Annotated in this window: 39 protein-coding genes and 1 rRNA gene (1 of these 40 running past the window's edge); 13 read left to right on the plus strand and 27 right to left on the minus strand. The window is 59.4% G+C overall.

Annotated elements, in window-relative coordinates; translation table 11 throughout:
• Positions 1-283, plus strand: the 3' portion of a protein-coding gene (gene nth, locus KXD86_RS18485; protein ID WP_218637616.1) for an endonuclease III. Its footprint begins 356 nt before the window's first position; the window shows 283 of its 639 coding nt (coding positions 357-639); its start codon lies beyond the left edge, outside the window; it ends in the stop codon at positions 281-283.
• An 81-nt stretch (positions 284-364) separates the two neighbouring features.
• Here nth and KXD86_RS18490 read toward each other — a convergent pair whose 3' ends face one another.
• The 17 genes from KXD86_RS18490 to KXD86_RS18570 form a co-directional block, all read right to left on the minus strand.
• Positions 365-940, minus strand: coding sequence for a chalcone isomerase family protein (locus KXD86_RS18490; protein ID WP_218637617.1), 576 nt, complete (start codon positions 938-940; stop codon positions 365-367).
• A gap of 204 nt (positions 941-1,144) precedes the next feature.
• Positions 1,145-2,137, minus strand: a complete 993-nt coding sequence (rpoS, locus tag KXD86_RS18495; RefSeq protein WP_218637618.1) for an RNA polymerase sigma factor RpoS — start codon at positions 2,135-2,137, stop codon at positions 1,145-1,147.
• Between the two features lie 203 nt (positions 2,138-2,340).
• Positions 2,341-3,114: a peptidoglycan DD-metalloendopeptidase family protein gene (locus KXD86_RS18500; RefSeq protein ID WP_218637619.1), complete on the minus strand. Its 774-nt coding sequence runs from the start codon at positions 3,112-3,114 to the stop codon at positions 2,341-2,343.
• Between the two features lie 322 nt (positions 3,115-3,436).
• Complete coding sequence (locus tag KXD86_RS18505; RefSeq protein WP_312846331.1) at positions 3,437-4,339, minus strand: DUF368 domain-containing protein; 903 nt, start codon at positions 4,337-4,339, stop codon at positions 3,437-3,439.
• A 68-nt stretch (positions 4,340-4,407) separates the two neighbouring features.
• On the minus strand, positions 4,408-5,064 hold the full coding sequence (locus KXD86_RS18510; RefSeq protein ID WP_218637620.1) for a protein-L-isoaspartate(D-aspartate) O-methyltransferase: 657 nt from the start codon (positions 5,062-5,064) through the stop codon (positions 4,408-4,410).
• On the minus strand, positions 5,061-5,831 hold the full coding sequence (surE, locus tag KXD86_RS18515) for a 5'/3'-nucleotidase SurE (RefSeq protein ID WP_218637621.1): 771 nt from the start codon (positions 5,829-5,831) through the stop codon (positions 5,061-5,063). The genes KXD86_RS18510 and surE overlap by 4 nt, the downstream gene beginning before the upstream one ends.
• A gap of 20 nt (positions 5,832-5,851) precedes the next feature.
• Entirely contained in the window at positions 5,852-6,937 is a 1,086-nt protein-coding gene (gene truD / locus KXD86_RS18520; protein WP_218637622.1) for a tRNA pseudouridine(13) synthase TruD, read from the minus strand.
• The gene (gene ispF, locus KXD86_RS18525; protein ID WP_218637623.1) at positions 6,934-7,413 is read right to left on the minus strand and encodes a 2-C-methyl-D-erythritol 2,4-cyclodiphosphate synthase; all 480 of its coding nucleotides are present in this window, start codon (positions 7,411-7,413) and stop codon (positions 6,934-6,936) included. The genes truD and ispF overlap by 4 nt, the downstream gene beginning before the upstream one ends.
• Positions 7,414-7,438: 25 nt before the next feature.
• Positions 7,439-8,140: a 2-C-methyl-D-erythritol 4-phosphate cytidylyltransferase gene (gene ispD, locus KXD86_RS18530; RefSeq protein WP_218637624.1), complete on the minus strand. Its 702-nt coding sequence runs from the start codon at positions 8,138-8,140 to the stop codon at positions 7,439-7,441.
• A 40-nt stretch (positions 8,141-8,180) separates the two neighbouring features.
• Positions 8,181-8,453 carry a septum formation initiator family protein gene (locus KXD86_RS18535; protein ID WP_218637625.1) on the minus strand — a complete coding sequence of 91 codons (273 nt, stop codon included), beginning with the start codon at positions 8,451-8,453 and terminating at the stop codon, positions 8,181-8,183.
• A 201-nt stretch (positions 8,454-8,654) separates the two neighbouring features.
• Complete coding sequence (eno, locus tag KXD86_RS18540; RefSeq protein WP_218637626.1) at positions 8,655-9,950, minus strand: phosphopyruvate hydratase; 1,296 nt, start codon at positions 9,948-9,950, stop codon at positions 8,655-8,657.
• A 61-nt stretch (positions 9,951-10,011) separates the two neighbouring features.
• On the minus strand, positions 10,012-10,857 hold the full coding sequence (gene kdsA, locus KXD86_RS18545; RefSeq protein ID WP_218637627.1) for a 3-deoxy-8-phosphooctulonate synthase: 846 nt from the start codon (positions 10,855-10,857) through the stop codon (positions 10,012-10,014).
• Between the two features lie 2 nt (positions 10,858-10,859).
• A complete protein-coding gene (gene pyrG, locus KXD86_RS18550; protein WP_218637628.1) occupies positions 10,860-12,488 on the minus strand; it encodes a CTP synthase in 1,629 nt (542 codons plus the stop codon).
• An 87-nt stretch (positions 12,489-12,575) separates the two neighbouring features.
• Positions 12,576-13,931, minus strand: coding sequence for a tRNA lysidine(34) synthetase TilS (gene tilS / locus KXD86_RS18555; protein ID WP_218637629.1), 1,356 nt, complete (start codon positions 13,929-13,931; stop codon positions 12,576-12,578).
• Positions 13,915-14,868, minus strand: coding sequence for an acetyl-CoA carboxylase carboxyl transferase subunit alpha (gene accA, locus KXD86_RS18560; protein ID WP_218637630.1), 954 nt, complete (start codon positions 14,866-14,868; stop codon positions 13,915-13,917). Before accA ends, tilS begins: the two co-directional genes overlap by 17 nt.
• Before the next feature lie 178 nt (positions 14,869-15,046).
• Positions 15,047-18,529, minus strand: a complete 3,483-nt coding sequence (gene dnaE / locus KXD86_RS18565; protein WP_218637631.1) for a DNA polymerase III subunit alpha — start codon at positions 18,527-18,529, stop codon at positions 15,047-15,049.
• A 45-nt stretch (positions 18,530-18,574) separates the two neighbouring features.
• Positions 18,575-19,042 carry a TlpA family protein disulfide reductase gene (locus KXD86_RS18570; protein ID WP_376770991.1) on the minus strand — a complete coding sequence of 156 codons (468 nt, stop codon included), beginning with the start codon at positions 19,040-19,042 and terminating at the stop codon, positions 18,575-18,577.
• 68 nt (positions 19,043-19,110) lie between these two features.
• Here KXD86_RS18570 and arsC point away from each other — a divergent pair, with 68 nt between their 5' ends.
• The 4 genes from arsC to tfpB are packed head-to-tail and all read left to right on the plus strand — an operon-like array spanning position 19,111 to position 22,374.
• Positions 19,111-19,464 (plus strand): arsenate reductase (glutaredoxin), encoded by a 354-nt coding sequence (gene arsC / locus KXD86_RS18575; protein WP_218637632.1) that lies wholly within the window; start codon positions 19,111-19,113, stop codon positions 19,462-19,464.
• 38 nt (positions 19,465-19,502) lie between these two features.
• Entirely contained in the window at positions 19,503-20,108 is a 606-nt protein-coding gene (gene wrbA, locus KXD86_RS18580) for an NAD(P)H:quinone oxidoreductase (RefSeq protein WP_218637633.1), read from the plus strand.
• 55 nt (positions 20,109-20,163) lie between these two features.
• Positions 20,164-20,523: a DUF2069 domain-containing protein gene (locus KXD86_RS18585; RefSeq protein WP_218637634.1), complete on the plus strand. Its 360-nt coding sequence runs from the start codon at positions 20,164-20,166 to the stop codon at positions 20,521-20,523.
• 33 nt (positions 20,524-20,556) lie between these two features.
• On the plus strand, positions 20,557-22,374 hold the full coding sequence (gene tfpB / locus KXD86_RS18590; RefSeq protein ID WP_218637635.1) for a type IV pilus assembly ATPase TfpB: 1,818 nt from the start codon (positions 20,557-20,559) through the stop codon (positions 22,372-22,374).
• 2 nt (positions 22,375-22,376) lie between these two features.
• Here the strand turns inward: tfpB and KXD86_RS18595 are convergent, their stop codons facing one another.
• The 9 genes from KXD86_RS18595 to smrA all read right to left on the minus strand — a co-directional run bounded on the left by KXD86_RS18595 (position 22,377) and on the right by smrA (position 29,987).
• Positions 22,377-23,435, minus strand: a complete 1,059-nt coding sequence (locus tag KXD86_RS18595; RefSeq protein ID WP_228739711.1) for a DUF3080 domain-containing protein — start codon at positions 23,433-23,435, stop codon at positions 22,377-22,379.
• Positions 23,436-23,465: 30 nt separating this feature from the next.
• Positions 23,466-24,158 carry an acireductone synthase gene (gene mtnC, locus KXD86_RS18600; protein WP_218637636.1) on the minus strand — a complete coding sequence of 231 codons (693 nt, stop codon included), beginning with the start codon at positions 24,156-24,158 and terminating at the stop codon, positions 23,466-23,468.
• On the minus strand, positions 24,155-24,715 hold the full coding sequence (locus tag KXD86_RS18605) for a 1,2-dihydroxy-3-keto-5-methylthiopentene dioxygenase (RefSeq protein ID WP_218637637.1): 561 nt from the start codon (positions 24,713-24,715) through the stop codon (positions 24,155-24,157). Before KXD86_RS18605 ends, mtnC begins: the two co-directional genes overlap by 4 nt.
• The gene (locus KXD86_RS18610) at positions 24,712-25,338 is read right to left on the minus strand and encodes a methylthioribulose 1-phosphate dehydratase (RefSeq protein ID WP_218637638.1); all 627 of its coding nucleotides are present in this window, start codon (positions 25,336-25,338) and stop codon (positions 24,712-24,714) included. Before KXD86_RS18610 ends, KXD86_RS18605 begins: the two co-directional genes overlap by 4 nt.
• Positions 25,339-25,388: 50 nt before the next feature.
• Entirely contained in the window at positions 25,389-26,375 is a 987-nt protein-coding gene (locus tag KXD86_RS18615) for an XdhC family protein (RefSeq protein WP_218637639.1), read from the minus strand.
• Position 26,376: 1 nt separating this feature from the next.
• Complete coding sequence (locus tag KXD86_RS18620; protein WP_218637640.1) at positions 26,377-28,581, minus strand: xanthine dehydrogenase family protein molybdopterin-binding subunit; 2,205 nt, start codon at positions 28,579-28,581, stop codon at positions 26,377-26,379.
• Between the two features lies 1 nt (position 28,582).
• Positions 28,583-29,065, minus strand: coding sequence for a (2Fe-2S)-binding protein (locus KXD86_RS18625; RefSeq protein WP_218637641.1), 483 nt, complete (start codon positions 29,063-29,065; stop codon positions 28,583-28,585).
• Between the two features lie 86 nt (positions 29,066-29,151).
• A complete protein-coding gene (locus tag KXD86_RS18630; RefSeq protein ID WP_218637642.1) occupies positions 29,152-29,343 on the minus strand; it encodes a membrane lipoprotein lipid attachment site-containing protein in 192 nt (63 codons plus the stop codon).
• A 62-nt stretch (positions 29,344-29,405) separates the two neighbouring features.
• On the minus strand, positions 29,406-29,987 hold the full coding sequence (gene smrA / locus KXD86_RS18635) for a DNA endonuclease SmrA (protein ID WP_218637643.1): 582 nt from the start codon (positions 29,985-29,987) through the stop codon (positions 29,406-29,408).
• Positions 29,988-30,155: 168 nt separating this feature from the next.
• On the opposite strand from smrA, the gene KXD86_RS18640 reads away from it, so the two are divergent.
• The 8 genes from KXD86_RS18640 to KXD86_RS18675 all read left to right on the plus strand — a co-directional run bounded on the left by KXD86_RS18640 (position 30,156) and on the right by KXD86_RS18675 (position 41,552).
• On the plus strand, positions 30,156-32,072 hold the full coding sequence (locus tag KXD86_RS18640; protein ID WP_218637644.1) for a putative nucleotidyltransferase substrate binding domain-containing protein: 1,917 nt from the start codon (positions 30,156-30,158) through the stop codon (positions 32,070-32,072).
• A 15-nt stretch (positions 32,073-32,087) separates the two neighbouring features.
• Positions 32,088-32,795 carry a 3'-5' exonuclease gene (locus KXD86_RS18645; protein ID WP_218637645.1) on the plus strand — a complete coding sequence of 236 codons (708 nt, stop codon included), beginning with the start codon at positions 32,088-32,090 and terminating at the stop codon, positions 32,793-32,795.
• 211 nt (positions 32,796-33,006) lie between these two features.
• Positions 33,007-33,270, plus strand: a complete 264-nt coding sequence (locus KXD86_RS18650) for a DUF4212 domain-containing protein (RefSeq protein ID WP_218637646.1) — start codon at positions 33,007-33,009, stop codon at positions 33,268-33,270.
• Between the two features lie 6 nt (positions 33,271-33,276).
• Complete coding sequence (locus tag KXD86_RS18655) at positions 33,277-35,043, plus strand: sodium:solute symporter family protein (protein WP_218637647.1); 1,767 nt, start codon at positions 33,277-33,279, stop codon at positions 35,041-35,043.
• Between the two features lie 92 nt (positions 35,044-35,135).
• Positions 35,136-35,642 (plus strand): hypothetical protein, encoded by a 507-nt coding sequence (locus tag KXD86_RS18660; protein WP_218637648.1) that lies wholly within the window; start codon positions 35,136-35,138, stop codon positions 35,640-35,642.
• Between the two features lie 44 nt (positions 35,643-35,686).
• Positions 35,687-39,205 (plus strand): hybrid sensor histidine kinase/response regulator, encoded by a 3,519-nt coding sequence (locus KXD86_RS18665; protein WP_218637649.1) that lies wholly within the window; start codon positions 35,687-35,689, stop codon positions 39,203-39,205.
• A complete protein-coding gene (locus KXD86_RS18670; protein ID WP_218637650.1) occupies positions 39,202-40,839 on the plus strand; it encodes a response regulator in 1,638 nt (545 codons plus the stop codon). The genes KXD86_RS18665 and KXD86_RS18670 overlap by 4 nt, the downstream gene beginning before the upstream one ends.
• Before the next feature lie 32 nt (positions 40,840-40,871).
• Positions 40,872-41,552 (plus strand): sensor histidine kinase, encoded by a 681-nt coding sequence (locus tag KXD86_RS18675; RefSeq protein ID WP_218637656.1) that lies wholly within the window; start codon positions 40,872-40,874, stop codon positions 41,550-41,552.
• Positions 41,553-41,622: 70 nt separating this feature from the next.
• Here the strand turns inward: KXD86_RS18675 and rrf are convergent.
• Positions 41,623-41,737 (minus strand): 5S ribosomal RNA (rrf, locus tag KXD86_RS18680).
• Positions 41,738-41,743: the final 6 nt, after the last annotated feature.

The raw sequence follows: 41,743 nt of genomic DNA on the forward strand, positions 1-41,743 counted from the left end.
AAAAACAGCCAACGTGGTGCTGAACACGGCGTTCGGACACATGGCCATGGCCGTGGATACTCACATATTCCGGGTCTCGAACCGCACCGGCATAGCCCCCGGAAAGAATGTGCTGGAGGTGGAGCAAAGGCTGATGCGACTGGTACCCAGAGAGTTTCTGCTGGATGCGCACCACTGGCTGATTCTCCACGGTCGGTATACCTGTACCGCCCGCAAACCCAAGTGCGGTGCCTGCAGCATTGAAGACCTCTGCGAGTTCAAGGACAAACGGGATTACCTGTAATCACCCATGGGCTCACCGGAGTAACGGCGCCCACAAAAAAGCCGGCATTGAATGCCGGCTTTTTCTGTCAGGACGTTGCGATTAACGCTGTCCCAGCATTTTTTCCTTCAGGTCTTCCTGGGCTGGCTTGTCAGACAGCCAGATTCCGAAGAGAGCCTTCTTGAAGGCCAGATCACCCATGGTGTCTTTGTGTTGGCCGTTCTTCAGGACTTTGACACCCTCGCCCGGCAGGTACACCAGATCGAAGACATCGCCTTCCTTGATCTCCTCCTGGAAGACCGCCATGAATTGGTCGACATCACCCTGGATCGCCGCCATGTCGCCACCGGTCGACGATTCAAAGCCTTCCAGGGTGGCTTCCGTCATGCGCTCACTGGTGATCATGCCGGAGATGATGTGCAGCGTGATGGCCTGGGGCTCATCCGCGTTGATAACAGCCTCGCCATCATCAATGGTTTCCGGTACATACAGGCCACCAACGTACAGGTCCATGAACCACTTGGACCGCGTGCCCGCGCCATTGAGCTTGAGTTCAGTGTCCATGGCCGAGTAGGTATCGGGAACATCCACACCTTCCACGGTCAGTGCCGAGACCGGCGCTGACAGTGCGGCTGCCATGGTCAGGGACATAAAACCGGTAAAGAGAGCCTTCTTCATAGTCCTTTCCTTTTCGATCGTTATTATTGACGTGTTTCATTCGTGCACCGGGTTTCGACACCCTTATCCCCGCCCGGTCCGGGCATTCTAACAACGTCGGGGGACTCTCCGGCGGAACCTGGTTCTCATTTGCGGCCATCCTGAAACAGAAAAACCGACCGGGTTTCCCCGGCCGGTTTCGGCTTGATCAACTCTGGAAAGGTGTTATTTAAACAGCAGGTTTCCGGAGAGCCCCTCTTTCTCGAGGATTTCACGCAGGCGTCGCAGCGCCTCGACCTGAATCTGGCGAACCCGCTCTCGGGTAAGCCCGATCTCCTGACCGACCTCTTCCAGCGTGCTGACCGGATACCCTCTCAGTCCAAAGCGACGGGAAAGCACTTCCTGCTGCTTTTCACTGAGCTGGTCGATCCATTTTTCCAGGCACGAACACATGTTGTTGTCCTGGAGCAGGTCCGCCGGGTCAGAGGCGCCTTCATCCGCAACCGTGTCCAGCAGGGATTTCTCTCCGCCAGTGCCGATCGGGGTATCCATGGAGGCAACCCGTTCGTTCAGACCCAGCATGCGCTTTACATCGGCGACTGGCTTGTCGACCATGCGCGCGATTTCTTCGGCGGAAGGTTCATGATCCAGCTTTTGCGTCAGCTCCCGAGCAGCGCGCAGGTAAAGGTTCAACTCCTTGACCACATGAATCGGCAGCCGAATGGTCCGGGTCTGGTTCATGATCGCGCGTTCAATGGTCTGGCGAATCCACCAGGTGGCGTAGGTCGAGAAGCGGAAACCCCGTTCCGGATCGAACTTTTCAACCGCCCGGATCAGCCCGAGGTTACCCTCTTCAATCAGATCCAGCAGGGTCAGTCCCCGATTGACATAACGCCGCGCTATCTTGACCACGAGCCTGAGGTTGCTCTCGATCATCCGCTTCCGGCCGGAATCCTCGCCCTTACGCGCAAGGCGGGCGAAATACACCTCTTCCTCCGGCGTCAGGAGGGGGGAAAAACCGATTTCGTTGAGGTATAGCTGAGTGGCGTCCAGCTGCTTCTGGCTGGTGAAATAACGCCCTTGGGTAGGAATTTCTTCGTCAGCGGTATCCTCGTCCGCCGAAGCCTTGTCGACTTTCTCTTCTGCTAACAATTGATCCTCGGACTCATCCACGTCCACCGCACGATCAATGATGATATCTTCCTGCTCTGCTGACATTTTCTTGCCCCGCCTCTCAATAATCCTGGGTGTTCGTCCGATACTTCTTATTATTGCGGACGTTCTTAATGCGACTACTTTTCTTCTTCAGGACATCTGTTGGTTGGCCGGTCACAACTGCAACCGTTTTTTTATTCTTTGGAACGCGGTCTCTCTGTCAGTGCCGGTGGGTGGTGGGAAACAGAATCCTGTCTGCTTCTGCGCTAGCGTCTTGGAAGGTAGTGGGCGGGATCAACCGGATTGCCATTCTTTCGGATTTCAAAATGCAACATGGGTCGTTCAGCGCCACTGCTACCGAGCTCTGCGATCACCTGACCGGCTTTCACATCCTCCCCTTCCCGCACCAGAATCTTCCGGTTGTGTGCGTAAGCACTTAAATAGTGCTCATTATGGTTCACAATAATCAGGTTACCGTAACCAAGCAACCCATTGCCGGCGTATACAACATTACCGCTCGCGGCTGCCTTTACAGCATCACCGGCTTTTCCGGCAATATCAATACCTTTGTTGACTCTTCCGGATGTTGAATATCCAGCAATTACGGTGCCAACGTGCGGCCAGCGCCAGTTCACCCGGGCGACCGTCTGGGTCTGCGACGCCAGTGGCGCTCCCTTTTCCGGGGCTCGGGTTACCGCCGGTTTCGGCGCCGTTCTTGGCGTTGGCGCCGGCGGCGCTGCCCGTGACGTACCGGACGACGCCGCGGATTTCCTCGTCGCTACACGATTCTGCCGATTGGATGTGACAGTTCCGCGAAGATCGAGACGCAACACCTGCCCCGCTCTCAATGTCCAGGGCGCGTCTATGCCGTTGGCGCTGCCCAGTTCCCGGTAATCCCGACCGTAGCGCCAGGCGATGCTGTACAGGGTTTCTCCGGGCTGGACCACGTGCCGCCCCCAGTAAACCGGCGGATTGTAGAGATCATCCCGATACAACGCGGGGGTGTTACAGCCGCTGACAAGCGCTGCTACAAGCAGCATAGCAGCGATCCTGGGAACGCCGCTGCGGGGTTTTAGGGCACGAGGTGAAGCATGGGCACCGGAAGGGAACCGCGGGGAAGCCGGCGATGCGGCACTGAATAGCCCACGCAAGTATCTCACAAGAATAAAAACGACCCAGTTATGAAAAATCCGTATAACGCATACCGTGTGTCATACCAGTTTCTTAGGTTTTAGAAGTAACTTGCTAATATATTGCACAATTCCATAGTTAATCCAAGTTACCCCATTGCCACATCTGTTACCGGGAGAAACACCCTTTTCGCGCGATAGGTAACACTTCGTTCACGTGTGGTCGCAGCGCTCAGGAAATCCTGCCCTGCTGATGTCGAGTGCCTACCCATTCGACCAGCAAGACCAGCAGAAATCCAGCAAGCGCGATTAACACGGCAAGACCCAGCTTGGGATCCTGTCCGGTCAGATCCGCAAAGGTGAAAGGACCGATACTGCTTTCGTTCAGGGGGACCTGTTCACCGGCACTGTTGGTACGCCAGCTCAATGTCTGTTTCCAGGGCCAGACCTTGTTGAGCGCGCCCACCATGAACCCGGTGAGTAGCGCCAGGACAAGATCGTGAAAGTGATGGAAGGCCCAGGTAATGACACGCGCGACTGACAGCAACCCCAGTAAACACCCAGCCATGAACAGCACCAGAATTCCGATGTCCGCAGATTTGATCGCTGCAAGCACCGGGGCATACATGCCGATGATGACCAGAATGAAACTGCCCGATATACCCGGGAGGATCATGGCGCAGATGGCCAGTGCGCCCGCCCCGAAGAAGGCCAGCGCCGACGGGGCGAGTTGCCCCGCAGGCAGGGTGGTGATCCACCAGGCCACCACGATGCCAATAATCAGGGGCAGCACCAGGGAGAACCGGTAATGGCGGACCTGACGGCCGACATGCCAGACGGATGCGACAATCAGCCCGAAGAAAAAGCTCCAGATCAGGATGGGAAACTCGACGAGCGCGTAACTGATGGCCGAGGCCAGAGTGAGGATACTGGTCAGCACGCCGGCGAGCAGGCAAAGCAGGAAAGTGCCGTCACAGACCTGCCAGAAAACGTTGAAGCGCCCCCGGACCAACTCACCCATGATCGCACCCGGCATCGCATTGATGGCTTCCAGCAAGCGGAAATAGATGCCGGTGATAAAGGCAATCGTTCCGCCCGATACACCCGGCACGATGTCCGCAGCGCCCATGGCCATGCCCCGCAGGAAGACGGCAGCCGGACGATGTGTGCGATTCAGGTCAGGGGTGCGCGAGGCGTCATCGTTCAACGGACCACCCCACCCAGAAGCGGGACGAAGTGCACCGGTTCCAGTTCCTTATGGTCGAACCGGTCGCCCCGTCTCGTCACTTCCACCAGGATCTGGTTTTCCTCGCCGACTGGCGCAATCAGGATACCGCCATCACATAACTGGGCCAGCAGTTCCTCCGGTATTTCCACTGGTGCGGCGGTCACGATAATGCCGTCGAAGGGGCCCCGGTCCGGCCACCCCATACCACCATCAGCATGTTTCAGGAGCACGTTTCGCGCGTTGAGCTGGCGCAGACGATCACGGGCCCGGTCCTGCAACGGTTTGATCCGCTCAACACTGTAAACCTCGTCAAACAGCCGGGAAAGGACCGCAGTCTGGTAACCCGACCCCGTTCCTAGCTCGAGCACGCGGGCGGGCGCATGAGCCAGCATCAGTTCCGTCATGCGGGCAACAATGTAGGGTTGGGACAGGGTCTGACCGTAGCCAATGGGCAGTGAGGTATCTTCGTAGGCCCGGTGAGACAGCGCCTCATCCAGGAAAATGTGTCGTGGTACATCACCAATAACGTCCAACACCCGGTCCGATTCAATGCCGGCTTCTCGCAGACGCTGGACCAGACGCATTCGGGTCCGACGGGAGGTCATGCCGATACCCTGGAGTTGCGCGCTCATGCCGTCGTCTCCCCGCCATCGCCAAGACCTTCGACCCAATCCCGAAGCGGCACCAGCGCCTTATGGCGAGTCATATCGATGTGGACCGGTGTGATCGAAACAAACCCTTCTCGAACGGCATGGAAGTCGGTACCGGGCCCGGCGTCGCCCCCTTCCCCGGCTGCACCAATCCAATAGCGCTCCTTGCCCCGGGGACAGGTCATGGGAACGGCACCCTCGGCGCGCTCGCGATGCCCGAGGCGCGTAACCCGAAAGCCGTTCAACCGGTCCCAGGGCACATCCGGCACATTCACGTTGAGAATGGAACGGGGGCCAAGGACCAGTGGTCGCTGCGATTCAAGCAGGAGCCGGACCACGCGTGCCGCGGTTTCGTAATGGAAGTGACCATCGTTAACCAGCGATACCGCGATGGCGGGAAGCCCCAGGTGGCGCCCCTCCGTTGCCGCGGCAACCGTACCGGAATAAATGATGTCGTCGCCGAGATTGGCGTGGGTGTTAATCCCCGATACCACCCGATCGAACGGCGCCTGGAACAGACCGTTGACCGCGAGGTGAACACAATCCGTAGGCGTCCCGTCAACGGAGCGAAAACCGTTGGGATGCTGCTCCACCGTTAATGGACGGTTCAGGGTCAGGGCGTTACTGGCCCCGCTATGGTCCCGATCCGGGGCGACGACTTCCAGGTCGCCCAGCCCCTGAAGCCCATCGTACAGGGCGATTAGCCCGGGTGAATGGACGCCGTCATCATTCGACAACAGAATACGCACTGTGTTCTCCGCTAGCCTTGTTACTTGTTATGGCGGCCGAGGCTCATGTCCTCAAGCTCGAAAATATCACTCAGAATCGTGGTGGCATACTGGCCCGGCGCCAGCGTGAACTCCACCGCCAGACAGCGCTCGTCCTGCCATTGCCATGCCAGTTCTGCCGGCCTGATCCGCAACGATCGGCGCTCAGGTTTCATCCGGGTCGTCGAGAACAATTGAACCAGATCCGGCGCCTGCTCGACGACGCTCCGCTCAAGTTGTTCCTGGCATCCAGTGGCCGTGGTGCCGCCATCGCCCCAGAGCGGACCGGTTGGCTCCAGCTCACCGGGAGCCAGTCCCGGTTCCCCATCCATCGGCCTGAGCCAGCTGCCATCGGCGACCCGATGGGCAAGAACTTCGTTGAACAACCACGAACGCGCTGCCGAAAAGTACAATACGTTTTTCGAGGCGTCTCTTCCAGCGCGGTTTTTACCTTTGCGCCCCCGGCCTGCAGACCGGCTGCGGGAATCCATTGCCGAGGAATCCATGGCGGCCGCCCGATCCAGGTTGGCGCCCCCAAAACCAAACCGCTGAGGCCCAAAGTAATTGGGTGCTCCCTCGTGCTTCAGGCGTGCCAGGGCCTCGTCAATGACGGCTCGCTCGCCGGAAACGTCACGCAGCGTCAGGATAAAACGGTTTCCATGGTGCTCACCACGACGGAGTTTGCGGTTGTGGCGCCGGGCAGACAACACCGTCCATTGCTCCGCCACTCGCGCAATAAATTCGGCATCGGAGTGCGCCATGCCCGGGCGATAAAGACTGAACCACTGGCTGGTCACGGCATGGCGATCCTTGAGACCGCAGTAGCCAACATCAAAGGTCCGGCATCCCGAGAGCGCTGCCAACTGGCGTGCGACAAATTCGGTGTTATCACCCGTCTTCTGGAGTCGCAGACACAGGTGTTCACCCTCACCGGCAACGTCGACGCCCGATTGCTCGGGGAAGCCGGCCAGCACCTCATCAACCTGGAAATCCTCCGGCGATGATTTCAACCCTGCACGAGCCACACGCGTACCCGCCGACGTTGGCCAATCCAGGCGCCAGCGGCAGTGCTGCACCGCCTCGGTCATGAGGAGACCGGCTCCAGCAAACAGATGGCCTGACAGGCAATGCCTTCGCCACGACCGGTAAAGCCAAGTTTTTCCGTGGTGGTCGCTTTCACGCTGACCCGGCTCGCAGGAATTCCCAGGTCTTCCGCAATGTTCAGGCGCATGGCCTCAATGTGCGGGGCCATCTTGGGTGCCTGGGCAATGATCGTGCTGTCGATGTTGACCACGCCATACCCCTCTTCCCTCACCCGCAACATAACGCGGCGCAACAGGTCACGGCTGTCGGCACCGGCCCATTCGTCACTGGTATCCGGAAACAGGTGGCCAATGTCACCAAGGGCAACCGCGCCCAGCAGCGCGTCCGCGAGCGCATGCAGCAGGACATCGCCGTCCGAATGGGCTTTCAAGCCCTGATGATGAGGGATGGAAACACCCCCGAGCATAACCGCACTGCCCTGACCAAAGGCATGGACATCAAAGCCCTGTCCAATTCGCATAACAGACTCCGGGAAGACAGAAAGTTCAGAACCGGCTGAGAATAAAGCCCGCGAGGTCGAGGTCCGCCGGAACCGTTATCTTGATGTTGTCCGGCCGACCTTCCACCAGTACCGGCATATTACCGGAAAACTCCATGGCAGAGGACTCATCGGTCACATCCTGTCCCAATTCGTGAGCCCGTTCCAGTGCCTCCACAAGCATCCGGTAGCGGAACATCTGAGGTGTGAAAGCTCGCCACAGCAGGCCCCGATCCACGGTTTCAAGAACTTCCGGGTGAGCGCCCCTGCCTGTTTTTTTCAGGGTGTCGGTCACCGGCGCCGCCAGCAAACCGCCAACTGGGTGGTCTGAGAGGGTCTCGATCAAATTCGACAGATCCGTCGGGTGCACGCAGGGGCGAGCGGCGTCATGGACAAGGATCCAGTCGTCGTCAGCCACCTGTTCCGCCAGCGCCAACAATGCAGCCAATACCGAGTCGGAGCGCTCCGCGCCTCCGGTACAGGTCTGAATTCGGCGATCCTCGCTGGCCTCGGTATCGGGCCACCAATGATCCGCAGCATTCAGGGCCACCATGCAGCCGGAAAACGGGGCCGCGCCGAGGATCCGGGACAGCGTGATATCAAGAATGAAACGGGAGTCAATGCGAAGGTATTGCTTGGGACATTCGGCCTGCATGCGCTGGCCAATTCCGGCCGCCGGTATGACAAGCCACAGTTTGGGAGTCTTCATGGGTTATCCGTGGAACGTACGGGGACTCGAAACCTGGATCTCAATTCTCGACAACGAGAAAAAACGTTTCATCCTCGCGAATCAATCCCAGGTTCATTCTGGCTCGCTCTTCAACGGCACCACGCTCTCCGCGAAGATTCCGGACCTCAGCATAAAGGCGCTCATTGCGGGTGGCCAGCTCGGCGTTCTCCGCCCGTTGTTCGGCAATGGACTGTTCCAGCGCCCAGACCTGCGCAAAGCTGCCCTCCCCGACCCACAGACGCACCTGCAGCAGGAGTATCAGAACAACCATTGTGGTCCAAAGCAACTTCATTGCCGATTCCGTCCAGAATAAACCGATCAAATTTTCGACGCTGTTCGTCGAGTATAGACCTTAGAGTAGATTAGCAACAAGTTCTTCTAAGCGCTTGTGTAAAAAGGCCATCGTGACTGAATTGTCATTCAGAACACGATGGCCTTAACACTTTTGAACCCACACCCCTGAGGATTGCAGTTCAAATTGGACGGATCGGAGTTAACCCTGACCCTTGATTTCGCTCAGACCACGATAGGGAGCCTTGCCATCCAGGGCCTCTTCAATGCGCAGGAGCTGGTTGTACTTGGCAACGCGATCAGACCGGCACAAAGAGCCAGTTTTGATCTGGCCAGCACAGGTAGCCACGGCCAGATCGGCGATGGTGGTGTCTTCGGTTTCGCCGGAGCGGTGGGAGATAACGGCCGTGTAGCCGGCATCCTGCGCCATTTTGATGGCGTCCAGGGTTTCACTCAGGCTGCCGATCTGGTTGAACTTGATCAGAATGGAGTTGCCAACGCCCTTTTCGATACCCTGCTTCAGGATCTTGGTATTGGTTACGAACAGATCGTCACCCACCAGCTGGACCTTGCTACCCAGCTTATCGGTCAGCACTTTCCAGCCGTCCCAGTCACTCTCGTCCATGCCGTCTTCAATGGAGACAATGGGATAACGCTCGCACAGACCCGTCAGGTAATCGGCAAAACCCTCGGAGTCAAAGGTCTTGCCCTCGCCAGACAGCTGGTACTGACCGTCCTTGTAGAACTCGGAGGACGCACAGTCCAGCGCCAGCGTCACGTCGGAGCCAAGGGCATAGCCGGCTTTCTCAACCGCTTCCTTGATGACCGCGAGTGCCGCTTCGTTGGACGGCAGGTTCGGGGCGAAGCCGCCCTCGTCACCAACAGCAGTGTTCAGGCCCTGGGCCTTGAGTACTTTCTTCAGGCTGTGGAAGATCTCCGCGCCGATACGCAGAGCTTCGGCAAAGCTCTTGGCAGCGACCGGCTGGACCATGAATTCCTGGATATCAACGTTGTTGTCGGCATGCTCGCCGCCGTTGAGAATGTTCATCATCGGCACCGGCATGCTGAACTGACCAGACGTACCGTTCAGGTCGGCAATGTGGGCGTACAGGGGTTTACCCAGAGACTCGGCGGCAGCCTTGGCGGCCGCGAGGGACACCGCCAGAATGGCGTTTGCACCCAGGTTGGCCTTGTTATCGGTCCCATCGAGTTGCAGCATCAGATCATCCAGGGCGCGCTGATCGGCTGCGTCCTTACCCAGCAGCGCCTCACGGATTTTGCCATTGACCGCATCAACCGCCTTGCGCACACCCTTGCCCAGATAGCGGGAGGCATCCTGGTCTCGCAGTTCCAGCGCTTCGCGGGAACCGGTGGACGCGCCGGACGGCGCGCAGGCACGGCCAAGGGTACCGTCCTCCAGGAGTACGTCTGCCTCCACAGTCGGGTTACCGCGGGAGTCGAGAACCTCGCGAGCCTTGATGTTGGCAATTTTGGTCATTGTGATGGATCTCCAAAATATTCAGGTAGTCAAAGGGTGACGAAACGAAGAACACCGCCAATCAGGCGGTGTCGATAGGTTTAAAGCTTTTTACAAGATCATCGACGGCTTTTACGCGCGCCAGGAAGGGTTCCAGCTGGCTCAGACGCAGGGCACAAGGGCCGTCGCATTTGGCCTGGTCCGGGTCCGGATGAGCCTCCAGAAACAGGCCGGCAAGTCCCTGGGACATGCCCGCGAGCGCCAGGTCGGTGACCTGGGCACGGCGCCCCCCGGCAGAATCGGCGCGACCGCCGGGCATCTGCAGGGAATGAGTGACGTCGAACATCACCGGCACGTCCATCGATTTCATGATTCCGAAGCCGAGCATATCCACCACCAGGTTGTTGTACCCGAAACTGGTGCCACGCTCGCAAAGGATCACCTTGTCGTTGCCGGCTTCCTCGCACTTCTTGATGATGTGCTTCATTTCCTGAGGCGCCAGGAACTGGGCCTTTTTGATGTTGATCACCGCACCGGTTTCGGCCATGGCGACCACAAGGTCAGTCTGGCGACTGAGGAAGGCTGGAAGCTGGATGATGTCACAGACTTCAGCCGCTGGTGCGGCCTGCGCCGACTCATGCACGTCGGAAATGATGGGCACGCCGAATTTGCTTTTGATGTCGGCCAGGATTTGAAGCCCCTGCTCCAGACCAGGGCCCCGGAAAGAGTGCACGGAGGAACGGTTGGCCTTGTCGAAGGATGCCTTGAAAACATACGGAATGCCTAGTTTCCGACACACGTCCACGTAAGCCTCAGCGACCTCGAACGCCAGCTCTCGGGACTCCAGGACATTCATGCCACCAAACAGCACAAAAGGCTTGTCGTTGGCGACCTGAATATCCGAAACGCTAACGGTGCTCCGCGCCATGATCAGGCTCCCTTCTTGCGCGCCAGGGCAGCTTCAACAAAGCCCTTGAACAGTGGATGACCGTCGCGTGGCGTCGAGGTGAACTCCGGGTGGAACTGACAGGCCACGAACCAGGGGTGATCACCCGCCTCGACGACTTCAACAAGCTTGCCGTCGGCGGAACGGCCGGAAATCTTGAGACCAGCCTCTTCCAGTTTCGGCAGGAAGTGGTTGTTCACTTCATAACGATGGCGATGACGTTCGCGGATGGTCTTCCGACCGTAACAGTTGGCAATGGTGGTACCTTCGGTCAGTACGCAGTCCTGGGCACCCAGGCGCATGGTACCGCCCAGATCGGATTCTTCGGTGCGCTCCTCTTTCTCGCCGCTGGCATCAAGCCATTCGGTGATCAGACCAACCACTGGCTCCGGTGTGTGCTCACGGAACTCGGTACTGTGGGCATCCTTCAGGCCAGCCACATTGCGGGCGTACTCGATAACCGCCACCTGCATGCCCAGGCAGATACCCAGGTAAGGCACCTTGTTTTCACGGGCATACTGGACGGTGCGAATCTTGCCTTCGACACCGCGCTCCCCGAAGCCGCCGGGCACCAGGATCGCGTCGGCACTTTCCAGGGCACCGGTGCCATCCCGCTCGATGTCTTCCGAATCAATGTAATTGATGTTGACCTTGGTGCGGGTCTTGATGCCTGCATGCAGCAGCGACTCGATCAGCGACTTGTACGCGTCGAGCAGCTCCATGTACTTGCCGACCATCGCAATGGTGACTTCGCCCTCAGGGTTCAGCAAGGACTCAACCACCTCGTCCCACTCACTGAGGTCAGCCGGTCGCGCGTCCAGGCCGAAGCGCTCAATCACCAACTGATCCAGACCATGCTCGTGGAGCTTGCGAGGAATAGCGTAGATCGATTTGGCGTCCTGCAACGGGATGACGGCGCGCTCTTCGACGTTGGTGAAGAGCGCAATCTTGCGACGGGAGCTGGCATCCACTTCATGCTCGGAACGACACAGCAGAATATCCGGCTGGAGACCGATGGAGCGCATTTCCTTCACAGAGTGCTGGGTCGGCTTGGTCTTGATCTCGCCCGCTGTCGCGATGTAGGGAACCAGGGTCAGGTGCATGAACAACGCACGCTGGGGACCTACCTCGACCTTCAACTGCCGGCAGGCCTCAAGGAACGGCAGTGATTCGATATCACCCACCGTGCCTCCGATTTCAATCAGTGCCACATCGGCACCGGCCGCACCCTCCACGACACGACGCTTGATTTCATCGGTGATGTGCGGAATCACCTGAACGGTGCCGCCCAAGTAATCACCACGACGTTCCTTACGAATGACTTCCTCGTAGACACGACCGGTGGTGAAGTTGTTCCGACGGCTCATCGGCGTGCGGATGAACCGCTCGTAGTGGCCCAGGTCAAGATCGGTTTCCGCGCCGTCTTCGGTGACAAAAACTTCACCGTGCTGGAACGGGCTCATGGTGCCGGGGTCCACGTTGATGTACGGGTCCAGCTTGAGAATAGTGACCTTCAGGCCGCGTGCCTCGAGGATCGCTGCCAGTGAGGCCGATGCGATACCTTTCCCCAAGGAGGACACGACACCGCCGGTGACGAAAATATAACGCGTCATGCAGATTCCATGATTGTCTGGTTCGGTGAAGGAGGGAGATTGTCATCTCAAGATGGGTCGCCAGACTACCAGAAACCCCCACCTGACTCAATCACATTCCCGCTTCACAACAAGCCGCCAACCGGCGGCAGGAGCGCTTCCCGAGTATTGTCCAGAACACCACAAATCGCCAATGGCAATCAGCTCGCCGGCGTCTTCGGAACCCACAAAAACCAGCGGGAGACGAGCCCTTTCCCAGGGTGGAACCGCCTGTTCCTGGAACCAGTTTTTCAGGGATTTCGAGGGCCCTTCGCAATGAAAGCGCACGCGCTCTCCGCCCTGCCTCGTAGATACCCTTATTGGCGCGGGCAGGCTTTCCGGGTTAGCGGCGGGCTCCAGCTTTAGGGTCCAGTCGCCCCACCGCAAGACGTCACCCGGAGACAGGGTAACGGGTGAGGTCGGCACTGCGGACGCCTCTGGAACCAGATAGACTCGGCCCTGGAACCGGCGCAGGCAAAACCCCTCGCCCCTCAGCTCGGGCTCACGGTCCTCGCCGGCCTCAAGCAGGTCATGCAGGACCTGGCTCCAGTCTGATACCACCGGTGGACGGAACCCCCGCTCCCGTGCCCACCAACGCACAAGGTTCTTCTGCTCCGCCACCGTAAGCGCCTGCAGGGCAGTCACAGACAACACCCCCGACGCCTTCGAGCACTCAGCCCATTGCCGCTCTGCCAGACATGCGTTCAGAAACTCACTGTCGGCACAGGCACCGGCACTGTGCCGAACACGCCGAGCGAGACTGGGCCAGCGCTCTTTGAGCCCCGGGATAATGGTATGCCGCAGGTAATTGCGGTCATATCCCTGATCCGTGTTACTTGGATCCTCTACCCACTCAAGACCGGCTTCCCGCGCCCAGCGCTCAAGCTCCGCCCGCTCCAGCTCCAGCAGTGGCCGCACAAGCTGCCCTGCCGCCAGCGGACGAGCGTGGGGCATGCCAGCCAGACCCGCCACTCCACTGCCCCGGATCAGCCGGAACAGAACCGTTTCCACCTGATCGTCCGCGTGATGAGCCAGAAGCAGAAGGTCGCCGGGCCCGAGCATTTCCTCGAACACCGCGTAGCGGGCCTCCCTGGCAGCCTCTTCCACCCCACCCGAATTACCGCCAGCCTGTCCGATGTTGACCGAAACCCGACGGACGGTCAGAGGGATACCCAGGGCGGCGCACTGGGTACGACAAAAAGCCTCGGTTTCGTTGGCGTTGGGCTGAAGCTGATGGTTTACATGGATAGCGTGGACATCAACGCGGGCGCGATGACAGAAAGCCGCCAGATGCAGGAGCAGGACGGAGTCCAGGCCGCCACTCAGGGCGACCCATATTCGGGAATGCTCGGGGAGCGACCTGACCGGCGCGCACAGCACATCCGGCCAGTCAAAGCCGTAATCGGGCTCAGCGCCCGTTGTCATAGCGGGTCAGTCGCTCATAGCGACCGGCTACCAGCTCATCCGTCGGCAAGCGGCTGAGTTCCGCGACGCCATTGGCCAGAATCTCTTTCAGGGATTCCGACATTTCTTCCGGATTGCGGTGAGCGCCGCCCAGAGGCTCCTGGATGACATTGTCCGCAAGCCCGAGGTCCTTGAGGCGGTCCGCCGTGACCCCCATGGCCTCGGCTGCCTGGGCCGCAAACTCCGCGCTCTTCCACAGGATGGAGGCGCAGCCTTCCGGGGAGATCACCGCGTAGGTGGAGTATTGAAGCATGTTCAACTGGTCGCAAACGCCAATTGCCAGGGCGCCACCGGAGCCGCCCTCGCCGATCACCGTGGAAATGATCGGGGTTTTCAGTCTGGACATCACGGCGAGGTTGAACGCGATGGCTTCACTCTGGCCACGCTCCTCGGCACCGATCCCCGGATAGGCCCCCGGAGTGTCGATAAACGTGAGAATAGGCATTTTGAAACGTTCCGCCATTTCCATCAGCCGCAAGGCCTTGCGATAGCCTTCCGGGCGGGGCATGCCGAAGTTGCGCTTAACCTTGTCCCGTACTTCGCGGCCTTTCTGGTGACCAATGATCATCACCGGCTTGTTATTCAAACGCGCCGTCCCGCCCACAATGGCCTGGTCGTCCGCGTACCGGCGGTCGCCGTGCAGTTCGTCGAAATCCTCGAAAATCGATTCAATGTAATCGAGTGTGTAGGGTCTGCGAGGATGACGGGCCAGACGGGCGACGTCCCAGGGCTTGAGATTCGAGAAGATGCTTTCAGTCAGGCTGACGCTCTTCCTCTTGAGCCGGGTAATCTCGTCGGTGATATTGATGTCGGTGTCATTACCCACCATGCGAAGCTCTTCAATCTTGGCTTCCAGGTCGGCAATGGGTTGTTCGAAATCCAGATAATTAGGGTTCATGATGTTCCATCATTTGATTGCCAGGTGGAGAAACACTCCGCCAAACCAGAATTTGGGACAAAGATAGCAGCGCCTGCAACACGGCTAAAGCGGACCTTGGTATGAGTCCGCTTTCTGACAAAACCTTAATTTTTCAATATGTCAGCCGTATTTGCGCCCAGAACCTTGCCGGACTGATTTAATCATAGACCAGTTCTACGGACTGGTCGCCCACGAGATATCGCAGCTCCAGCAGCAGGTTATCGTCCGGCTGCACGCGCCAGGACTCGCCCAGCTCGATCCGGGTCTGGGCCTCGGCACTGGTGTACTCGATCCAGACCGGACTTCCCTCACACCGGAATGGGCGCAGGGTGGTGTCCAGTTTTTCCAGCAGTCCGTTTTGCAACTGGTCCGACCGCAGCGCCAGCTTCAGCCCGCGACTGAACTGCTGACGGGCCGTTCCCACGTCCATCACCGAACTCACCCGCATCTTCATCTGACCCGAGTAGTCGTCGTGACTGACCTGCCCCTCGACGACAATCACCTGATCCGACTGCAGCAGTTCCCGGTTCTCGAAAAAGGCCTCCGAGAACAGGGTAGCCTCGATCCGGGCGCTGCGGTCATCCAGGGTGATGAAGCACATGGTGGAGCCCGTCCGCGTCTTCATGGTTCTCTGGGCAACCACCAGCCCGGCCACACGCTGGGGCGACTTGTTGGGTTTCAGGTCGGCGATGGATGAACGCACAAAACGGCGCACTTCCTTTTCATATTCATCAAACGGATGGCCCGTCAGGTACAGGCCGAGGGTATCCTTCTCGCCTTTCAGGCGCTGTTTCTCGGGCCACTCCCGGACGCCTGCAACGTCGGCATAGGGGTCGCCGCCCTCGCCGCCTTCGAGCATCTCTCCGAACATGTCCATCATCCCCACGGACTCGTTCCGGGACTGCTGGTCTGCCTGCTGGACGGCCTTGTCGATGCTGGCCATGAGCTGAGCCCGACCGGCGCCCAGCTTGTCCATCGCACCGGACCGGATCAGGGCCTCCATGGCGCGCTTATTCACCTTTTTCAGGTCAACCCGACGACAGAAATCGAAAATGTCCTGGTAGGGCTCTCCGTCACCGCGCCCTTCCACAATGCTTTGAATCGGCCCCTCGCCAAGCCCCTTGATGGCCCCGAGTCCGTACACGATCTGGCCATCATCATTGACCGTGAAGGTGTATTCCGAGCGGCTCACATCCGGAACCAGAAGATCCAGCTTCATGTTCCGGCACTCTTCCACCAGCGTCACCACCTTGTCGGTGTTCTGCATATCGGCGGTCAGTACAGCGGCCATGAACTCAGCCGGGTAATGGGCTTTCAGCCACAGGGTCTGGTAGGACACCAGCGCGTAGGCGGCGGAGTGGGATTTGTTGAAACCGTAGCCCGCGAACTTCTCCACCAGGTCGAAGATGTTCTCGGCGAGGGTCTTATCAATGCCGTTCTGCTCACAGCCGTCCAGGAAGAACTGTTTCTGCTTGGCCATCTCCTCGGGTTTTTTCTTACCCATGGCCCGGCGCAGCATGTCGGCGTTACCGAGAGTGTAGCCGGCCATGACCTGGGCGATCTGCATGACCTGCTCCTGGTACAGGATGACCCCATAAGTGGGCTCCAGAACCGGTTTCAGGCCTTCGTATTGATAGTCCGGGTGCGGGAAGGACATGGGCTGACGGCCATGCTTACGGTCAATGAAGTCATCAACCATACCGGATTGCAGCGGACCCGGGCGGAACAAGGCCACCAGGGCGATCATGTCTTCCAGGGAATCGGGCTGGAGCCGTCGGATCAGATCCTTCATGCCCCGGGATTCCAGCTGGAACACCGCAGTGGTCTCGGCTTTCTTGAGCATATCGAAGGACGGCACATCGTCGAGTGGGATCTCGTTGATGTCCAGCTCCGGCTCACCCCGCTGCTGCCGGCGCGGATTGATCATGTGCAGCGCCCACTTGATGATCGTGAGCGTTCGCAGGCCGAGGAAGTCGAACTTGACCAGACCCGCGTCTTCCACGTCGCCCTTGTCGAACTGGGTGACCAGGCTGCCGCCTTCGTCGTCACAATAGAGCGGCGAAAAATCGGTGATCTTGGTGGGCGCAATCACCACGCCGCCGGCGTGTTTACCGGCGTTCCGGCAGACACCTTCGAGCTTGAGCGCCATCTCCCAGATTTCCTGGGCTTCCTCGTCCTGCTCGAGGAATTCCTTCAGCTGGGGCTCCTGCTCGATGGCCTTTTCCAGGGTCATGCCCACTTCGAACGGGATCAGCTTGGACAGTTTGTCGGCAAGACCATAGGACTTGCCCTGCACCCGGGCCACGTCCCGCACGACCGCCTTGGCCGCCATGGTACCGAAGGTGATGATCTGGGAAACCGCTTCACGGCCGTATTTCTGGGCGGTGTACTCGATAACCCGGTCCCGGCCTTCCATGCAGAAATCGACGTCGAAGTCGGGCATGGAGACCCGCTCGGGGTTCAGGAACCGCTCGAACAGCAGATCGTATTCCAGGGGGTCGAGATCGGTGATCAGCTGGGCGTAGGCCACCAGTGAACCGGCACCGGAACCGCGGCCCGGCCCCACCGGTACCCCGTTGTTCTTGGCCCACTTGATGAAGTCCATCACGATCAGGAAGTAACCCGGGAACCCCATCTGGATAATGATATCCAGCTCGAAGTTCAGGCGTTTGTAGTAGGCCGCGCGCTTGGTTTCGTATTCCGGGTCGTCCTTGCTCAGCGTCTTGGCAAGCCTCTCCTCAAGGCCTTCCTCGGACACCTTCCGGAAGTAGTCGTCCATGGTCATGCCGTCCGGGATCGGATAGTTCGGCAGGAAGTACTCGCCCATGCGCACTTTCACGGAACACCGGCGGGCTATTTCCACGGTGTTCTCGATGGCCTCGGGAATATCGGCAAACAGCTCGATCATCTCCTCGGCGCTGCGCAGGTATTGCTGGTCACTGAACCGGCGGTCCCGGCGCGGGTCGTCCAGGGTCCGGCTCTCGCCGATGCAGACCCGGGCCTCATGGGCCTCGAAGTCCTCGGCATCGAGGAAGTGGACATCGTTGGTGGCCACCACCGGCAGCCCCAGCTCCTGGGCCAGCCCGACACTCAGGTGCAGACAGTCTTCGTCCCCGGCACGACCGGTGCGCTGAAGCTCCAGGTAACAGGCATCCGGGTACAGGTTCATCCAATAGGCGGCCCGCTCACGGGCCAGGTCTGGCTTGTCCGCCAGCAGGGCCTTGCCGATGTCACCCAGTTTCGCCCCGGACAACATGATCAGGCCAGCGGGCCGGTCCTCCAGCCACTTTCGCTGGATAATCGGCTTGCCGAATCGCTGCCCCTCGGTGTAGCCCAGGGAAATAATTTCGGTCAGGTTCAGATAGCCATCGTTGTTCCGGGCCAGCAGGGTCAGCCTGAAGGGGTTGTCCGGCTCATCCGGGTTTTCCACCCACAGGTCGGCACCGATGATGGGCTTCACACCGGCGCCGGTCGCCGCCTTGTAAAAGCGCACCAGCGAACACATGTTGGACTGCTCGGTGAGTCCGACGGCTGGCATGCCCAGCTCGGCAACGCGGCCGATCAGGGGCTTGACCCGCACCAGTCCATCGACCATTGAGTATTCGGAGTGTACGCGAAGGTGTACAAAAGTCTGCGCCATAATATCGGGCAATTCCTGCTGGTAATGTCTGTTCGGACCCGGCCGTCAGCCGCCTATCAGGGCCCGGATGTCTGCTTCTGTCTGGGGACCGAAACGGGCCTCGAGCAAGTCCCCGTCCGGATCTACAACAAAGGTGGCCGGCAAGGCCACGGGCGTCTGCCAACCAAATTTCTGTCCCGGGTCTTCCGCCAGCATCGTGAACTCGATGCCCATTCGCTCACCCAACTCTTCCAGCTCTTCGCCCGAGATGCCATCAAAATTCACACCCAGCACGGAAATATCGGGTGCCTTGTCCAGCTCATTGAGTTCAGGGATTTCCTCCAGGCAGGGCTTGCACCATTCCGCCCAGTAATTCACCAGGACCCACTGGCCACGCAGCTGGTCCCAATTCAATTTCGGGCCACCCGCCCTCTCCAGCTCGATCTTCTCACAACCGGCGGACACCAGGATCAGAAAGAACAGCCCGAGGCGGGCCATCCAGTGGAGAAACCTCCGGTTTGCAGGGTACTGCACGAGAAAACCTCCTGTTAGACTACGGACCACCAAAACAGCTGTATCCATTCAGACAACCAGGCTCGAAGATGACAGAACCAACCCGGATTTTCCACAACCCACGCTGTTCAAAATCCCGCCAAACCCTTGAACTGCTTACAGATCGGGGAATCGAACCGGAAATTATACGCTACCTGGAGACGCCGCCGACAGAGCGCGAACTGGCGGACATCCTGGCGGCGCTTGATGCTGAGCCCCGGGCACTGATGCGCACCAAGGAAAAGGAATACAAGGAGCTCGGACTCGACAACCCCGACCTCAGTCATGACCAGTTGATTGCCGCCATGGTGGCCAACCCCAAACTGATTGAGCGGCCCATTGTAATCGCGAATGGCAAGGTTGCGGTAGGTCGACCGCCGGAAAACGTGCTGTCAATCCTGTAACACCGCGTTCACCACCCAGCGCTCACAAGGAAACTCCCATGGCCGAACAGGCACCCTATCTCCTGATCCTGTACTACAGCCGTAACGGCCAGACGGCCGAACTGGCAAACCAGATCGGTCGGGGTGTGGCCCGGATCTCCGGTGTCGATGCCCGAGTGCGCACGGTGCCACCGGTATCACCGGACACAGAAGCCTCGCTGCCACCGGTTCCCGACAGCGGCGCACCGTATGCCACCAAATCGGATCTGGCCAACTGTGCCGGGCTTGCTCTCGGCAGCCCGACCCGTTTTGGCAACATGGCAGCCCCTCTCAAGCATTTCCTGGACACCACCGGCGACCTCTGGCTCAGTGGGGCGCTGTCTGGCAAACCCGCCGGCGCCTTCACGTCGACCGGAAGCCTCCACGGCGGCCAGGAAAGCACGTTGCTGACCATGATGATTCCGCTGTTGCATCATGGCATGGTGCTGTGCGGCCTTCCCTACACCGAAAAGGCACTTGGCGACACCGAGACCGGCGGTACGCCCTATGGCCCGAGCCACTGGGCGGGCACCGGGGCGCAGCTGCCGGTAAGCGGTGATGAAAAGGCTTTATGCCAGGCCCTTGGCGAGCGACTGGCCCGCTTTGCACTCAAGCTGTCAGCCTGATACACCCGCGACCGCCAGACGTAATGCATTCATACACTCTTTCTGGAATCACGCTATGCTTCACAATCCGAAAGCCCGGAACACAGCCCGGCTGACCATCCTGCTGTATCTGGGCGTGCTGGCAACCTTGCTGGTCACCACATTTTATCCCGCCCCCGTGGAGGGCGTCTCGGTTCCACTCATGCTGACGGTTAAACTGTTGCCGTTACTGGCGTTTGCCGTACCCGTATTTCGCGGCCACAACCGGGGTTACATCTGGCTGGCGTTCGTGGTCATCTTCTACTTCACCCAGGCGGTGGTTTCTGCCTGGTTGAGCGAAGGGGCAGCCGGGCCGGTACTGCTGACCGTGCTTACGTTCCTGCTGTTTACAATGGCCATGATTCACCTGAAAGTGAACCGGCCGGTCGCAGGCTGATCACATCCGAAATATGTACGACAGCGAGATTCCATGTCTGATACCAGCACACCCGAAAGTGCACAACGCCCAGCCATACCCGCGCACAGCTCACTGACTCTGAGGGACGTGTGCACGGCGCTGGTTACCAGTGGGGAAATCAGCCAGGACGACGCCGAACGGGTTCTGACCGCCAATCTCGGCGCGGCAACGGGAACAGGCCAGGCAGCGAAGCGCCATCCGCTGGAGTTGGTTGCTATCGCGGGACTGACCAGTCTGAGAACGGACCGGACCCTGGATCTCGATCGCCTCACCCAATGGCTCGCCGACTGGGCCGGCCAGACCTACTACCACATTGATCCGCTGAAGATTGATGCCCCTGCCATCGCCAGGGTAATGTCCTATGCGTTCGCCCAGCGCCACGGCATTCTCGCGGTGGAAATCCACCCCGACCAGGTGCTGATTGCCAGTCCGGAACCGTTCAAGAGCGACTGGGAAAGCAATCTGCGCCAGGCGCTGCGCAAGGACATTCGGCGAGTCGTTGCCAACCCGGAGGATATCCGACGTTACACGGTAGAGTTCTACCAACTGGCCAACTCCGTCAGTAAGGCTGGAGGCAGCCAGTCTTCCGGGGCCACCGGAAACCAGAATTTTGAACAGTTGCTGGATCTGGGCACCAGCGAAAACCCCGATGCCAACGATCAGCACGTGGTCAAGATCGTCGACTGGCTGCTGCAGTATGCCTTCGACCAGCGGGCGTCCGACATCCACATTGAGCCCCGCCGGACCGTTACCCAGGTACGGTTTCGGATCGATGGCGTTCTGCACAACGTCTATGAATTCCCGGAACACGTTGGCGTCGCTGTCACCAGCCGCCTGAAGATTCTGGGCCGACTGAACGTTGCCGAGAAGCGGCGCCCACAGGATGGCCGGATCAAGACCAGAAAGCCCGACAACCGTGAGGTGGAACTGCGACTGGCCACCTTGCCGACGGCCTTCGGCGAGAAGATGGTGATGCGGATCTTCGACCCCGACGTCCTGCTTAAATCCTATGAGCAGTTGGGGTTCGGCAAGGAAGACCGGGAACGCTGGCAGACGATCACTTCCCATCCCCATGGTATTGTCCTGGTCACCGGGCCGACGGGTTCAGGCAAAACCACCACGCTCTATTCCACCCTGAAGCAGATTGCCTCAAGTGAGCTCAATGTCTGCACCATTGAAGACCCCATCGAGATGGTGGAACCGGCGTTCAACCAGATGCAGGTTCAGAACAACATCGAACTGACCTTCGCGGCCGGGGTCCGCGCGCTGTTGCGGCAGGACCCGGATATCATCATGATCGGGGAGATCCGCGACCTGGAAACCGCCGAGATGGCCGTGCAGGCGGCACTGACCGGACACCTTGTACTGTCTACCCTGCACACCAACGACGCACCCAGCGCCATCACCCGCCTGATGGAACTGGGCATTCCGCCGTATCTGATCCGCGCGACTGTTCTCGGTGTGATGGCCCAGCGGCTTGCCCGGACCCTTTGCCCACATTGCAAGACGCCCGGCCCGGCTGACGAGCAAGCATGGCAGGCCCTGACCCGGCCCTGGAAGGCGCCGATGCCCAAGCAGCTCTACCAGCCGGTGGGCTGCCTTGAGTGCCGGAATACCGGATACATGGGCCGCGCCGGCGTCTACGAGATCCTGGGGCTGTCGGGCGGCCTGACCCGACAGATCACCGAGCATTGCGAACTCGAAACGTTGCGGCTGGACGCCTACAAGGAGGGCATGAAATCCCTGAGGCTCAATGGCGCCCAGAAAGTTGCGGCAGGCCTGACCACCGTTGAAGAGATTCTTCGCGTCACTCCGGAAAGCCAGCGATAAGGTCAGGCGCCAGGCCGTAACCCACATTGCTCAAGCAAGGTTTGCCAGGCTTTGGTGTGGCGTGACATGGCCTCATCGAGTTCCCGCCATAGGCTCCTTTCTGAATCCTGTGACAGATGCCGTCGATACCAGACTTCGAAAGCCGGCGGCATGACGCTCCGCTGTTCCTCGGCCAACGCGGCCAGCGGCTCAATCAGCGCCATCCGCGCCCGGCCCACACCGCTCATGTACGGCTGTATTTTTTCGATGTAGACACTGAAAAACATGCCCTGGACAATCTCGGACTGGTTGTTGGGCTTGCCGTTCAGGCACAGGGGACGCCCGCCTATCCGGCGCTGGATCAACGCCGTGGCATCATCAAGCCGGCTTTTCAACAGGGCAGCGCTGTTCAATAACTGGCCGGCACGGTATTCCGCCTGCCAACGCTGTTGCACGGACCCGGCAAATTCAAGCGACACCTCCAGGGTACCGGACCGCAGGGCCGCCACCGTCTGGTTCAGCTCCTCGGCATCAAGGGCCAGATCAGACACTGGATTGCCCTCAGGGGATACCGGGTAATAGCCTTTTGCCAGGGTGAACAGCGTTTCGACTTCTTCGACGCCCCAGGTGGCGTTCCAGATCGCGATGGGCAGGGATTCCCGCTTGCTGTCTATCGCCTCTTGCAGGGCCTCCACCAGATCTTCATCCTCGGTTTCCGGCAAACAGTCCTGGGCCGCCTCGATAAACCGCAGTTCGTACCTCAGGCGGTTCAACGGCTGCATGACCTTGCCCATGACCGAATTCTTTTCACCGACCACGAACTGCAATTCGCAACCATACAGCGACAGGAAATCCAGCATGCCCATGTCCAGTTCCGGCATGGTCAGCACCCGGTTTCGGCGCCTGGGGATCTGCGAGGGAGGCTCAATGGCCGTGAGTTCGGGCTCTGAGTCCAGAACCCGGGCAACCCGCTCAACGTATTCGTCCATCATCGGGCGGGCTTCAGAGAACGGATTGCATCCGCCCAGGAACGTCAGGAACAGGCCGGAAAGAAGTATCCTGATCCATCTGACAGCGGGCATGACCAACTCCTGAGCGTTGCTTGGGAAGGTTTACCGCTTGCGCAGCAGCGTATCCACCTCCGAGAAATCACGGGCCACGAACCGACCGGTTTCCGGCAGGTCGCCGTCACGGACCAACCAGGCAGTCTGCATTCCGGCGGCCTCAGCCGCCTCAAGCTCTGCCTCGACATCCGACAGAAACAGAACCGTCTTTGCCTCCACGCCGAGCTCATTGAGAATCGCCCTGTACGAGTCCGCTTCCTTCTTGCCGCCAATGCGGGTATCGAAATACCCCGAGAAATACGGCGTGAAGTCACCAACCGCGGTAAACCCGAAAATCAGTTGCTGCGCCTTGACCGACCCGGAGGAATATACGAACAAACGCAAACCACGATCATGCCAGCGCTGCAGGTAGTCGGCGGCGTCATCGTAGATGTGCCCCTTGATCTCACCCTGCTGATAGCCCTGCTCCCAGACCATGCCCTGGAGCGTCTTCAGCGGGGTTTCCTTACGGTCCTCCCGAATCCAGGTCTGTAGGGTATCGATCAGCGCCTCGACATCGTTGCGTTCAATGCCTGCCGTTTTCGCCACCGCATCCAGCTGTTCGGCCACGGCGGGGGTGTCTCCGTGATGCTCCCGGACAAAACCCGGGAGATGCTCACTGGCATAGGGAAACAGCACGTCGTGCACGAAGGAGATCGAACTCGTCGTCCCCTCGATGTCGGTCAGGACAACCCGGATCATCCGGCGACTCCCGCCAGGGCTTCGTAACGCGGAAGGCGCGCGGCGATGTCCTCTCCGGTGAAGTCCGCCACCCAGCCTTCGGGATTGGTGAACAGGCGGATACAGGTAAACCGTGGCTCCGGCCCCATATCGAACCAGTGCCGGGTGCCATTCGGCACGCTGATCAGATCGTTCTTTTGGCACAGTACCGCATACACCTGATCTTCAAGGTGCAGGTAGAAGAGTCCTTGGCCGCGGACAAAGAACCGGACCTCGTCCTCACTGTGGGTATGCTCATCCAGGAACTTCTGGCGAAACGCATCCTTCTGCGGGTTGTCCGGGTTCAGGCTGATCACATCGGCGGTCTGAAAACCACACTCGGCTTTCAGAGCTGCAACCTCGCTCTGGTAAGCGTCCAGAATGTCATCCTGGGAGGCCTCTGCCGGCAAATCCCGGGTCGGCCACTGCTCGAAGCGAATGCCCTTCTCCGCCAGCAGCTTCTGAATTTCCGACGGATTTTCCGTTACCGTCTGGGCCGTCTCGGGTTGGCTCTGGTTAAAAATACTTAACGTCGTCATGGGCGAACCCTCATGGTTTCAAGTTCACATTCAAAGAGAAATTCAAAGGCTTCCACATGGCGAAGGCAATCCGCCATGGTTTTGCCCCAGGTGTAGAGGCCGTGGCCGCGTATCAGGTAACCCGGCTGATCCGGATGCTCGGCAAACCAGGCCTTGGTGTCACTGGCGAGGGCATCGATGTCCTGGGTGTTGTCGAAAACCGGGACGGACAGGACGGATTCGTGGGTCTGCACCCCGCTGAACGCCTTTTGCAGCTCGTACCCCTCCAGCACCAGGGGTTGACCGGCAGGCAGCAATCGGCTCAGAACCGTCGCCTTGACGGAATGGGTGTGAAGCACCGCGCCAACCTCAGGAAAAATCTCATAGAGCACCGTGTGCAGACGAGTTTCCGCCGACGACCGACACTCGCTCTGAACCGGTTGTCCCGCGAGGTCCACGACCATGACGTCACCAGCACCCAGTTGGCCTTTATGACGGCCGGAGACGGTGATGGCGATGTGCCGATCGTCAATGCGGGCAGAATAATTGCTGCTGGTGGCCGGCGACCAACCCAGTTGATACAGGAAGCGCCCCGCCTCAACGATGGTATCCGCCGCGACGGCGTATTGGGTTACATCAAACACGGCTTATCCCCCAGGTTTCGAATCGCCTTCGACGCGTTCATTTGCCGACATTATAGGGATGGTGAGGCGGCCCGCAAATGGTGTCGTGCCGCGATCAGATCGGCGACCACGGAGATCGCAATTTCCGCGGGTGTCTTGCTGGGAATATCCACCCCGATGGGCGCACGCAGGCGATCCAGTACTGACGGGTCAAGGCCGAGAGAGGCAAGCCGTTCCCGACGGGCCTCGGAAGTTTTACGGGACCCCATGGCGCCGACGTAGAACGCCCGAGATGCCAGCGCCGCCAACAGTCCCATGTCGTCAATTCGGGGATCATGAGCCAGGGCCAGCACCCCGGACCAGGGGTCGCTGAATCGTTGGCCAATCAGGTCGTCCGGCAATGTTCGCTCAAGGGGGATGTGGGGGTAGCCCCAGCCCCTGGCAAAGGCGTCCCGGGGTTCGCATAGCGTGACGTCGAAGTCTGCCGCGATGGCAAAGTCTGCGACGTAGCGGGCCACATCCCCGGCGCCAATCAGTAGCAGCCGGCATTCCGGCAGCAACGCATGCTCAAGCTGGTCACCGTCGAAGACCACGCCCGAGCGGGTTTGGTCCGCCCCGGCCATCAGTTCCGGACCGACGTCCATGCGAACGCGGCGCGTTACGGGGTGGCGCTGTTCGAGGGCTGACGCCAACGCACGCACATGCTCCCTGGCTTCAGTGCCATGAAGAGGCTCCACCAGCAAACGGATTCGCCCGCCACAGGGCAACTGGAACTGGTCGCGATCGTCATCGGTGATGCCGTAATCAATCACCACCGGGCGTTCAGGGCCGCTGTCGGCAGTCCGACGCAGCAGATCCTCCTCCAGGCAGCCACCGGACACCGAACCGCTCCAACGTCCGGATTCGCTGATTGCGAGCCAGGAACCGACGGGGCGGGGCGAGGAACCCCAGGTCTCGACGATGGTACAGAGCCAGGTTCGTTCACCCTGGTTCAACCAGCCAGCGACATCCTGAATGACCGAGCGGCGGCCGATCGCGGGCGAACCTTCGCCAGGCATCTTAGGCCCTGACCTTCAACGGAAGGCTGCGCTGCCGCTCGCCGGTCACCGCGAACAGCGCGTTGCCGAGTGCCGGAATGACCGGCGGAACACCGGGCTCCCCCACACCGGTTGGCGACGCCTCACTGTCGACGATCTCGACCGCCACGTCCGGACGTTCGAACTGGCGCATCAGCTGATAGTCGTGGAAATTACTCTGCTGGACTTCCCCGTCTTTCAGGGTGATCTCGCCATACAGGGCCGCGGTCAAACCGAAGAGAATCCCGCCTTCGATCTGGTCCTCGACAATCCTGGGGTTTACCACCTGACCGCAATCCACCGCCGCAGACACCCGGTAAACGCGAATGGCACCATTTTCGATACCGGCCTCGACCACCTGGGCGACATAGGTGCCGAAGCTCCGGAACAACGCGATTCCACGTCCTCGTCCCTTCGGCACCGGCTGATCCCAGTTCGCCAGCCGCGCGGCCCGATCAAGCACTTCACGGTGACGGGGCTCCGAGGCCAGCAGCTTGCGACGGAACTGGTAGGGATCTTCGCCCGCCTCATGGGCCAGTTCGTCCATGAAGGTCTCAACCGCAAAGCCGTTGTGGGAGTACCCCACGGAACGCCACCAGGTGATCGGCACGCCCGGGTCGGTGTGGGTGTGGCGGATATCGATGTTGTTGACCGCGTAGGGATAGTCGACCGCCCCTTCAATGGCCGACATGTCCTTGGGCGTGACAACACCTTCCAGCATCAGGCCAACTGAACCCAAGCTGTTGTACATGAACTTCGGGGCCCACGGGTACTGGGCCGGTGCAGCGTTGCGCACATACCAGTCGAGAATCTGCGGGCCAACCACCTGATGGTGCCAGCCGGTCAGTTCACCGTCCGCCAGCGACGCTTTCATACGGTGCAACATGGCCGGACGGTAGAGATCGTGGCGGGTATCTTCTTCCCGGGACCAGATGACTTTCACCGGCTTACCGGTCCGGTACGAAACCGCGGCGGCTTCTTCGATGAAATCCTGAGTCAGACGGCGGCCGAAACCACCGCCCAGGAACGTGGTGTTGATCGTGACGTCATCCGGCGACAGGTCTGTCACGCGGGCGGCCGCAATCTGTCCCAGGTCGGGCGCCTGGGTCGGCGCCCAGATCTCCACGCGATCACCCCGGTACCAGGCCGTTGCATTCATCGGTTCGAGGGTCGCGTGGGCCAGATAAGGCTGGGCGTATTCGGCTTCCAGCACTGTCGGCGCCGACTCGACGGTCCCATCGAAATCCCCTTCGCTGCGTTCGGATTCTCCAGCGTCCTCGTCTGCCGCTTTACGATAGCCATCAAAAACATCGGCGGTAGAGAGGGACAGGGCCTCCGAGAAATCCCAATCGACCTTTAAAGCTGCCTGGGCCTTACGGGCACGCCAGTATTTATCGGCGACGACGGCCACACCACGCTCGATCTCAACCACGTCCACCACACCGGGCATGGCCCGGACTTCGTCCGCGTTGAACGAACGGGCACGACCGCCGTGGCGGGGGGCGCGGCTTACCACCGCATAGACCATGCCCGGCAGTTCAATATCGATGCCGTATTCGGCGGCCCCGGTGGACTTGGCTTCGGCATCCAGGCGGCCACCGCGTTTGCCAATGTACTTCCAGTCACTGCGGGGCTTGAGCGTGACATCGCCGCGAATAACCTCTTTCGACGCAAGCTCGACCAACTGGCCAAAGCGCATGGAATCGATGCCATTGGGGTGCACCACATGCCCGTCTCGAACGGAACAGTCAGCGGCCTCAACATGCCAGACCCGGGCCGCCGCCATGACCAGCATCTGGCGAGCCGACGCCCCGGCGATTCTCAACGGTTCCCAACTGGTGGCCACGCTGGTACTGCCGCCCGTGAGCTGGAGATTGTAGAGGGGGTTGCGGTATTCGGGCGCGGCCGGCGCAAACGTTGGCGTGATGGCCTCTGGCGCCACCTCGAGCTCTTCCGCAATCAGGGTCGTCAGGCCCGTGTAGGTGCCCTGGCCCATCTCGACGCGTGCCAGGGTGAAAAAGATCTCATCGTCCGTGGTCAACTCGAGCCAGGCGTCCGGCTTCCATTCACCGGTTTCTGGCTGGTACCCGGTCTGGGCGCCGGCACAGCCGGGCAAGGAAAGCGAGAGCATCAGGCTGCCCGAGGCGCCGGCACCCACTTTGAGAAACTCGCGGCGGTTCATGCTCATGTTATGCCCCCGCCTTTGATTCCGACGGTGCCCCGTTGGCAACCGACTCAACGGCGGCAACAATTCGGGAATAGGTGCCACAGCGGCAGAGGTTGCCGGTCATGGCTGCAACAATCTCATCGCGGGAGGGAGAGGCGTTGGTGGCCAGCAGGTGGGCGGCGCTCATGATCTGACCCGACTGGCAATACCCACACTGCGGCACGCCGTGGTCGATCCAGGCCTTCTGCAGAGCGTGCAGGCGATCGCCGTCGCCCAACCCTTCGATGGTTGTCACCTGACCACCCGCCGCCATGTCCACCGGCGTGGAGCAGGAGCGCACCGGCTGCCCATCCAGATGGACGGTGCAGGCACCACAGAGGCCCGCACCACACCCGAACTTGGTACCTTTGAGCCCCAGTTCGTCCCGGATCACCCACAACAGAGGGGTATCTCCCTCAACATCCAGTGAACGCTGTTCACCATTGACTGTCAGGCTCAACGCCATCTCCCTACTCTCCCTCTGATGCTTCCGGTAAAATCGAACACTGTTCTTTTATTATTTCCGGCCCGGATCGGCTCCGGCCCTGTGTATTACTTGATAACGTCCTTGCCTTCCTTATCGACCCAGATCTTGCGCTCGCCGGAGTCCATCTGACCATTGGTGTTCCAAACCTCACGGTTTTCGGTGGAGTTCTCCAGCTTGCCGTTATCGTTCCAGATTACCCGGTCTTTGCATCCGGCCAGTGCGGCGACGGCAAACACAACCAACAACATCTTTTTCATGCTAATACCTCTCTGAGGCCGCAAAAGCGGCTTGACTGTGAAATACAGGGAAAAGGGACGGGTTACCGGCTCCCATGGAGTTCACGATTGCGCTGTTTGTCTCGTTCGTTTTTTCGAACCATGACATAGACCGCACCGGTGCCGCCATGGTGTTTCTGGGCCGAATGAAAAGCCAGCACATCATCGAGCTCGGGCAGCCACTTTGCCAGGTAGCTTTTCAGTTGTGCGATGCCGTCAGGATTACGCTCCCCCTTGCCGTGCAGAATAATCACGGAGCGCAGTCCGTACCGGACACAATCCCCGACAAACGCGAAAACTTCCCGGCGCGCCTGTTCAACCGTCATCCGGTGCAGGTCGAGGCGAGCTTCGATGGGATACTGCCCCAGTCGCAGCTTGCGGAACACGCCGTGCTGGATACCCGGCCGCTGCCAGGCCAGAATATCATGGGCCGTCAACGGCTCGACCATGTCGGAGGTCAGCGGATTCCGGTCCCTGACAACCTTCTCAACCGCGGCCCGCTGACGCTCCAGGTGGCCCGGTGTCAGCTCCTTCGGGGTCTGGACTTCGGCGCGATTGGGCTTTTTAATCCGCCGGACATCTTTCATCTCTTCGAGAAAGCTCTGGCGCTCTTCTTTCGTGGTCATGGCAGTGCTATTAATGCTCAGTGAATTGGCAAACTTTAACACCCGCTCCCCTTGCCATAAAGAATTCCGATTCGGCCTCGGCCGTTCGACGAAAATCGTAAGGCTCTCCGGCATCCGGGTGAACTACACTGGAACCGGACAATAATAACGAAGGAAAGGACCCTGACCATGGCCGCAGCGAATCAGGACAGCTCCCGCCCGCACAACACCCGCGCGATCATGACGTTCCTTCGGGAGCATGCCCCCTTTTCCAGCATGGACGACAATCACCTGGCGCATTTCGCTGAACACGCCACTCTGCGTTTCTACGCAGACGGCGATGAAGTGATTTCCCCGGACGACGGGGTGGTAACGCGGTTTTACATTGTTAAGCAGGGACGGATTCGCGGCGAACGCCACAACAAAAAGGAAGACCGGACCGATACCACCTTCGAAATCAGCCAGGGAGAGTGCTTTCCCCTGGCCGCGCTCATTGGCGAACGGCCCACCCGCACCCTGCACCGGGCGTCAGGCGACACATTCTGCCTGAGCATTGAACAGGACGCCTTTATCACCCTGTTCTCCGAAAGCGATCCGTTTCGGGACTTCTGCCTGCGGGGGGTGAGCAGCCTGCTGGATCAGGTCAACCAGCGAATCCAGTCCAGCGCCATGGCGTCGATCGGCTCCAGCAATACCCTGGACACGCCCCTGGAGCGCTATGCCCTCCGAAACCCGATTGTGTGCTCCCCGGACCTTCCGGTAAGAAAGGCGGTGGCACGCATGCACGACAACAGCGTGGGCAGCATCATCGTCACCGACGACAACCGGCACCCGGCCGGCATCTTCACCCTCCGGGACCTGCGCACCATGATTGCCGAGGAGAAAGGTCCGCTGGACACGCCGATACGCCAGGTCATGACCCCGGATCCCTGCTGCCTGCCCGCCCACGCCGACGCCTTCGAGGCCGCCATGCTGATGGCGGAGCACCACTTTGCCCACCTGTGTGTGGTCGATGATGAAAACCGCCTGATCGGCGTGGTATCGGAGCGGGACCTGTTTGCCCTGCAGCGGGTCGATCTCGTCAACCTTGCGCGCACCATCGGCACCGCCACCCACCTGCGCACCCTGGTCAGCCTGAGAACCGATGTGTCGAGACTGGTCGATGCCATGCTGGCCCACGGCGCAGATTCGGGCCAGGTGGTAAAAATCATCACCACCCTGAACGACGTCACCGTGCGTCGGGTGCTGGAACTCAACATCAAAAAGAACGACCCCGGCGTTCCGTTCACCTGGCTGACCTTCGGAAGTGAGGGCCGACAGGAACAAACCCTGTTAACCGACCAGGACAACGGCATCCTGTTCCAGACCCCAGAGGGCATGACCGAGGACCAGGTTCGCGAGAAACTGCTCCCCTTCGCACAGACAGTGAACCAGGAACTCGCTGAGTGCGGTTTCACGCTGTGCAAGGGCAACATCATGGCGAGCAATCCCAAGCTCTGCCTCAGCGATCGCGAATGGGACGACTGGTTCATCCGGTTTATCGACGCCTCGACACCACAGAACCTGGTCTACTCCTCCATTTTCCTGGACATGCGGGCCGTGTTCGGCCCCACCGAGCCACTGCACCGTCTTCTGGATAAGGTACTTTCCCGCATCCGCAAGAACGCCCTGTTCCAGAAAATGCTTGCCGGCAATGCGTTCCAGCGCAAACCACCACTGACCATGTTCCGCAACTTCCGCTACGTTTCCGATGGCAACAAGCACGCCCTCGATCTCAAGCGTCAGGGACTTGCCCCGTTCGTTGAATCGGTGCGGGTGTTTGCGCTCGCCAACGGCGTGGAAACGGCGAACACGCTGGAGCGAATGGACGAACTCGCCAGGAAAGGTGTATTCGACCCGAAAGATGCCAACGCATGGAAAGAGGGCTACAGCCTGATCCAGGCCATTCGCATGCGATCCCACCAGGAAATGCTGAACCGGGGCGAGGAATTGACCAACTACATTGATCCGGACGACCTGAACCCGCTGGACCGGCGAATTCTGCGAGAGTCCTTCCGGCAGGCACAGCGTCTGCAACAGAAACTGGAAGTCACCTACCAACTCTGAAGGCCGGCCTGAACCATGCTTGAGCAGATCAGACAGTGGATAGAACGGCATCGCGGTGGCCGCGGTACCGGCCTTGATTCGGAAAACCTGCCAAACCCCAAAACCCCGGGCGACCAGCTGCTGTCAGACAGCCGCCTGATCGTCCTCGACCTCGAAACAACCGGGCTGAATGCAGGCAAAGACGAGGTGATCGCGATTGGGGCCGTCGCCATTCGGGGCGGCGTCATTCACCTGGACGACCAGTTTGACCTGATATTGCGGCGCCCGGAACTGGACATCACCGAAACGGTGCTGATCCACGGCATCGGCCACGAGGCCCTGACCCAGGGTCACGAAACCGAGGACGCCCTGCTCTACCTGCTGGAATGGATGAACGGCGACCCGGTACTGGCGTACCACTCGGCGTTCGACCAGAAATTCCTTGAAAAAACCCTGCGCAGCCAGTTGGGCTACACCGCAAGCCATACCTGGATGGACGCTGCGGACCTGTTACCCGTGTTCTTCCCGGACGCCAAACCCGGTGGAAAAGGACTGGACCACTGGGCCGATTTCTTTGGCCTGGAGGTCAGTGCCCGGCACAATGCCGCGGCCGATGCCCTCGCTACCGCCGAACTTACCCTGATCGCCCTGAACCGTGCACGAAAGGAAGGCATTAAGACTCTTAAGGAGCTTCACGACAAACTGCATTACCACCGCCGGCTGAAAAACATGCATCGGTTCTGAACAATTACGGATCGGGACTCACAGAAAGGTCGAAATCGGCGGCAAATGACTGAGAATTAGACCTTTTGCCAATATCTATCTATCCCTTGACCGGTAAAGTCAGATATGACACCAAGTCGGAGAGTTACTATATGAATAATAAATTCTCTATCCGGAAAACCACATATAAAAAACACCCAACCTCCACAACAACAACACAGGAGTGAATCCTATGTCAGGTCATAGCTACGACGCTGAAAACTACTGGAAGGCGAACCTGCGCCTGATAATCGGGAGCCTGGTCATCTGGGCCCTCGTATCTTACGGCTTTGCCATTCTTCTCCGCCCCATGCTGGCTGGTATTCCCGTCGGTGGAACGGACCTGGGCTTCTGGTTTGCCCAGCAAGGTTCCATTCTCACGTTCATCGCCCTGATTTTTCACTACGCGTGGCGCATGAACAAGATCGACGAAAAATTCGGCGTGCACGAGGAGTAAGAACGAATGAGCCAATTTGCTATCAACATCATCTTCGTAGGGGGCTCATTCCTCCTCTACATCCTGATTGCTATCTGGGCGAAAGCCGGTAGCACCAAGGACTTCTACGTCGCTGGCGGCGGCGTTCATCCGATCACCAATGGTATGGCGATCGGTGCAGACTGGATGTCAGCGGCATCCTTCATATCCATGGCGGGCCTGATTGCCGCCGGTGGTTATGCCAACTCCACCTTCCTCATGGGTTGGACCGGTGGCTATGTGCTACTCGCCATGTTGCTTGCCCCGTACCTGCGGAAATTTGGCAAGTTCACTGTGCCCGAGTTCATCGGTGACCGCTTCTACAGCAAGAATGCGCGTCTGGTGGCCGTTATCTGTCTGATCGTGGCTTCCGTAACCTACGTAATCGGCCAGATGGCGGGTGCTGGTGTTGCGTTCTCCCGCTTCCTGGAAGTTGACGCCACCATGGGTCTGATGATCGCGGCCGTTGTGGTCTTTATCTACGCGGTACTCGGTGGTATGAAAGGGATCACCTACACCCAGGTGGCCCAGTACTGTGTCCTGATCATCGCCTACACCATCCCTGCGGTGTTTATCTCCCTGCAGCTGACCGGCAATGCCATTCCGGGCCTCGGCCTGTTCTCCACCCACGTGGATTCCGGCATGCCACTGCTCAGCAAGCTGAACCAGGTCATCACCGACCTCGGCTTCAACGAGTACACGGCGGATGTGGACAACAAGCTGAACATGGTTCTGTTTACCCTGTCCCTGATGATTGGTACTGCGGGCCTGCCGCACGTCATCATCCGCTTCTTCACCGTACCCAAGGTTGCTGACGCTCGCTGGTCTGCCGGCTGGGCTCTGGTGTTCATCGCCCTGCTGTACCTGACAGCGCCTGCGGTTGCTTCCATGGCACGTCTGAACCTGATGACCACCATCTACCCGGACGGCACCTCCGCACAGCCGATCCAGTACGATGATCGTCCGAACTGGGTGAGGGAGTGGGAAGTTACCGGCCTGATCCAGTTCGAAGACAAGAACAACGATGGCCGCATCCAGCTGTATAACGACAGCCCGGCCTTCGAATCCGAAGCTCAGGCACGCGGCTGGGAAGGTAACGAGCTGGTTGTTAACCGGGACATCCTGGTACTGGCCAACCCTGAAATTGCCAACCTTCCGGGCTGGGTTATCGGTCTGATTGCAGCAGGTGGTCTCGCCGCGGCACTGTCCACAGCGGCAGGTCTGTTGCTGGCGATCTCCTCCGCGGTCAGCCACGACCTGATCAAGGGTTCCATTAACCCGAACATCACGGAAAAGGGCGAACTGCTCGCAGCGCGGATATCCATGGCGGTCGCCATCGTGGTTGCCACCTGGCTTGGGGCGAATCCTCCCGGCTTTGCGGCACAGGTTGTGGCACTGGCATTCGGTATCGCCGCTGCATCCCTGTTCCCGGCGCTGATGATGGGTATCTTCTCCAAGCGGGTTAACAACACCGGTGCGATTGCAGGCATGCTGACCGGTCTGGGCTTCACCCTCGCGTACATCTTCGTGTACAAGGGCTGGCTGTTCATTCCGGGCACCAACAACCTGCCAGACACTCCGGAAAACTGGGTACTGGGCATTTCCCCGCTGTCCATCGGCGCGGTTGGTGCAATCGTCAACTTTGCGGTAGCCTTCATTGTATCCAACGCAACTGAAGAACCGCCCGTTGAGATTCAGGAGCTGGTTGAAAGCGTCCGTTACCCCCGTGGTGCCGGTCAGGCTCAAGACCACTAAGCTACAACCCGACCTGATTCATTGAACTGACAGGTTGTACTGAACGGGCTTCCTCGATGAGGGAGCCCGTTCTTTTTTGAGGAAACGATTGTATGTTCTGGACCTTTGTCGCCACTGTATTCTGCGGCCTGGGCGCTGCCGGTATTGCCCTTGGCATCCGCACAGTCACCCGCAATAGAGCCCCGAAGTGGATTATCCCGGTGTTTGCCGGAATGGGGATGCTCGGCTACCTGATTTACGGTGAATACACCTGGTATGACCACAAGAAAACCCTGCTTCCGGACGAGGCGGTTGTCGTCAACACTGAATCCGACAGCATTCTCTGGCGTCCCTGGACCTTTGTCTTCCCCTATGTCACCGCATTCTCGACCGTGGATACCAAAAGCATTAGCCACGATACCTCCAACTCGGATATTGTCCGCTTTACCCTGTATCGCTTCGAACAGAAAATGACTGACGCCGTGTCACACCGGATCCACATTCTCAACTGCGAATCCCGGGAACTGGTTCCACTGGGCTCCGACGGTACGCCCCGGGTGGATAATATGAAGGTACTCGGTACCTCCGACACTCTGCTGAAAACAGTCTGCACCGGTTGAAGGGCCGGTAGCACAATGCCCGCACCCGATGGAATCGCTTTACCATGATTAGTGCCTGGCTGCTGGTTTTAATCTCTTTCACCTACATCTCGATTCTGTTTGTCATCGCCTGGGCCGGTGACAAACACCCGGGACTCTACCGCCGCCGCCTGGCGCGCACGCACATCTATGCGCTCTCTCTGGCGGTTTACTTCACCTCCTGGACCTTCTACGGCGCGGTTGGCCGGGCGACCCAGGAAGGGCTGGGCTTCCTGCCCATCTATCTCGGGCCACTGCTCGTCTTCCTGTTCGGTGCGCCCCTGCTGCGCCGCATCATCTACATCAGCAAGCGCAATAACAGTACCTCCATTGCCGATTTCATTGCCTCCCGATACGGCAAATCGCAGCTCCTGGCCGCGATGATTGCCACCTTCGCCCTGATCGGAAGCGTGCCCTACATCGCGCTTCAGCTGAAAGCGATCTCCATGGGTTTCAACGTCCTGTCCGAGACCGGCACTGGATCTTCAGAACTCAGCACCGTGGCGTGGAATGACTCGGCCTGGTACATCACCCTCGCGCTGGCCGTCTTTACCGTGCTGTTCGGCACTCGCCACCTGGAATCCACGGAACACCACCGGGGCATGATTCAGGCGGTTGCCTTCGAATCACTGATCAAGCTGGTCGCCTTCGTGGCCGTAGGGCTGTTCGTCGGATATGGTCTTTATGGCGGATTTGGCGATTTGCTGGACCGGGCACGTGACGCCGACCTCATCAGCACCCTGACCACGGATGGGCTCGAAACCCCGGCGTTCATTACCCAGACGCTGGTGGCCATGCTGGCCATCATCTGCCTGCCCCGACAGTTTCACGTCATGGTGGTCGAGAATACCGATCATCGGGATTTCGAGGTTGCCCGCTGGGCCATGCCGATCTATCTGGTTGTCGCCAGCGCGTTCGTGCTGCCGATTGCCGCTGCCGGCCTGCTGGCGCCTGAAGCCGCTAACGTCAACCCCGACATCCTGATCCTGCAACTGCCGATCATGGCGGGCGAGGAATGGCTGGCGATCCTGGCGTTCCTCGGCGGAGGCTCCGCGGCTGCGGCCATGGTCATTGTCTGTTCGGTCGCGATCGCGACCATGGTCAGCAACGAAATCATCATGCCGGCCCTGTTGAAGTTCTTCCGCCCGGGAATGAACCGGCGCGCGGACCTGAGCTATCTGCTGCTGAGCATCCGCCGTGTCGCCATCTTTGTGGTTCTGCTCACCGCTTATGGCTTCTATCGCATGGCAGGCGAGGACTACAGCCTGACCGCCTTCGGGCTCCTCTCCTTTGCCGCCGCTGCCCAGTTTGGTCCGGCTCTGGTGGGGGGCATTATCTGGCGCCGCGGCAATTACATGGGCGCCGTCTGGGGCCTGGCTCTGGGTTTCCTGATGTGGTGCTACACGCTTCTGCTGCCGGCACTCGCGTCCACCGGATGGGTGACCGACACCCTGATCAACCAGGGCCTCTGGGGGTTGAGCTGGACCCGTCCAACGGCCCTGTTCGGGTCGGACCTGGACCAGATCAGCCATGGCATTATCTGGAGTCTCGGGATCAATACCCTGACCTACACCGTCCTGTCGATGCTGACGCGCCAGCGGGTGCGGGAAAAGATCCAGATTGCTTCGTTCTTCCACGATCCTCAACCCAAGGCAGAAACCGCTCAACATCAAAGCTGGCAGGGCGAGATCCTGACCTCGGATCTGCAGGCGCTGACGGACCGGTTCATGGGCGAGGAGCGTTCGGAAACCATTTTCCGCAATTACGAACGCCGCAATGCCATTCGCCTGCATCCGCACCGCCCGGCCTCCGGCCACCTGATGAAGTACATAGAACGCCAGTTAGCCTCGGTGATTGGGGCGTCCACGGCCCGCGTGGTTCTGGAATCGACCCTCACAGGTCGCGACATGCAGATCGAGGACGTCGTCAGCATCGTCGACGAAGCCTCCCAGGCCATGACCTTCAGTCGTGAGCTGTTGCAGTCGGCCATCGAGAACATCAGTCTCGGGGTGTCGGTGGTCAACCACCAGCAGCAACTGGTGGTGTGGAACCATCGTTACCTGGAACTGTTCACCTACCCCAAGGGATTCGTCCGGGTTGGCCGCCCGGTGGAAGACCTGATGCGTTACAACCTGACGAACGCCAACCTGTCTGCCCGACGCATCGATGACATCGTCTCCAACCGCTGCGCCAGCATGCGGGAAGGCAAACCAATGTCCTACGAACGCCAGCGCCCGGACGGCACCGTTCTGAGGGTTGATGGCAGCCCGATTCCGGGTGGCGGCTATGTCACCACTTTCCAGGACATCACAGCCATGCGCCGAACCGAACAGGCGCTGAAAGAGACCAATATCTACCTGGAGCAACGGGTCAAGGAACGAACCCAGGAATTGCAGGTCATCAACGAGCAGATGCTCAAGGCAAAGTCGGTCGCGGAACAGGCAAACCAGAGTAAAACCCGATTCCTGGCCTCGGCCAGTCACGACCTTCTGCAGCCCCTGAACGCGGCTCGCCTGTTTACCTCGGCCCTAGCCGGCAAATCCTCCGATAACGAAACCAAGGATCTGGTTGATCACATCGACAGTTCCCTGGGCGCCGCCGAGGAAATCATCAGTACCCTGCTGGACATCTCCAAACTGGACGCCGGGGCACTGGAACCGGACATTGGCGTTTTTCCCGTTAACGACATCCTTCGCCACCTGGCGACGGACTTTTCCGCCATCGCCAAGGATCAAGGGCTGGACCTGCACGTCGTCCCCAGTTCTGCCTGGGTCCGCTCAGACGCCAAACTGTTGCGTCGGGTGGTGCAGAATTTCCTCTCCAACGCCATACGCTATACGCCCAAAGGAAAAATACTGCTCGGCTGCCGCCGGCTCAAAGGCTATATCCGGATCGATGTGTGGGATACCGGCCCGGGTATTCCGGAAGACCAGGTTGCCCATATCTTTGAAGAGTTCCGGCGCTTTCATGCCGGCCGAGACAAAAAAGGCCTGGGCCTGGGGCTGGCCATTGTCGACCGGATCAGTGGCATGCTCAATCACCCGGTGACCGTGCACTCAATCCAGGGCCGTGGCAGTCTGTTCGGTATCACCGTTCCGATAGCCGCTCCGGAAACGCGCGAGCCCGCCAGTGCCAAACCATCGGCGGGTTCCCGGCGCGTTTCCAGCCTGGGTGGCCTGCACGCGCTGTGTATCGACAACGATCCCGCCATTCTCCAGGGCATGGTGGCGCTATTGGGCAACTGGAAATGCGATGTGACAGCAGCAGAGAGCCTGGACGATGCGTTTGAGAAACTTGATGGTCGTACCCCGGAAATCATTCTGGCCGACTATCAGCTGGACGATAACAAGAACGGCCTGGATGCCATGGACAGGCTTCGCGAAGCGGTCAGCACTGACATTCCGGGCATACTGATAACCGGCTACATGGCGCCTGAGGTTCGCGAAGACGCCGTAAGCCGCGGCTACCATATTCTCTACAAGCCCGTTAAGCCGGCGGCACTCCGAGCCCTGGTCAACAAGTTACTCAAGCAGAAACGGTCATGACGGATCCCAGCAACAAAGCCGGTACATTTGGCAAGCTCAGCTACCTGATCATTGATGACTTCGAGAACTTTCGACTTTCCATGCGTCAGATGCTGCGGAGCTGCGGTGCCGACAATATCGAGCTGGTCGCCAATGCGACACAGGCCATCCAGCTTTGCACCTACAATCACATCGACGTTGTGCTGTGTGACTACAACCTCGGGGAAGGTCGGAATGGCCAGCATGTGCTGGAGGAGCTTCGGCACAAGAAACTGCTCAAGCGATCATCCCTCTTCCTTATGGTGACTGCGGAAACATCGAAACAGATGGTTATGGGCGCCCGGGAAAACCAGCCGGACGGTTACCTGACGAAACCGATCAACCGCGCCTTACTCGAACAGCGGTTGAGCGCCCTGATCGATCAGCGCAATGCCCTGTACCCCATTAACCGGGAGATCGATCGGGAAAACTACCCGGAGGCCATTTCCCTGTGCCTGCAGGCACTTCCCAGGCAGACACGCTACAAGACCTGGTTGATGAAAACCCTCGGCGACCTTTACTACCGTCTTGGCGATCTGGCCCACGCAGCGAAGGTCTATGACGAGGTACTCAGCCAGCGAGAACTGTCGTGGGCCCGACTCGGCCGCAGCAAAGTTCTGCTGGCGAATCGCAGCCATGACCAGGCCGTCGACAGCCTCAAGCAATTGATCATCAATCATCCGGACTACATGGAAGCCTATGATCTGCTGGCCGATGGCCTCGAGCGTCAAGGCAAAATGACCCAGGCCCAGCGGGTACTCGAACAGGCCATCGAACATTCCCCGAATGCGCTGTTACGCCAGCGACACTTGGCAGAGCTGGCCGAGGCCAACCAGGATATGGAAACCGCGTCCGAGGCTTGGCGACGTACCGTTTCGCTCGGTACCCACTCCATCCACGACTGCGCCGAACATCACCTGGCCCTTGGACAGAGCCTCTCTGACCTGAGCGAGGGCGATCGCGAGCCCGAAGGCGTGGATCGCGCCAATGAGGCCATTTCCGTGTTGAGCCGGATGGAGAAACGGTTCTCGGATCGGGAAGACGTGGGATTGCGAAGTCGCATCATTCAATGCCGGGTGCACGCCGGCCAGGGTAACCAGCAAACGGCAGAGAAGCTTCTTGCTGAGATTCGGAACGATATTGAGAGCACAGACACGCTCGATCCCGACACCGGGCTCGATTACGCCAAGACACTGTTCAGAGTCGAGCGGGACAGCGATGCCAAAGCCTTGCTCGCCCAGCTCGCCGAGCGTTTTGCCGACAATGCAGAGGTGATGCAGAAGATTGAGAACCTTTTGGACGAGCCCGTCGGATTCCGACAGAAACTTCAGGCCCGCACGCTCAACCGCGATGGCATAAAGGCGTTCGAAGCCGGCCAACTGGCAGCCGCCGCGGACGCCTTCACGCGAGCGCTGGCGGTGGTTCCGGACCACGCCGCCCTGAACCTGAACCTGGTTCAGGTATTGATGAAGGAGTACGAGACGGACTCCTCCAATCCGGAACTCCTGAGACAGTGCAGGGACTGCCTTAATCGCCTTGAGGGGCTTCCCCAGCAACATCGTCAGCATCGACGGTACCAGGCATTGTGCCGAAAACTGGAAGGACTGACAGCATGACCGACGTGCAAGAGCCGAAGAACCCGGGCCGACTGGTCGACCAGGGCATAGACTTCTCCATGGTCCTGGCGTCCGCCGTCCACGACATGAAAAATTCACTGGGCATGCTACTGAATTCTCTCGACGAGTTACGAGCGGATTACGAACAGACCCTTAACGAGTCATCCCGCTTCAATACCCTCCAATACGAAGCCGAACGGATGCATAACGACCTGGTTCAATTACTGGGCATCTACCGGCTTGGTGAAGAGAACCTCTCGGCTCACATTGAGGAGCATTTCGTCCCGGACTTCCTGTCGGAACATCTTGCCCGACACACGCCCCTTCTTAACGGCCTGGGCATTGAATGTCACATCGAAGCGCAGGACATCAACGGTTTCTTTGATGCGGACCTGCTGACCGGCGTGCTCAACAACACCATCAACAATGCCTTGCGTTACACCCGAAGCAGAATTCGGCTTACGGCAGAAGAGCGCCGCGGCTATCTTGTCATTGGCGTCGAAGACGATGGTGAGGGCTACCCGGAAAGCATGCAGCACACCGGGACACTGAGCTTCAAATCTCTGGACTTTAACAGCGGTAGCACAAGCCTGGGTCTGTTCTTTGCCTCATCCGTCGCCAGGCTTCACTGCGAAGGCGATCGGACCGGCTCCATCACGCTTCATAATGGTGGCAGCTTGGGCGGCGGCGTTTTCGAGATCTGGCTACCCTGACCGCGGGCCTACTTTTCTGCGGGCAATAAAAAACCCCAGCTTCGAAGAAGCTGGGGTTTTGGTATTAGGAGTCTGACGATGACCTACTCTCACATGGGCAATGCCACACTACCATCGGCGCAGGCCTGTTTCACTTCTGAGTTCGGGATGGGATCAGGTGGTTCCAAGCCGCTATGGTCGTCAGACAAAAC

It is taken from the genome of Marinobacter arenosus (genome assembly GCF_019264345.1).
Classification (GTDB): Bacteria; Pseudomonadota; Gammaproteobacteria; order Pseudomonadales; family Oleiphilaceae; genus Marinobacter; species Marinobacter arenosus.

Excerpts from the sequence above, each read along its gene's own strand:
- KXD86_RS18490 (WP_218637617.1), bottom strand. The coding sequence starts at position 940 with ATGAAGAAGGCTCTCTTTACCGGTTTTATGTCCCTGACCATGGCAGCC.
- rpoS (WP_218637618.1), bottom strand. The coding sequence starts at position 2,137 with ATGTCAGCAGAGCAGGAAGATATCATCATTGATCGTGCGGTGGACGTG.
- KXD86_RS18500 (WP_218637619.1), bottom strand. The coding sequence starts at position 3,114 with ATGCTGCTTGTAGCAGCGCTTGTCAGCGGCTGTAACACCCCCGCGTTG.
- KXD86_RS18505 (WP_312846331.1), bottom strand. The coding sequence starts at position 4,339 with ATGGCCATGGGCGCTGCGGACATCGTGCCGGGTGTATCGGGCGGAACG.
- KXD86_RS18510 (WP_218637620.1), bottom strand. The coding sequence starts at position 5,064 with ATGAGCGCGCAACTCCAGGGTATCGGCATGACCTCCCGTCGGACCCGA.
- truD (WP_218637622.1), bottom strand. The coding sequence starts at position 6,937 with ATGACCGAGGCGGTGCAGCACTGCCGCTGGCGCCTGGATTGGCCAACG.
- ispF (WP_218637623.1), bottom strand. The coding sequence starts at position 7,413 with ATGCGAATTGGACAGGGCTTTGATGTCCATGCCTTTGGTCAGGGCAGT.
- ispD (WP_218637624.1), bottom strand. The coding sequence starts at position 8,140 with ATGAAGACTCCCAAACTGTGGCTTGTCATACCGGCGGCCGGAATTGGC.
- KXD86_RS18535 (WP_218637625.1), bottom strand. The coding sequence starts at position 8,453 with ATGAAGTTGCTTTGGACCACAATGGTTGTTCTGATACTCCTGCTGCAG.
- eno (WP_218637626.1), bottom strand. The coding sequence starts at position 9,950 with ATGACCAAAATTGCCAACATCAAGGCTCGCGAGGTTCTCGACTCCCGC.
- kdsA (WP_218637627.1), bottom strand. The coding sequence starts at position 10,857 with ATGGCGCGGAGCACCGTTAGCGTTTCGGATATTCAGGTCGCCAACGAC.
- pyrG (WP_218637628.1), bottom strand. The coding sequence starts at position 12,488 with ATGACGCGTTATATTTTCGTCACCGGCGGTGTCGTGTCCTCCTTGGGG.
- tilS (WP_218637629.1), bottom strand. The coding sequence starts at position 13,931 with ATGACAACGGGCGCTGAGCCCGATTACGGCTTTGACTGGCCGGATGTG.
- accA (WP_218637630.1), bottom strand. The coding sequence starts at position 14,868 with ATGAACCCTAATTATCTGGATTTCGAACAACCCATTGCCGACCTGGAA.
- dnaE (WP_218637631.1), bottom strand. The coding sequence starts at position 18,529 with ATGGCGCAGACTTTTGTACACCTTCGCGTACACTCCGAATACTCAATG.
- arsC (WP_218637632.1), top strand. The coding sequence starts at position 19,111 with ATGACAGAACCAACCCGGATTTTCCACAACCCACGCTGTTCAAAATCC.
- wrbA (WP_218637633.1), top strand. The coding sequence starts at position 19,503 with ATGGCCGAACAGGCACCCTATCTCCTGATCCTGTACTACAGCCGTAAC.
- KXD86_RS18585 (WP_218637634.1), top strand. The coding sequence starts at position 20,164 with ATGCTTCACAATCCGAAAGCCCGGAACACAGCCCGGCTGACCATCCTG.
- tfpB (WP_218637635.1), top strand. The coding sequence starts at position 20,557 with ATGTCTGATACCAGCACACCCGAAAGTGCACAACGCCCAGCCATACCC.
- KXD86_RS18595 (WP_228739711.1), bottom strand. The coding sequence starts at position 23,435 with ATGCCCGCTGTCAGATGGATCAGGATACTTCTTTCCGGCCTGTTCCTG.
- mtnC (WP_218637636.1), bottom strand. The coding sequence starts at position 24,158 with ATGATCCGGGTTGTCCTGACCGACATCGAGGGGACGACGAGTTCGATC.
- KXD86_RS18605 (WP_218637637.1), bottom strand. The coding sequence starts at position 24,715 with ATGACGACGTTAAGTATTTTTAACCAGAGCCAACCCGAGACGGCCCAG.
- KXD86_RS18615 (WP_218637639.1), bottom strand. The coding sequence starts at position 26,375 with ATGCCTGGCGAAGGTTCGCCCGCGATCGGCCGCCGCTCGGTCATTCAG.
- KXD86_RS18620 (WP_218637640.1), bottom strand. The coding sequence starts at position 28,581 with ATGAGCATGAACCGCCGCGAGTTTCTCAAAGTGGGTGCCGGCGCCTCG.
- KXD86_RS18625 (WP_218637641.1), bottom strand. The coding sequence starts at position 29,065 with ATGGCGTTGAGCCTGACAGTCAATGGTGAACAGCGTTCACTGGATGTT.
- KXD86_RS18630 (WP_218637642.1), bottom strand. The coding sequence starts at position 29,343 with ATGAAAAAGATGTTGTTGGTTGTGTTTGCCGTCGCCGCACTGGCCGGA.
- smrA (WP_218637643.1), bottom strand. The coding sequence starts at position 29,987 with ATGACCACGAAAGAAGAGCGCCAGAGCTTTCTCGAAGAGATGAAAGAT.
- KXD86_RS18640 (WP_218637644.1), top strand. The coding sequence starts at position 30,156 with ATGGCCGCAGCGAATCAGGACAGCTCCCGCCCGCACAACACCCGCGCG.
- KXD86_RS18645 (WP_218637645.1), top strand. The coding sequence starts at position 32,088 with ATGCTTGAGCAGATCAGACAGTGGATAGAACGGCATCGCGGTGGCCGC.
- KXD86_RS18650 (WP_218637646.1), top strand. The coding sequence starts at position 33,007 with ATGTCAGGTCATAGCTACGACGCTGAAAACTACTGGAAGGCGAACCTG.
- KXD86_RS18655 (WP_218637647.1), top strand. The coding sequence starts at position 33,277 with ATGAGCCAATTTGCTATCAACATCATCTTCGTAGGGGGCTCATTCCTC.
- KXD86_RS18660 (WP_218637648.1), top strand. The coding sequence starts at position 35,136 with ATGTTCTGGACCTTTGTCGCCACTGTATTCTGCGGCCTGGGCGCTGCC.
- KXD86_RS18665 (WP_218637649.1), top strand. The coding sequence starts at position 35,687 with ATGATTAGTGCCTGGCTGCTGGTTTTAATCTCTTTCACCTACATCTCG.
- KXD86_RS18670 (WP_218637650.1), top strand. The coding sequence starts at position 39,202 with ATGACGGATCCCAGCAACAAAGCCGGTACATTTGGCAAGCTCAGCTAC.